Annotated in this window: 52 protein-coding genes and 1 pseudogene (1 of these 53 running past the window's edge); 13 read left to right on the top strand and 40 right to left on the bottom strand. The window is 60.9% G+C overall.

Features of this window, described 5'->3' with window-relative positions; genetic code table 11:
- Window positions 1-90: 90 nt before the first annotated feature.
- The 9 genes from CLV45_RS01090 to CLV45_RS01050 all read right to left on the bottom strand — a co-directional run bounded on the left by CLV45_RS01090 (window position 91) and on the right by CLV45_RS01050 (window position 9,744).
- Complete coding sequence (locus CLV45_RS01090; RefSeq protein ID WP_100334553.1) at window positions 91-1,107, bottom strand: DUF4249 domain-containing protein; 1,017 nt, start codon at window positions 1,105-1,107, stop codon at window positions 91-93.
- A 12-nt stretch (window positions 1,108-1,119) separates the two neighbouring features.
- The gene (locus tag CLV45_RS01085; RefSeq protein ID WP_100334552.1) at window positions 1,120-3,507 is read right to left on the bottom strand and encodes a TonB-dependent receptor; all 2,388 of its coding nucleotides are present in this window, start codon (window positions 3,505-3,507) and stop codon (window positions 1,120-1,122) included.
- Window positions 3,508-3,699: 192 nt separating this feature from the next.
- The gene (locus CLV45_RS01080; RefSeq protein WP_100334551.1) at window positions 3,700-4,365 is read right to left on the bottom strand and encodes an OmpH family outer membrane protein; all 666 of its coding nucleotides are present in this window, start codon (window positions 4,363-4,365) and stop codon (window positions 3,700-3,702) included.
- An 89-nt stretch (window positions 4,366-4,454) separates the two neighbouring features.
- Window positions 4,455-5,018: a GNAT family N-acetyltransferase gene (locus CLV45_RS01075; RefSeq protein ID WP_100334550.1), complete on the bottom strand. Its 564-nt coding sequence runs from the start codon at window positions 5,016-5,018 to the stop codon at window positions 4,455-4,457.
- A 37-nt stretch (window positions 5,019-5,055) separates the two neighbouring features.
- Window positions 5,056-6,114 carry a succinylglutamate desuccinylase/aspartoacylase family protein gene (locus tag CLV45_RS01070; protein WP_317045086.1) on the bottom strand — a complete coding sequence of 353 codons (1,059 nt, stop codon included), beginning with the start codon at window positions 6,112-6,114 and terminating at the stop codon, window positions 5,056-5,058.
- Window positions 6,115-6,311: 197 nt separating this feature from the next.
- A complete protein-coding gene (locus CLV45_RS01065; RefSeq protein ID WP_100334549.1) occupies window positions 6,312-6,737 on the bottom strand; it encodes a GNAT family N-acetyltransferase in 426 nt (141 codons plus the stop codon).
- A 25-nt stretch (window positions 6,738-6,762) separates the two neighbouring features.
- Window positions 6,763-7,722, bottom strand: coding sequence for a 30S ribosomal protein S6--L-glutamate ligase (gene rimK / locus CLV45_RS01060; protein ID WP_100334548.1), 960 nt, complete (start codon window positions 7,720-7,722; stop codon window positions 6,763-6,765).
- 70 nt (window positions 7,723-7,792) lie between these two features.
- Window positions 7,793-8,269 (bottom strand): ATP-dependent zinc protease family protein, encoded by a 477-nt coding sequence (locus tag CLV45_RS01055; protein ID WP_100334547.1) that lies wholly within the window; start codon window positions 8,267-8,269, stop codon window positions 7,793-7,795.
- 353 nt (window positions 8,270-8,622) lie between these two features.
- A complete protein-coding gene (locus CLV45_RS01050; protein ID WP_100334546.1) occupies window positions 8,623-9,744 on the bottom strand; it encodes a PQQ-dependent sugar dehydrogenase in 1,122 nt (373 codons plus the stop codon).
- Window positions 9,745-9,879: 135 nt separating this feature from the next.
- On the opposite strand from CLV45_RS01050, the gene CLV45_RS01045 reads away from it, so the two are divergent.
- A complete protein-coding gene (locus CLV45_RS01045) occupies window positions 9,880-11,016 on the top strand; it encodes an MBL fold metallo-hydrolase (RefSeq protein ID WP_100334545.1) in 1,137 nt (378 codons plus the stop codon).
- A gap of 19 nt (window positions 11,017-11,035) precedes the next feature.
- On the opposite strand, the gene CLV45_RS01040 is transcribed toward CLV45_RS01045, so the two are convergent.
- Entirely contained in the window at window positions 11,036-11,341 is a 306-nt protein-coding gene (locus CLV45_RS01040) for a 2TM domain-containing protein (RefSeq protein WP_157807214.1), read from the bottom strand.
- Between the two features lie 189 nt (window positions 11,342-11,530).
- On the opposite strand from CLV45_RS01040, the gene CLV45_RS01035 reads away from it, so the two are divergent.
- A complete protein-coding gene (locus CLV45_RS01035) occupies window positions 11,531-12,109 on the top strand; it encodes an O-acetyl-ADP-ribose deacetylase (RefSeq protein WP_100334543.1) in 579 nt (192 codons plus the stop codon).
- Window positions 12,110-12,432: 323 nt separating this feature from the next.
- Here CLV45_RS01035 and CLV45_RS01030 read toward each other — a convergent pair whose 3' ends face one another.
- From CLV45_RS01030 to CLV45_RS01005, 6 genes are all read right to left on the bottom strand, one after another.
- Window positions 12,433-13,227, bottom strand: a complete 795-nt coding sequence (locus CLV45_RS01030; protein ID WP_100334542.1) for an alpha/beta fold hydrolase — start codon at window positions 13,225-13,227, stop codon at window positions 12,433-12,435.
- Window positions 13,228-13,373: 146 nt separating this feature from the next.
- Entirely contained in the window at window positions 13,374-13,931 is a 558-nt protein-coding gene (locus CLV45_RS01025; RefSeq protein ID WP_100334541.1) for a DUF502 domain-containing protein, read from the bottom strand.
- A 99-nt stretch (window positions 13,932-14,030) separates the two neighbouring features.
- Window positions 14,031-14,918 carry a 4-hydroxy-3-methylbut-2-enyl diphosphate reductase gene (locus CLV45_RS01020; protein WP_100334540.1) on the bottom strand — a complete coding sequence of 296 codons (888 nt, stop codon included), beginning with the start codon at window positions 14,916-14,918 and terminating at the stop codon, window positions 14,031-14,033.
- Window positions 14,919-14,975: 57 nt separating this feature from the next.
- Window positions 14,976-15,713 (bottom strand): (d)CMP kinase, encoded by a 738-nt coding sequence (gene cmk, locus CLV45_RS01015; RefSeq protein WP_100336915.1) that lies wholly within the window; start codon window positions 15,711-15,713, stop codon window positions 14,976-14,978.
- Between the two features lie 35 nt (window positions 15,714-15,748).
- Window positions 15,749-16,141 (bottom strand): hypothetical protein, encoded by a 393-nt coding sequence (locus tag CLV45_RS01010; protein ID WP_100334539.1) that lies wholly within the window; start codon window positions 16,139-16,141, stop codon window positions 15,749-15,751.
- A gap of 11 nt (window positions 16,142-16,152) precedes the next feature.
- Window positions 16,153-16,827 (bottom strand): hypothetical protein, encoded by a 675-nt coding sequence (locus CLV45_RS01005; protein WP_157807213.1) that lies wholly within the window; start codon window positions 16,825-16,827, stop codon window positions 16,153-16,155.
- A gap of 337 nt (window positions 16,828-17,164) precedes the next feature.
- Between CLV45_RS01005 and ade the strand changes: the two genes are divergently transcribed.
- Window positions 17,165-18,817 carry an adenine deaminase gene (gene ade, locus CLV45_RS01000; RefSeq protein WP_100334537.1) on the top strand — a complete coding sequence of 551 codons (1,653 nt, stop codon included), beginning with the start codon at window positions 17,165-17,167 and terminating at the stop codon, window positions 18,815-18,817.
- 81 nt (window positions 18,818-18,898) lie between these two features.
- Here the strand turns inward: ade and CLV45_RS00995 are convergent, their stop codons facing one another.
- From CLV45_RS00995 to CLV45_RS00985, 3 genes and pseudogenes are all read right to left on the bottom strand, one after another.
- Window positions 18,899-19,324 (bottom strand): response regulator, encoded by a 426-nt coding sequence (locus CLV45_RS00995; RefSeq protein ID WP_100334536.1) that lies wholly within the window; start codon window positions 19,322-19,324, stop codon window positions 18,899-18,901.
- A 57-nt stretch (window positions 19,325-19,381) separates the two neighbouring features.
- Window positions 19,382-20,356, bottom strand: a pseudogene (locus CLV45_RS00990) (PLP-dependent cysteine synthase family protein); the annotation flags it as partial.
- Window positions 20,357-20,465: 109 nt separating this feature from the next.
- Window positions 20,466-21,851, bottom strand: coding sequence for an erythromycin esterase family protein (locus tag CLV45_RS00985; RefSeq protein ID WP_100334534.1), 1,386 nt, complete (start codon window positions 21,849-21,851; stop codon window positions 20,466-20,468).
- A gap of 274 nt (window positions 21,852-22,125) precedes the next feature.
- Between CLV45_RS00985 and sucD the strand changes: the two genes are divergently transcribed.
- From sucD to CLV45_RS00970, 3 genes are all read left to right on the top strand, one after another.
- Window positions 22,126-23,007: a succinate--CoA ligase subunit alpha gene (gene sucD, locus CLV45_RS00980; RefSeq protein ID WP_100334533.1), complete on the top strand. Its 882-nt coding sequence runs from the start codon at window positions 22,126-22,128 to the stop codon at window positions 23,005-23,007.
- Between the two features lie 89 nt (window positions 23,008-23,096).
- Entirely contained in the window at window positions 23,097-24,074 is a 978-nt protein-coding gene (locus tag CLV45_RS00975) for a glycosyltransferase family 2 protein (RefSeq protein ID WP_245882505.1), read from the top strand.
- A gap of 186 nt (window positions 24,075-24,260) precedes the next feature.
- On the top strand, window positions 24,261-25,064 hold the full coding sequence (locus CLV45_RS00970; RefSeq protein WP_100334531.1) for a GNAT family N-acetyltransferase: 804 nt from the start codon (window positions 24,261-24,263) through the stop codon (window positions 25,062-25,064).
- Between the two features lie 83 nt (window positions 25,065-25,147).
- Here CLV45_RS00970 and CLV45_RS00965 read toward each other — a convergent pair whose 3' ends face one another.
- Window positions 25,148-25,900, bottom strand: a complete 753-nt coding sequence (locus CLV45_RS00965; protein ID WP_157807212.1) for a hypothetical protein — start codon at window positions 25,898-25,900, stop codon at window positions 25,148-25,150.
- A 159-nt stretch (window positions 25,901-26,059) separates the two neighbouring features.
- On the opposite strand from CLV45_RS00965, the gene CLV45_RS00960 reads away from it, so the two are divergent.
- Window positions 26,060-27,445, top strand: a complete 1,386-nt coding sequence (locus CLV45_RS00960) for a mercuric reductase (RefSeq protein ID WP_100334529.1) — start codon at window positions 26,060-26,062, stop codon at window positions 27,443-27,445.
- 3 nt (window positions 27,446-27,448) lie between these two features.
- Here the strand turns inward: CLV45_RS00960 and CLV45_RS00955 are convergent, their stop codons facing one another.
- On the bottom strand, window positions 27,449-28,222 hold the full coding sequence (locus CLV45_RS00955) for a hypothetical protein (RefSeq protein ID WP_157807211.1): 774 nt from the start codon (window positions 28,220-28,222) through the stop codon (window positions 27,449-27,451).
- Window positions 28,223-28,303: 81 nt separating this feature from the next.
- Window positions 28,304-29,122 carry a hypothetical protein gene (locus CLV45_RS00950; RefSeq protein WP_100334527.1) on the bottom strand — a complete coding sequence of 273 codons (819 nt, stop codon included), beginning with the start codon at window positions 29,120-29,122 and terminating at the stop codon, window positions 28,304-28,306.
- 446 nt (window positions 29,123-29,568) lie between these two features.
- On the opposite strand from CLV45_RS00950, the gene CLV45_RS00945 reads away from it, so the two are divergent.
- Window positions 29,569-30,549: a hypothetical protein gene (locus CLV45_RS00945; protein WP_100334526.1), complete on the top strand. Its 981-nt coding sequence runs from the start codon at window positions 29,569-29,571 to the stop codon at window positions 30,547-30,549.
- Between the two features lie 282 nt (window positions 30,550-30,831).
- On the opposite strand, the gene rny is transcribed toward CLV45_RS00945, so the two are convergent.
- From rny to radC, 6 genes are all read right to left on the bottom strand, one after another.
- On the bottom strand, window positions 30,832-32,529 hold the full coding sequence (rny, locus tag CLV45_RS00940; RefSeq protein ID WP_100334525.1) for a ribonuclease Y: 1,698 nt from the start codon (window positions 32,527-32,529) through the stop codon (window positions 30,832-30,834).
- A gap of 124 nt (window positions 32,530-32,653) precedes the next feature.
- Complete coding sequence (locus CLV45_RS00935) at window positions 32,654-32,944, bottom strand: cell division protein ZapA (RefSeq protein WP_100334524.1); 291 nt, start codon at window positions 32,942-32,944, stop codon at window positions 32,654-32,656.
- A 31-nt stretch (window positions 32,945-32,975) separates the two neighbouring features.
- Window positions 32,976-33,272, bottom strand: a complete 297-nt coding sequence (locus CLV45_RS00930; protein WP_100334523.1) for a hypothetical protein — start codon at window positions 33,270-33,272, stop codon at window positions 32,976-32,978.
- A 302-nt stretch (window positions 33,273-33,574) separates the two neighbouring features.
- Window positions 33,575-36,010, bottom strand: coding sequence for a phenylalanine--tRNA ligase subunit beta (gene pheT, locus CLV45_RS00925; RefSeq protein ID WP_100334522.1), 2,436 nt, complete (start codon window positions 36,008-36,010; stop codon window positions 33,575-33,577).
- A 124-nt stretch (window positions 36,011-36,134) separates the two neighbouring features.
- Window positions 36,135-36,776 carry a DUF1684 domain-containing protein gene (locus tag CLV45_RS00920; protein ID WP_100334521.1) on the bottom strand — a complete coding sequence of 214 codons (642 nt, stop codon included), beginning with the start codon at window positions 36,774-36,776 and terminating at the stop codon, window positions 36,135-36,137.
- 100 nt (window positions 36,777-36,876) lie between these two features.
- Complete coding sequence (gene radC / locus CLV45_RS00915; protein ID WP_100334520.1) at window positions 36,877-37,641, bottom strand: RadC family protein; 765 nt, start codon at window positions 37,639-37,641, stop codon at window positions 36,877-36,879.
- 112 nt (window positions 37,642-37,753) lie between these two features.
- Here radC and CLV45_RS00910 point away from each other — a divergent pair, with 112 nt between their 5' ends.
- The 5 genes from CLV45_RS00910 to CLV45_RS00890 all read left to right on the top strand — a co-directional run bounded on the left by CLV45_RS00910 (window position 37,754) and on the right by CLV45_RS00890 (window position 42,368).
- A complete protein-coding gene (locus CLV45_RS00910) occupies window positions 37,754-38,998 on the top strand; it encodes a metallophosphoesterase (protein WP_100334519.1) in 1,245 nt (414 codons plus the stop codon).
- 149 nt (window positions 38,999-39,147) lie between these two features.
- Window positions 39,148-39,816 carry a hypothetical protein gene (locus CLV45_RS00905; RefSeq protein WP_157807210.1) on the top strand — a complete coding sequence of 223 codons (669 nt, stop codon included), beginning with the start codon at window positions 39,148-39,150 and terminating at the stop codon, window positions 39,814-39,816.
- A 240-nt stretch (window positions 39,817-40,056) separates the two neighbouring features.
- Entirely contained in the window at window positions 40,057-40,728 is a 672-nt protein-coding gene (locus tag CLV45_RS00900; protein WP_170061794.1) for a carboxypeptidase-like regulatory domain-containing protein, read from the top strand.
- Window positions 40,729-41,061: 333 nt separating this feature from the next.
- Window positions 41,062-41,976: a UV DNA damage repair endonuclease UvsE gene (gene uvsE, locus CLV45_RS00895; RefSeq protein WP_100334516.1), complete on the top strand. Its 915-nt coding sequence runs from the start codon at window positions 41,062-41,064 to the stop codon at window positions 41,974-41,976.
- Between the two features lie 35 nt (window positions 41,977-42,011).
- Window positions 42,012-42,368 (top strand): hypothetical protein, encoded by a 357-nt coding sequence (locus tag CLV45_RS00890; RefSeq protein ID WP_100334515.1) that lies wholly within the window; start codon window positions 42,012-42,014, stop codon window positions 42,366-42,368.
- 90 nt (window positions 42,369-42,458) lie between these two features.
- Here CLV45_RS00890 and CLV45_RS00885 read toward each other — a convergent pair whose 3' ends face one another.
- The 12 genes from CLV45_RS00885 to CLV45_RS00825 all read right to left on the bottom strand — a co-directional run.
- Entirely contained in the window at window positions 42,459-42,698 is a 240-nt protein-coding gene (locus tag CLV45_RS00885) for a hypothetical protein (RefSeq protein ID WP_100334514.1), read from the bottom strand.
- Window positions 42,699-42,839: 141 nt separating this feature from the next.
- A complete protein-coding gene (locus CLV45_RS00880) occupies window positions 42,840-43,907 on the bottom strand; it encodes an acyltransferase family protein (protein ID WP_157807209.1) in 1,068 nt (355 codons plus the stop codon).
- A gap of 87 nt (window positions 43,908-43,994) precedes the next feature.
- Window positions 43,995-45,032 carry a hypothetical protein gene (locus CLV45_RS00875; protein ID WP_100334512.1) on the bottom strand — a complete coding sequence of 346 codons (1,038 nt, stop codon included), beginning with the start codon at window positions 45,030-45,032 and terminating at the stop codon, window positions 43,995-43,997.
- A 133-nt stretch (window positions 45,033-45,165) separates the two neighbouring features.
- Window positions 45,166-45,702 carry a hypothetical protein gene (locus CLV45_RS24760; RefSeq protein WP_157807208.1) on the bottom strand — a complete coding sequence of 179 codons (537 nt, stop codon included), beginning with the start codon at window positions 45,700-45,702 and terminating at the stop codon, window positions 45,166-45,168.
- A 203-nt stretch (window positions 45,703-45,905) separates the two neighbouring features.
- Entirely contained in the window at window positions 45,906-47,138 is a 1,233-nt protein-coding gene (locus CLV45_RS00860) for an aldose epimerase family protein (protein WP_100334509.1), read from the bottom strand.
- 67 nt (window positions 47,139-47,205) lie between these two features.
- Window positions 47,206-49,119: a DUF294 nucleotidyltransferase-like domain-containing protein gene (locus CLV45_RS00855; protein ID WP_100334508.1), complete on the bottom strand. Its 1,914-nt coding sequence runs from the start codon at window positions 49,117-49,119 to the stop codon at window positions 47,206-47,208.
- Between the two features lie 2 nt (window positions 49,120-49,121).
- On the bottom strand, window positions 49,122-49,814 hold the full coding sequence (locus CLV45_RS00850; RefSeq protein WP_157807207.1) for a 3'-5' exonuclease: 693 nt from the start codon (window positions 49,812-49,814) through the stop codon (window positions 49,122-49,124).
- A gap of 101 nt (window positions 49,815-49,915) precedes the next feature.
- Window positions 49,916-52,987 carry a glycoside hydrolase family 2 protein gene (locus tag CLV45_RS00845; protein WP_100334506.1) on the bottom strand — a complete coding sequence of 1,024 codons (3,072 nt, stop codon included), beginning with the start codon at window positions 52,985-52,987 and terminating at the stop codon, window positions 49,916-49,918.
- 82 nt (window positions 52,988-53,069) lie between these two features.
- Complete coding sequence (locus CLV45_RS00840) at window positions 53,070-54,089, bottom strand: pectinesterase family protein (protein WP_245882500.1); 1,020 nt, start codon at window positions 54,087-54,089, stop codon at window positions 53,070-53,072.
- Window positions 54,090-54,381: 292 nt separating this feature from the next.
- Window positions 54,382-55,335 (bottom strand): pectinesterase family protein, encoded by a 954-nt coding sequence (locus CLV45_RS00835; RefSeq protein WP_100334505.1) that lies wholly within the window; start codon window positions 55,333-55,335, stop codon window positions 54,382-54,384.
- Window positions 55,332-56,156 carry a rhamnogalacturonan acetylesterase gene (locus tag CLV45_RS00830; RefSeq protein WP_100334504.1) on the bottom strand — a complete coding sequence of 275 codons (825 nt, stop codon included), beginning with the start codon at window positions 56,154-56,156 and terminating at the stop codon, window positions 55,332-55,334. The genes CLV45_RS00835 and CLV45_RS00830 overlap by 4 nt, the downstream gene beginning before the upstream one ends.
- 228 nt (window positions 56,157-56,384) lie before the next feature.
- On the bottom strand, window positions 56,385-56,436 hold the final stretch of the coding sequence (locus tag CLV45_RS00825) for a rhamnogalacturonan acetylesterase (protein ID WP_100334503.1). The gene runs 734 nt beyond the window's last position; only the last 52 of its 786 coding nucleotides appear in the window; its start codon lies off the right edge, out of view; the stop codon is at window positions 56,385-56,387.

The raw sequence follows: 56,436 nt of genomic DNA, 5'->3' as shown, positions 1-56,436 counted from the left end.
CACCGGTTGATAGAAGCCGGTTCAATAGTAAGACCAGCCTTCGGCCCCAGGGTTTAATCGGGCGCCGGCCTAGATACGCAGCAGCTGTTTCTAGCGCAGCTTGATGCGGTACACGGCGTCGGTCATGCCGCCGAACAAGCCGTAGCCGGGCCGGATGTTGGACGGCAGCGGCGCGGGTTCGGCAAACGGGTTGCCTTCACTGTCGTTGTAGCGCCGCCGGGCCAGAAAAAAGTTGTAAGTGTCCTGGGTCATGCTGGTCACGTACACTTCCATGTAGTCGGGGCGCTGGCAGTTGCTGGCCTGCGGGCAGTAGCCGTCGTAGTAGCGCACGTTGGTCGTCAGCGAAAAGCGCTTGCCGTTCACGGCGGCATCAGCAAAGGGGAACAAATCGTAACCGTAACCCTGAAACGAGTAAATGGTCGAGAGCTGGAACTGGCCCAGGTCCACGTCCACGTCGCTTTCGTCGGTGGCAATATCCACCTGCGACCAGCCCTGGTACTGGTTGTTCTGCGAGTCCACGACGCGGGCAAAGGCCACGTAGTAGTTGGTGGCTCCCGGGTCGTCGGCTACCGTTATTGAAAGCTGGCCATAGACGTTGCTCTGGTCACTTTTGCTCACATTTTTAATAAACGTGGCGCTTTCAATAACTGGTACGGCGGGCAGAGTCAGCTTGCTTTCCACCGTTTCGAAGCCCGGCAGCGAGGCCTGCAGCGTGTAGGTGCGGCCGGGCTCCCCCTTCAGGTTGCGGGTGGGCTGGTAGGTGCCAATGTTGAACGTGTCGTAGGGCGAGGTGGGCGGCACGGGCTGAAACCGCTCGACTTCGGTCCCGTTCTCGTCCAGAATAACGACCGTGGCATCCTTGCGGCCCCGCACGTCCTTGGTGGAAAAAATCCGCTGGCTGGTGCTCACAAACAGGGTGCGGGTGTTGGCCAGCTCGTCGTGCTGACGCTGGGTGGTGTAGTTGCTCAGAATGTACTTCAGCGCAATGCGCGGCGTGTGCGCGGGCTCGGGCAGGTCGATAACGGTTTCGCAGCCGCTCAGCACGAGGCCAGCACTGAGCACCGCTAGGGCCGCACTCCGCCGATTCAGGGTAAATAGCGTCAGCATAAAAAAGGCGGGTTAGAATTTAAAGCTCTTGCTGAAGGACGGAATAATGGGAAACAGCGAAATCTGCTTGTACACCGACTTGTTTTGGCCGGTTTGGTAGTCGTAGTCGCGCGCCAGGTACATGTAGTAGGGGTTGCGGCGGCTGTAGGCGTTATACAAACTGAAGCTGTTCACCACTTCACCCCACTTCTTTTTCTTGGTCTTGCTTAGGTCCAGATCCAGGCGGTGGTAGGCCCGCATCCGGTAGCTGTTGCGCGGGCCGTACTCCTCGTACTGCTCGTTGGGCGCCAGCCGAAACCGGCCTTCCGACAGCGTGGTGGCGTTGCCGGTGCCGTACACCCAGGTGCCCGAGAGCGTGAAGGTGGAACTGAATTTGTGCACGATAACCAGGGACGCATCGTGGCGCCGGTCGTACTTGTAGGGGTAGAGCTGGCCCTGGTTTAGCTCGGCAAATTTGCGGTTGCTCCAGGCCAGGGTGTAGCCAATCCAGCCCGTGGTGCGGCCCGACTTCTTCTGCAGAAACACTTCCGCCCCGTAGGCCCAGCCCTGCCCGCTAGTGACTTTGTCCTGCCACTTGCTGTCGGTGGTACCCAGGAAGCTGGCTCCTTCCCGGTACTCAATCAGGTTCTGCATGGGCTTGTAGTAGGCTTCCAGGCTGAGCTCGTACTCTTCGCCCTTGTGCTGCAGGCTGCGGGCCGCCCCCAGGCTGAGTTGCTGGGCGCGCTGGGGCTTCACCTTGGCCGTAGCCGGCACCCACAGGTCGGTGGGCAGACCGATGCCGCTGTTGGTAAGCAGGTGAATGTACTGGGTGGTGCGGGCGTAGGACGCCTTCAGGGCCCAGTCTTCGGTGAGCAGGAAGCGGGCCGCCAAGCGCGGCTCCACCGACGGATACACCTTGTTGTCGACCAAAAAGCTGTTCAGGCGCAAGCCCGCGTTGACTTTGAGCCGGTCGGTGAGGCGGTAGTCGTCCTCGGCGTAAAGGCTGGCTTCGCTGGCCAGCGTCTGCACCCCCGACTCAATGTCGGCCGCACCCTCACCCTTCACCTGCAGGGCGCCGGGGCGGAAGGAGTGCAGAATGTACTGGCCCCCGAAGCGGATGTAGTGGTCGGGATTGGGTACGTAGTCCAGGTCGGCTTTCAGGCTCAGGTCCCGGATGTTGGACAGGTAGCGCAGGGCAAATTTCTCGACCCGGGGCTGGCCGTTGTCGAGCAGCTTGGTTTCCTGGGCAATGCCGACGTTGAACTGGTACTTGCTGTAGGTGAAGTGCGTGTTCATGAACAGCCGGTCATTGAGCACGTGGTTCCAGCGCAGGGCGGCAGTGAGGTTGCCCCAGCCCAGGCCGTCGTTTTCCTTGTAGTAAGTGCCGTCGTCGTTCTTGTCGTTGTAGCGGCCGTAGAACTTGTCGTAGCCGGTGTAGGCGCTCAGGTAGAGCCGGTCGCGGCGGCTTACTTTCCAGTTGAGCTTGCCGTTCAAATCGTGGAAGAAGTAGCCCACCGTGGGCCGCTCGTCGAACGGAATGCCCTCGTTGGCCAGCGCCAGGTTGATCAGCGGGCGGGCCAGCAGGTCGATGTAGGTGCGGCGGGCCGAGATGATAAACGAGGCCGTGTCCTTCTTGATCGGGCCTTCCAACGTCAGCTTGGAGGCCACGATGCCGATGGCGCCCTCGCCGTGAAACTCCTGCATGTTGCCTTCCTTCATCGAAATATCCAGCACCGATGACAGCCGGCCGCCGTAGCGGGCCGGAAAGCCGCCCTTGATCAGCTCCACGTTGTTTAGCGCGTCGGCATTGAAGACCGAGAAAAAGCCGAATAAGTGGGCCGCATTATACACCGGCGTGCCGTCGAGCAAAATCAGGTTCTGGTCGGGGGAGCCGCCGCGCACGTACAGGCCGCTGGTACCCTCGCCCCCACTCTGCACACCGGGCAGCAGCTGGAGCACCTTGAGCACGTCGGTTTCGCCAAACAGCGCGGGCAGGGTTTTGATCTGGGCAATGGGCACGTTGATAGTGCCCATACGGGTGCTCTGGGCAATTTTTTCCTCTTTGGCGCCCACCACTTCCACGCCAGCTATTTCGGCTGACAAAGGCCGCAGGCGGAAGTCGTGGCTTACGTTGCGCTCAGCCTTCACGGCAAAGCGCCCCTTCTCGTAGCCCAGGTACGACACGAACAGCCGCAGCGAGTCACTGGCGGCGGGCAGGGTCAGGGAGTAGAAGCCGTAGTTGTTGGTGGCCGTGCCCTGGCCGGTGGCGGGGTTCATTACGGCCACGCCGATGAGGTTTTCCCCCGTGGCCTGGTCCCGGACGTAGCCGCTAATGGTAAGCTTGCCGGGCTGCTGGGCCCGGGCCGCCGGGGCCGCGGCCAGCAGGACCCCAAGCAGCAGAAGTGAGCGAAATCGGCTCATAAATAAAGAGTAGAGAAGGACGATAAAGAGGTGGCTAAGGGAAAACAAAGGCCCGCGGGGGCAGCGTCAGCAATAAGCCGGCGCGCTACCGGAGGATGAAAAGTCGGGCCAAAAGGTTGGCTGGGAGAAAGTAAAAATGCCTGCCGTTTTATCGTAAACGGCAGGCATTTCCAGGTTCATATAGAAGAGCTACTATTTTTTGCCGCTGTACTCCTGGTTCAGGTGCTTGAGCACGGCGGCGGTAATGTCGATGTCCTTGCGGCCGTAGGCAATGGTGCCGCTGGGCGCGGCAATCAGGATCAGTTTGTAGCCGTTGGCTTTGCCGTACTGCTCAATCTGCTTGTTGATGCGGCCCAGCACCTGCTGGGTCATCTTGGCTTCTTCTTCCTGGGCCTGGCGCTGCAGCTTTTCCTGGGCTAGGCCGGCCTGCTGCTGCTGGGCCTGGAGCTTCTGCTCAGTGGCGGCGCGCTGCTCGGGCGTGAGGCTCTCGGCCTGCTTCTGGTACTGCTGCACGGCATTCTGGAAGCCGGTTACCAGGGCTTGGTTTTGCCGCTCCCAACCGCGGGCCTTGGCCTCGAAGCTGCGGCGGGCGTCCTGCATGCCCTTGTAGCCTTCCAGTAGCTTACCCGATTCCACGTAGGCTACTTTATCAGTATCGGCCACGGGTACTACCGTGGTAGCGGCGGCCGTAGCGGTGGTGTCGTCATCGTCTTGGTCGGCGGTGGGGGTCGTAACGGCCGCGGCGGCCGGAGCAGCGGCGGGAGCCGCAGCGGGCTTGGAGGAGAAGTGCAGGTAGAATAGCACGATTACGGCCACTACCAGCACGGCGTCGATTATCAGGCGCAGGGGATTGTTCATTCGAGGAAAAAGAGAGAAAAGAGAAAAAGCCCGTCAATGGCTGACCAAAGAAACACAAAAAGCGGCAAGCTACCTGCCTGTTAGGGCCTTTATCCCTGGTTTTGCTGCCACTCCGACCCCAGCAGGGCATACACGTATTCGTCGCCCCAGCCGCCTTTAAACCAGACGTGCTGCCGAAAATGCGCTTCCTGCCGCATGCCTGCCCGGGCCAGCAGCGCCACCGAGCCCTGGTTGAGGCAGTCGGTTACGGCCATCACCCGGTGCAGGTGCAGCTCCCGAAAGCAGTAGCCGAGCAGGGCCCGTAGCGCTTCAGTGGCGTAGCCCTGTCCCTGGTGGACCGGGGCCAGCGTAATTCCGATTTCGGCCTGCCGGGGGTCATCGGCCTGCAGGCAGAGGGCACAGTCGCCCAGCAGCTCGTCGGTGTCGGCGCGGGCAATGGCAATCTGGACCCAGGTGCCGGGCGGGGCCGGAATGACTGCCCCGGCCTGACTGGCCACGAAAGCCTCGGCCTGGGCGGCGGTGTAGGGTTCCCAGCTTTGGAAGCGGGCCACGGTGGGGTCGGCGCGGTAGGCGGCAAAGGCGGGCAGGTCGGCGGCCTGAAACGGGCGCAGCTGCAGGCGGGTCGTACGCGGCAAATTGGAAACTGAACTCATAAGAGCAAAGAAAAGGTGCTGCTGGCGGCAGCGGTGGTTATTCGATTTCTATTTCTTCCAATTCCTCGGGGCTGCCGGGCTTCTCGTTGAAGGGCGGGTTGCGGGCCAGCCGGGCGGCCTCGGCCTCGTCAACCAGCCCCACGTGCAGCAGCGCGTCGCCCTGGTTGACGACCGGCATGTGGTTGAGCCCGATAATATAGCCCGCCACCGGCGACTCCAGCCGCACGGCCTGCTCGCCGTAAGGGTCGGCCACGCTGCCGTAAGTCTGGCCTTTTTCCAGGTACTGCCCGTTTTGCACGTGGCTCCGAAACAGGCCTGCAAACTTGGCCCGCAGCCAGGTGTGGCGCAAGCACACGATAGTGGGTTGGGCCGGCGGGGCGGCCTCGGGCACCATGCCCAGGTGGTGCAGCACCCGAAACGTGCCAGCAATGGCCGTATCGATGCCAGCCTCATCGAGCCGCAGCGACTCCCCGGCCTCGTACACGATAATGGACTTGCCCTGCTTGAAGGCGGCTTCCCGCAACGAGCCCGGCCGTAGCGACGAGTGCAGCGTAAAGGGCGCCCCAAAGGCCTGGGCCAGGGCGTCGCCGTCGGGGGAGCCGAGCTGGCAGCGCACCTGCGGGAAGTTGCTGCGGGCCGCCCCGCCGGTGTGAAAATCAATGCCGCAGTCGACCAGGGGCATGATTTCGCGCATGAAGCGGTGGGCCACGCGGCTGGCCAAGGAACCCCGCGGGTGGCCGGGAAAACTGCGGTTTACGTCTTTGCCATCGGGTACTTCCCGACTGAAGTTCAAAAACCCGTAGATGTTCAGGATGGGAATGGCAATGATGGAGCCCCGCAGCGGGTGCAGCAGGTCGCGCCGGATCAGGCGGCGGATGGTTTCGATGCCATTCACCTCGTCGCCGTGCATACCGGCCATGAGCAGCACCGTGGGGCCGGGCTTTTCGGAGCGGTACACGTGCACCGGCACGTCGATGACGGTGCCCGAGGGCAGGCGCGAAATAACGAGCCGCGTCAGGACCTGTTCGCCCGGCCGGATGGTAAGGCCGTTGATGAGCATATTCTCGGGGGGGTCAACAAACGGGGCTTCCAGCACGGGCAGGCAACGGTAAAGCTGCGTAACGGCCGGACGCAGGCCGGGAGCCGGCCCCTTGCCCGCTCAGAAAGCCCGCAAGTTTCAAAAAATATCAGACAACCGCCCCCGCCGCAACAGGTTTGCTGTATAGCCGGCCGCGTTTCCCCGCCCGATCCGGCCACATTCCCGCTCCTCCCCTGCCGCCGTACTGCTGCCCGCTACCGGAGCGTCAGCAGAAAATAAGGCCCTTCCGAACTGTCGCCCTCGGCGGTAATCGTCCAGCCCAGGGCCCGATAAAAACCCAGGGCCCTGGTGTTTTGCTGCAAGCACTTGAGCGTCGCCGGGCGGCCCATTCGCGCCAGACAAGCCTGCAGCAGTGCTTGGCCAATGCCCTGACCATGCTGCTCAGGCGCGACAAACAACGAATGAATAAAGTTGTCGGGCGGCCACCAGGCAATAAAGCCCACGGGCTCGGCCTGGTTTAGGACCACGAGGATGGTTTCGCCCCGGGTTACGGCGTCGAAGTCTTCCAAGGAAAACTGCGCCGCATCGAGCCAGGTAAAGGCCCGCTGCCGGGCCCGCAGGTACAGCAGCCGCAGCGGCTCGGCGTATTGGGGCACGTATTCGACGATGGTCCAACGCATGACCTTCGATTCCAGCCCCGCCGGCCTACCGCTGCGGCGTGTCCGACTGCGAGTCGGGCATGGGCTCGGGGGCTTTCTTCTTGGTGCCGGCGCCTTCCTTTTTCACCTTGCGCTGGGCCAGTTCCTCGGTGTACTCGATGATTTTGCCGGCAATGTTGAGGCCGGTGGCTTTTTCAATGCCTTCCAGGCCCGGCGAGGAGTTTACTTCCAGCACCAGTGGGCCTCGTTTGCTTTGCAGCATATCCACGCCGGCAATGCCCAGGCCCAGGGCTTTGGTGGCCAGCAGGGCGGCGGCTTTTTCGGCCCGGGTGAGCTTGACGAGCGTGCCGGTGCCGCCGCGGTGCAGGTTGGAGCGGAATTCGCCCTCCTTGCCCTGCCGCTTCATGGCGCCCACTACTTCGCCGTTCACGACGAAGGCGCGCAAATCGGCGCCCTTGCTTTCGGCAATATACTCCTGCACGATGATGCGGGCCTTGAGGTTGTGAAAGGCCTCAATAACGGACTGGGCCGCTTTTTCGGACTCGGCCAGTACCACGCCCAGTCCCTGGGTGCCTTCGAGCAGCTTGATGATAACCGGGGCGCCGCCCACGAGCCCGATCAGCTCGGATACTTCGTTGGAATAGTTGGTAAAAGCCGTTTTGGGCATGCCCACCCCGGCCCGGGACAGGATCTGCATGGAGCGCAGCTTGTCGCGGGAGCGGATGATGGCCTGGCTTTCGACGGCCGTCTTAACCTTCATCATCTCAAACTGCCGCACCACGGCCGTGCCGTAGAAGGTAGCCGAGGCCCCGATGCGGGGAATGATGGCGTCGAATTTTTCGAGTTTATTGTCGAGGTATACAATGCCGGGCGCCCCTTTTTCGAGCACCAGGTTGCACTTCATATGGTCGATAACCGCCACGTCGTGGCCACGCTGCCGGGCAGCTTCTACCAGACGAGTCGTGGAATACAGCTTCGGCTCACGCGACAGAATCGCAAGTTTCATCGGAAAGGGTGTCTTGGAGGATAGAGAGGAAAGAGCAGAAGCGAGCTTGCAAAGTAACTACCCAAAGCGCTTAAGGCCGCGCTTGGTTCGTGGCGTGTTGAAATTTAGCCGAAACATTGCGCCGGGCCACGTCCACCACAAACCGCCCCCGGCGCAGCAGCAGCCGCCCAATGAGGACGGGATATTTCATGTCGCTGCGGTCGGACAGGGAGAATTCGGTGACGTAGTCTTCGTTGAAAAGGCGGATAATGGTTTGGATAACGTAGCGCTCTTGCACGTCGCCGTTGGAGCTTTTGATGTCGCGCAGGCTGAAGTCGGCAAAGTACATGGGTCGGCCATTGAAGTTGGGGTGGGTGTCGTCGAGGAGCTGGACGCGCAGAATCTGGCGGCCGTCGGGCAGCTGCTCCACCCGGATGTTGGAGCAGTGAATGGCGCCCGTGTAGGCGCCCGTGTCCACCTTGGCCTCCACGCCCTGAATATCAAACTGCGGAAAGTCGACCAACTCCCGGCGGCCCACCACGCGCTTCGGCACTCGCTGTTTTTTCATCGGCAGGCAAGATAGGTGTAATGTGCTGATGTGCTAATGGGGGAGAATGGGCTAATGATGAATGTGGGAAATGTGCTTGAATGTGGGGAATGTGGTTGAATGTCCTTGCGAGGACGCAGGACATTCCGCGCATCTGGCGGCGTCAAGCCGTCCGCTGAAATATACTGAGCCCTCTAACGTGAAAAGCCCTTTCCTACCACGTGTAGGAAAGGGCTTTCTGGGAAAAGGACGTTTGTCACTAGTCACTAGCCGAGGACGGATGGCTTCGTCATTCCTCTTCGCAAGGACACGAGTAATGCATTCAACCACATTTTCCCCATTAGCACCTCAGCACATTCAAAACACATTAACCACTAGCCTTTGTAGCTGATGCGGTAGACGGCGTCGTTCTGGTCGTCGGAGAGCAGCAGGGAGCCGTCGGGCAGCTGGAGCAGGCACACGGGGCGGCCCCAGCTGGTTTTGCCCTGTAGCCAGCCTTCGGCGAAGGTTTCGTAGCTGGTGGCCTGCTTGCCGGTGGCGTCGAGCTTGACGAGGCTGATGCGGTAGCCGATTTTGGTGCTGCGGTTCCAGGAGCCGTGCTCGGGGATGAAAATCTGGTTGCGGTACTGGGCCGGGAATTGCTTGCCGGTGTAGAATTTCATGCCCAGGGCGGCCACGTGGGGCCCGAGCTTGCGGGCGGGCTTGGTGTAGGTAGCGGCCGAGCGGCCCTGGCTGAACTCGGGGTCGGGCACGTCGCCGGCGAAGAAGTAGGGGAAGCCGAAGTGCAGACCGGGCGCGGCCGCGCGGTTGAGCTCATCGGCGGGCAGGTTGTCGCCGAGCTGGTCGCGGCCGTTATCGGTAAACCACAGGGCTTTATCCACGGGGCTCCAGTCGAAGCCCACGGTGTTGCGCACGCCCTTGGCTATGGTTTCGAAGCCGGTGCCGTCGGGGTTCATGCGGTTGATGGTGCCGTAAATGGCTTCTTCCTGCTCGCAGGAGTTGCAGGGCGCGCCCACCGGCACGTAGAGCTTGCCGTCGGGCCCAAAGGCAATGTACTTGTAGCCGTGCCAGTCCTTGTTGGGCAGCTGGTTGTAGACTACCACGGGCTTGGGCTTCTGCTTGAGCGTCTTGGCAATGTTGTCGTAGCGCACCACCCGGTTGATTTCGCCCACGTAGAGCGCGCCGTTGCGCACGGCCACGCCGTTGGGCGCGTTCAGGCCGGTGGCCACGGTCACGACTTCATCGGCGCGGCCGTCCTTGTTACGGTCGGGCAGGGCGTAGACTTTGTCGTCCTTGGTGCCCACGTACACGGTGCCGTCGGGGCCCACAGCCAGCTCCCGGGCGCTTTTCACGCCCTGGGCAAAGTAGCTGATGGTAAAGCCCGCGGGCAGTTTGATCTTGCTCAGGTTGGCGTCGGCCGCGGCGGTGGGGCTTTCGGCGGTAAAGCCCAGGGCCAGGGGCGCGAGCAGGGCGAGGGGAAGAAGGCGGCGAATCATATGGGGTAAAACACCGACCAGCTCCCGAAGGTTGCAGCCCCGGCGGCCCCTTCCCTGCCGGATTACAGTATTTGCCGTATCATTTCGTCAGCACCGGCAGTAACCACGCTCTTCCCGGTTTTCAATTCTTCCCTGATGTCCAGATTTTCGCGCGTCCTCGGCCGCCTCGTCGCCAGCTTGCTGGCTATTTTGCTGGTGGCCGGCGTAGCTTTTGCCAATCTGAGCCCCGAAATGGGCGGCAAGCCCACCAAGGCCGAGCGGGCCGCCTACGCCAAAACCGGCCGCTACCAGGACGGCGAGTTCCGCAACCTGATTCCGACCAGCGTCAGCACCGGCGGCAGCATGGCGGGCATGCTCTGGAAGTTTCTTTTCGGCAAGGTGCCCAACAGCCTGCCGCCCGCGCCCCTGCCCACCCGGCCGCTCGACTCGCTCAGCATCACCCGCAAAACGCCCGAGCTGCTGCGCGCCACCTGGTTTGGGCACTCGGCCAGCCTGGTGGAAATTGCGGGCTACAATATCTTGCTGGACCCCATGCTGAGCGTGAAAATGGGGCCCGTGAGCTGGGTCACGCCCAAGCGTTACAACGCCAGTCTGGCTATTACCGCCGAGCAGCTGCCGGCCATCGAGGCCGTGCTCATTTCCCACGACCACTACGACCACCTCGACTACCAGAGCATCCGGCGGCTCAAGGACAAAACCCGGCGCTTCTACGTGCCCCTGGGCGTGGGGGCCCACCTGCGGGCCTGGGGCGTGGCACCCGACAAAATCCGGGAGCTGGACTGGAACGACTCAGTGCAGCTGCCGGGCCTGACCATTGTCAGTACACCGGCGCGGCACTTTTCGGGCCGGGGCCTCACCAACCGCAACTCCACTTCCTGGACTTCCTGGGTGCTGAAGTCGGCCACGAAACGCGTGTTTTACAGTGGCGACGGAGGCTACGGCCCGCACTTCCAGGCCATCGGCCGGCAGCATGGCCCCTTCGACCTGGCCTTGCTCGAGTGCGGGCAGTACGATGCGCAGTGGAGCCAGATTCATATGACGCCCGAGCAGAGCGTGCAGGCCGGCCTCGACGTGCGGGCCCGGGTGATGCTGCCCGTGCACTGGGGCGCGTTCAGCGAAGCCTTCCACGCCTGGAACGACCCTATTCAGCGGGCCACGGCCGAAGCGGCCCGCCTGCAGTTGCCCATCACCACGCCCGAGCTGGGCCAGCCCGTAACGCCCGGGGCCGGCCCGCTACCCCAGCTGCCGTGGTGGCAGCGGGTGGGCCAGTAACGGCGTTAGGGGAAGCCGCTTAGCGACCTTCCCGCTCGCGCACCAGCCGCTCGTACTCCCGCTCCGACTGCTGCCCGCCGAAGCCGCTGTACACCCGAATGCCCTGCATCAGCACGCCGAAGCCCCAGAACACGGTGGACCAGAGTGGCCAGGGAATGTAGTTGAAATGCCGGCCGGTGTGCTGCCAGCCGCTGCTGAAGTCGGTGAGCAGCCAGATGCCCCAGAGCAGGGCGTTTACCACCAGATAGGTAAAGAGGTGGGCTTTGAATTTGGCGCGGGCTTTAGCAATGCGCCACAATTGGGGGTCCCGGTCGGCAGCTTCCATAGCAGTGAGGAGAAAAGTGAATGATGATGGGACGAACCTATTCATTCGCAACTGCATAGGCAACTCCTAATATACCGAGTTGTGGCCGCCGCGGGTCCGAAGCAGCAAAATTCCCGGATGAAGCGTACAGGCTGCTAGGGTGTTTTTAGAACGCCGGACCAGCTTTTCCACCGAACCTGCTTTTCCGCTATGCCTACTGCTGCTTCCGCTTCTGCTGCCGATTGGCGCGCCCAGGCCCGGGCGTTTGGCCGCATTCTGCTCTACCAGGGTGACATTACCAAGCTTGATACTTCGGCCGTCGTCAATGCGGCCAATGCCACCATCCTCGGCGGCGGCGGTGTCGACGGGGCCATTCACAAGGCCGGTGGCCCGGCCATCGTGGAGGAGTGCCGCCAGATTCGGGCCCGGCACTACCCCGACGGGCTGCCCACCGGCGAAGCCGTTATTACCAACGCCGGGCAGCTGCCCGCCCAACACGTCATTCACACGGTGGGCCCCATTTGGCACGGCGGCCGGCAGCAGGAACCCGAGTTGCTGGCCCGCTGCTACCGCCGGAGCCTGCTGCTAGCCGCCGACCACGGCCTCGACAGCGTCGCCTTTTCCGCCATCAGCACCGGCGACTACGGCTACCCCAAGCCCGAGGCCACCGCCATTGCCGTGCGCGAAGTCCGGGAGTTTCTAGCCAGTCACCACCTGCCCAAAGAGGTAGTTTTCGTCACCTTCGACGAGGAAAGCACCCGCCTTTACGAGCAGGAGCTAGGAGATTAATGTGCTCAGGTGCTACTGTGGTTGAATGTGCTAATTTTTAATGTGGATAGAATGTGCAGAATGTGGGTAGAATGTGCGGAATGAATACTCGTGTCCTTGCGAGCTTGCGAAGCCATCCGTCCTCTGAAATGTGCTTAACCCTCTAAAGTGAAAAGCCCTAACGTCCGCTCTGGTGTTAGAGCTTTTGGGTAAAAGGTCACTTCGTACTGCGCAGAGCACGGATGGCTTCGTCCTGCCTCCTCGCACTGGCACATTTCGCACATTCTGCACATTCTACCCACATTAAAAATTAGCACATTCAACCACAGTAGCACCTAAGCACATTACCACTTCACTTCCTCCGGGTGGCGGCGCAGGTAGCTGCCCACGTCGTAGATCAGGCCGGCGTGGCCGGCTTCGAGGAGCACGGTGTGGGCATTTTTAAGGGAGGCAATGAATTCCTGCAGGCCGGCGTGGGGAATTACCCGGTCGTACTTGCCCAGGAAAAACGTGACGGGCGTGGGCCGCTGATTCAGCAGAAAGGCCAGGCGGCGGGTGTCGAACACGAGGTGGCGAAACCCGACCCAGCTGCGGTATACGCGCAGGCGCTTTTCGCGGCTTTCGAGCTGCCACTCGGCAAAGCGCACCAGCCCCGAATCGACGAGGCGGCGCTGGGCCAGGGTGTTGATGAAGCGCAGCAGCCGCTCGGGCCGCAGCACGGCCCGCCCCAGAATGCCCCGCATCCAGGGCGGATAAGTGGCCAGCGCGTACCAGAACTGGGTTTTGATGCCGTCCGGGGCAATCAGCCAGAGCTTTTCAACCCGGTCCGGGAACTGCTCCACGGCCGTCAGGGCAAACTTGGCGCCCATGCTGAAGGCCAGCAGCCCGAACGTGCTGATGTCGTGCTCGGCCAGAAATTGGTCCAGCAGCTCGCCCAGGCGTTTTTTGCGCAGGGGCGCATCGGCTTTGGCCAGCTTGCTCTGCCCGTGGTAAAACAAGTCGAAGGCGTAGAGCGTCACCTCGGGGCCCAGCATGGCAGTCATGCCGCGCCAGTGGCCCTCGTTCTGCCCGTAGCCGTGAAACGCCAGCACCACCCGCGGCCCGGTGCCATATTTCCGAAAATGCAGCGTGGTTTTCATCCAGCAGTCAACAGGTATCAATCAACAAGCAACAATCAGCAGTTAGGTTCTACGGCAAAACCAGCGCTTGGCAGGCTACTGTTGACTATTGAGTGCTACTTGCGGACGGCGGCGCGCTGATTGTTACCTGAACAACGCTGCCCGAATTACAGGCGGGAAACGCCACCCGAAACGATGAACTTCATGACGTCACTGCTGGGCAAATCGAGGTAGGTCACGTTGTCGGCGGGCACCAGCACCAGCTCCCCGGAGAAGTTGTAGGAGTGCGGAAAGTACACGGCCATCAGCGCCTCGCGGTGAATGACGGTCATGCTGGTTTGGGTCACAAAGCCCATTTTGTAGCACTGGGTGGCCTTGTTCATGAGCACCAGCACGGGCTGGTTGAACTTCTGGTTGTCGCCCACGAAGGCGTCGAACAGGTCCTTGAGGCTGGAGTAAATGATGCTCACCAGCGGGGTGCGGTGCAACACCCGTTCGGCAATAACCAGAAACGGCCGCACCATAAACGACTTGGCAATAAAGCCCACGACCGTAATCATGCCGATGATCAGCACCAGGCCCAGGCCCGGAATGTGGCTCCCGTCCCAGCTCAGGTCGAAGGTGTGGTCGAGCCAGCTGAAGATGGAAAACAGGATGTAAATCGTCAGGCCGATGGGCGCCACGATGAGAAACCCGTTCAGGAAGTAATTGAAAAACCTGCTCATAGCACGAAAAAGGCAAAAAAATACCCGGCCATAACCGGCCGGGCAAGTAACGAAGTTTGCGGGTAGAAATTCCGGGTTTTTACCTCGACCGTAGCCGCTCTACACCGGCAGACTTTCGGCAATCTGCGTAACCCGGTCGGCCACGCGCTGCATGAGCCACATCGGGGTGCTGGTGGCCCCGCAGATACCCACGCTGCCCACGCCCTGCAGCCAGGCTTCGTTGAGTTCCTGCTCGTTTTCGATGAAGTAGCTGCGCGAATTGGTTTGGTTCACGACGCTGAACAGGGCCTTGCCGTTGGAGCTTTTGCGGCCACTGACGAACAGTACCACGTCGTAGTCGACGGCAAACTTGCGCAGGGCTGGCTCCCGGTTGCTGACCTGCCGGCAGATGCTGTCATTGGCATCGAACGACTCCAGGCTGCCCCCGGCGGCGGCAATACGCTGCTCGATGAGCTCCTTCATGTGGTAGAAGCCCGCGGTGCTCTTGGTCGTCTGGCTAAACAGGGTCACGGGCCGGGCAAAGTCAATCTGGTCGAGGTCGGCCTCGGTCATCACGATGATGGACTGGTTGCCGGTCTGCCCGTTGAGGCCGGTTACCTCGGCGTGCCCGGGCTGCCCATAAATAACCACCTGCCCGTTTTGGCGGGTGGTGCTGTCGAAGGCGTGCTTCACGCGGTTTTGCAACTTAAGCACCACCGGGCAGGAGGCGTCAATAAGCTCCAGGTTGTTGCGCAAGGCCAGCTCGTAGGTTTCCGGCGGCTCGCCGTGGGCCCGGATCAGCACCTTGCAGTCGTGCAGGTTCTGGAGCTGCTCCCGCTCGATGATGCGCAGGCCCTGCTGGTGCAGGCGCTCCACTTCCATGCGATTGTGCACAATATCGCCCAGGCAGTACAGGGTCGGCTCGTGCGCCAGCTCGTCTTCGGCCATCTGAATGGCGAATTCAACCCCGAAACAATACCCCGAATTTTTATCTATCGTGACGTTCATGACTCTTCCTTCAATACAAACACGCGGCGCTGCCTACAACATTCGCGCCCTTATTTCTTATAGACCAGCTCCGGCGGCATTCCGTTCCTCATTGCCGGCCGGGGCCAGCACGCTGCGCTCAAACAGCCGCGCCGACACCCGCTCCAGCACGAAATCGACCTGTTCGTCGATCATCATGTGGGTCGTGTCGAGCAGCACGGCGTCGGAAGCGCGGCGCAGGGGGCTTTCGGTGCGGGTCGAGTCAATGTAGTCACGCTTGCGCAGGTTTTCGACAATATCTTCGAGCTCCACGTGCTCATTTTTCAGGGCCAGCTCTTCCTGCCGGCGGCGGGCCCGGGTTTCCACGTCGGCGGTCATAAAAATCTTGACCTCGGCGTCGGGGAAAACGGTGGTACCAATGTCGCGCCCGTCCATGACCACGCCGCGCTTGCGGCCCATACGCTGCTGCTGGGCCACCAGGGTGTGGCGCACGGCCGGAATCACCGATACTTCGCTCACGGAGTTGGAAATGCGCATCTGCCGGATTTCATCCTCCCGAATCACCCCGTCGAGGCAGAGCTCGTTGCGGCCGGTCTTGCGGTTGCGCTTGAAGGCAATGTGAATCTCGTGCAGGGCCTGCTCCACGCGGGGCAAGTCGTCGAAGGCAATGTTGCGCTCCAGCAAATAAAGCGTCACGGCCCGGTACATGGCTCCGGTATCGATGTAGGCGTAGCCCAGCTCGGCCGCTACGGCTTTGGCCGTGGTGCTCTTGCCGCAGGAAGAGTAGCCGTCGATGGCAATGACGATTTTTCTCATGGCAAAGTCGGTGGGCTGGGGGCTGGTAGAATTCACTAAATCCAATTTTTACGACGGGGCACTACGGCCAAGCGTTCAGGTACACCCGCGAAGAATACGGCAACGGACTCTTTTTGGCCATGAGCCAGCTGCTGCGAAACGCGGTAGAAGGGGTTAAAAAAATGCTTATCGGCAATACCGACGCCGGTGCTTTTGTCGGGCCCCAGGGCCCACTCGCCCTGGTAGGTGCTTACCAGGCACTGGCCCAGAAAGCAACCCAGGGCCGAAATTACACCTTCGCGCTCAGCATCTTTCACACTGCCACGCTGCTCGTTGATAAAGGCATCGAGCCGCTGCACGCCGGCGGCATCAAAATCAGTGACTTGCAGCTGCTGGCGCACGGCTTCGGCGGCGCGGCGCAGGGCAATCAGGGGGTTTTCGGAAGACATAGGCTACAGGGCTAGGGACGCGGCTGAGCAGCCGTTTGCAAAAATTGCGTGGTTCGAAAATCGGCGTATTCAAGCAGCAGCCGGTGCACCTGCCAGCGGCCCACGCGCTTGGCCTGCAGCCGGGTCACCAGCGCCGGGTCGTCGGCCAGCAGAGTCAGCAACAGCGGCTGCAGCACCGATTTTTGCTTGGGCAGCAAAATCCAGTCGCCGGCGTTTTTGCGCAGCAACAGCTTGTGGGGGCGCATAAATACACTGAGCAGCGACGTTACCGGGTCCGTCACGTCGACGAGCTGCATGCCCGCACCGCGAAATAGCTGCCGGCCAAAGGCGGTGGACAGCTGCCCCAGCTTGCCGGGCGCCATACCGGCTACCGTGATTACCGTATCGGAGTTGCTGAGTACGAAGGCCGTCATTTCCTCCGGCGAGTAGGCCCGGTAATAGTTGCCGCTCTCGTTCAGATACACCCGGTCGGGCAGCCAGTCGGCTATCTGTACCGGGTGCCAGGCCCCGTCGAGGCCCCGGAACGAGCCGGACTGGCCGCCGGGCTCGTAGCGCAGCGTGGGGTCGCGGGTGTGCTCGTCGTAGGAAGTAGGCGGAATAAAGGCCGCGTGGGGCCGCCGCTGCGCCCACCCGACGAAGTGCCCGGCCACCACCAGCAAGGCCGCCAGCAGGTATTTGGAAAGCACAAAAGTCGGGGCGCGGAAGTAATTCACGGGGCGGAAGCGCAGAAGCAGGCAGGAAAACAGGAGCGGCGCCCAAGAAGCGGGGCCGCACCCGGATTAGTGACTATCGCAGGGACAGGGAGTTTTGCCGAATTTGGCTTTGCGCTTAAAGGAAGCCGTTTTTTTCTGCTGCGTAGTGCGGCGGGCGCAGCTCGTCGTAGCAAGGCCGGACCCGGATATCAGGACGGCCAACAGCAAAGTCACAATCTTTCTCACCGGCACGGATTTTCGGCAAATATACGGTTCTTTACCCGTTCGCCTTTGCTCAAGCTCAACTTTCGCCCTTCTTCCCCCCTGCCCTATGCCCGCCGATTTTAGCCTGCGCGCCAACGTTATCAACTTGTTTTCGAACACCATACTGCCTGGTACTATTCACGTGAGTGCGGGCCGGGTGCGGGCCATTGCGCTGGATTCGGCCACCGGGCCCGATGCGGCGCTGCCCTACGCCCTACCTGGCTTTGTGGACGCGCACGTGCACGTGGAAAGTTCCCTGCTGGTGCCCGCCGAGTTTGCCCGCCTGGCCGTCACGCACGGCACGGTAGCCACCGTCTCGGACCCCCACGAAATCGGCAACGTGCTGGGCGTGGCCGGGGTGGAATACATGCTGGAAAGTGGCCGCAGCGTGCCATTTAAGTTCTGCTTCGGGGCTCCCTCGTGCGTGCCCGCCACGCCGTTTGAAACCGCCGGGGCCGAAATAACGGCCCAGGACATCGAGCAGCTGTTTCAGAACCCGGAAATCGGCTACCTGGCCGAAATGATGAACTGGCCCGGCGTGCTGCACCGCGACGCCGACGTGATGGAGAAAATTGCCCTGGCCCAGCGCTACGGCCGCCCCGTGGACGGGCACGCGCCCGGCTTGCGCGGCGAGGATGCCCGCCGCTACGCCGAAGCCGGTATTAGCACCGACCACGAATGCTTTACGGCCGAAGAAGCTCTCGACAAGCTAGGCGTGGGCATGAAGATCCTGATTCGGGAGGGCTCGGCGGCCCGCAACTTCGAGGCCCTGATTGACCTGTTGCCGGAGCACTATGAGAATATGATGTTCTGCTCCGACGACAAGCACCCCGATACGCTGGTGCTGGGCCACATCAACCAGCTGGTGCAGCGCGCCGTGGCTCGGGGCCAGGATGTGCTCAAGGTGCTGCGCGTGGCCTGCCTCAACCCAGTACTGCACTATAAGTTGCCCGTTGGACTGCTGCGGGAAGGCGACCCAGCCGACTTTATCGTCGTCGACAACCTGCAGGATTTCCTGGTGCGCCAAACGTATTTGGATGGTGTGCTGGTAGCCGAAAACGGTGAAACCCGCATTGCCTCCGTACCCGTGGCCGTGGTCAACAATTTCCGGGCCCAGCCCGTCACGGCCCAGGACTTTGAGCTCCGGGCTCCGGCTCCCACCGCCACCGTGCGCGTCATCGAGTGCTTCGACGGCCAGCTTATCACTGCCCGCCACGATGTGGCTGCCAAAGTAGAAAACGGCCTAGTGGCGCCCGATGTAGCCAAAGACATCCTGAAGCTGACCGTGGTGAACCGCTACCAGCCCGCTGCCCCGGCCGTATCCTTTATCACCGGCTTTGGCCTGAAGCGGGGCGCTCTGGCTTCCAGCGTGGGCCACGATTCGCATAACATTACCGCCGTGGGCTGCGACGACGCAAGCCTGGCCCGGGCCGTGACGCTGGTAATGGAAGCCAAGGGCGGCCTAGCCGCCGTAAGCCCCGACGGCGAAGAAATCCTGCTGCCCCTGCCCGTAGCGGGCCTCATGTCGGATCAGCCGGGCTACCACGTGGCCGAAGCCTACGCCGCCGTCGATGCCCTCTCGAAACGCCTGGGCAGCCCGCTCGGGGCCCCTTTCATGACTCTGTCATTTATGGCTTTGTTGGTAATTCCGAGCCTCAAGCTCAGCGACAAAGGCCTGTTCGACGGGGAAGCCTTCCGTTTCGTGGAGGCTGTGGTGTAGGGCTTCTCAGCCTGCTTACAACCAATAAAAAAGGCCGCTGCAAATACTTGCAGCGGCCTTTTTTATTGTAGCTACTCGAGCTTAGATAGTCACGAAGCGCTTATCCAGCAGCTTGCGCATCTTTTCTTCGGTCAGGGGTTTGGCCAGGTATTCCACGCCCTCGTACTTAGCTACCCGGGCCGTATCGGCCGAGTGCATAGAAGTTGTCAGCACGGCCATAACCGTCTTTTCCTTGATTTCGTCGGGCAGTTGGCTGTACTGCTCCAGGAACTCGAAACCATCCATGCCGGGCATTTTCAGGTCCACGAACACCAGCTGCGGGGCATCGGGCTCCATGGAGCTGGCCCGGTCGGTGCCATTGCCCCAGAGGAAGTCGTAGGCCTGCTCGGCGCGGGAAAAGGTATAGACCTTATCGGCCACGTCGAGGCGGCTGAGCAGGCGGTTGTTCAGAAAGCTGGTCGTTTCGTTGTCGTCGACCAGCACCACATTGCGCAGTTTCTTACCCATAGCAGTATCCGTTGAAAGCGTAAGCCCTGCCTATTCGCAAACAGGGGTATTCTGTTACAACCAGCCCTGCTCGCGCATCCAGTCGTCGTTGTAGATTTTACCGAGGTAGCGCGTGCCGTGGTCGGGGAGAATGATGACCATCACGTCTTCCTCTTTCAAGTGCTCTTTGGCGTATTCCAAAGCGCCGTGCACTGCCGAGCCACACGACCAGCCCACGAACAGGCCTTCTTCCTTGGCCAGCCGCCGCGTCATCACGGCTGCGTCCTGGTCGGTGACTTTGATAAACAAGTCAATCAGGTCAAAGTTAACATTTTTGGGAAGAATATCTTCGCCAATGCCTTCGGTCTTATAAGGATAGATTTCGTTTTCGTCGAAGATTCCGGTTTCCTTGTACTTCTTAAATACCGAGCCGTAAGTATCCAGGCCCACGGTTACGAGCTCGGGTTTCTGCTCCTTGATGTACTGGGCCGTGCCGCAGATGGTGCCACCCGTGCCCACGCCGCAGGCCAGGTGAGTGATGGTGCCCTCGGTTTGCTTCCAGATTTCGGGGCCGGTGCTTTCGTAGTGGGCCGCCGTGTTCGACATATTGTCGTACTGGTTGGGGTAGAACGAGTTGGGCGTTTCCTGGCTCAAGCGCTTGGCCACCGAATAATACGAGCGGGGGTCCTCGGGCGCTACGTCCACGGGGCACACTACTACCTCGGCGCCTACGGCCCGCAGAATGTCCTGCTTCTCCTTGCTTTGCTTGTCGCTCATCACGAAGATGCACTTGTAGCCTTTGGCAATGGCGCCCAGGGCCAGACCCATGCCGGTGTTGCCGCTGGTGCCCTCGATAATGGTGCCGCCGGGCTTTAGGATACCGGCTTTTTCGGCGTCCTCAATCATTTTCATGGCCATCCGGTCCTTCACCGAGTTGCCGGGGTTGAAGTACTCCACCTTTGCCAGGACCGTACCTTTGATGCCGTCGGTGACTTTGTTGAGCTTCACCAGTGGCGTGTTGCCGATGGCCTCAACGATGTGATTCAAATACATTGTGAGAGAGGTAAGCAGTTCTATTTTGAGTGAGAGGACCGCAAAGGTACGCATTTGCCGGCGGCGCCCGAAGCCCCGTGCCGCTTTTCCCACTACCGGCCGGCAGCGCTTAGAAATTGGCTGCCGCGTGCTGCTGCGCCACGCGCTCCGCTCCTTCCGGGCTTGGCCGGCCGCCGGTAGCAGGCAGCGGGTGCAGAGCCTGGGTTTGGTCAAGGAACAGAAAGGCGTCGTAGCGGTTGGGCAAGTCGCTGGGCACGTAGTTACCGCTTTCCTGCCCTGGGTCATACACCACCCCGATGGCCCGGTGGCCGCGCCGTTCGGTCAGGGCCGGGTCCTGGCGCCAGCCCTGGAGCATAACTAGCTTGGTGCGGGGCTCCTTGGCGTGCAGCGCGCCTTCCCAGGAACTCTGCGGAGCGGCCGGCACGGGCATGATAGTAGTGGCACCGCCCCAGAACGGGGCGGCCACCACCGTGCCCTGGTAAGTGCCGCTGCCCACCACAAACACTCCCTCGGCGCCGTGCTGCTGCCGCGTGAGCTGGCCCACGTTTACCTCGCCCCGGGCGGCCATATCGGTGTAGCGGGCATCGCCCACGTGGGTGTTGTGCGCCCAGACGATGATTTTGGCGGCCGGGCCGTGAAAGTCCATCAGCCGGTTGATGGTTTCCATCATGTGCTGGTCCCGGATATTCCAGGAGCCGGCGCTTTCCTGCACGGCCGTTCGGTAGTAGCGCTCCGCATTTACGGCCAACAGAGCATTCTGCTCCGCACTGAAGCCCGCTTCATCGGTGGCGGGCAAGGCCTGGCGGCGGGCCCGTACCGCCGTGAGCACCGCGTTGATTTCGGTAGCGCAGCTAACCCCGCGCAACGTAGCCGTGCCATAGGCCTCCTCATTGCTGCGGTAGGGCTCCAGGCAACTCAAGGCATTGATTACAGCCTCGTGGGTAGCCTGGTCGGCCGCCGAAAAATCGGTCCGGACCTGCTCCAGGCTTTGTACCATGCTGTAGAGGTCGAGGCCGTAGAAACCTACTTGCCGCGCGGCCGGCTGCGTTTTGTTATACGTCCGGACCCACTCCAGCAGGTTGGCCACTTCCTGGTTGGCCCATAGCCAGGTGGGCCAGCGGTGCAAGCTTTGTAGGCTCTGCACCGCCGAGCCGGCCGAGCTTTGCCCCCGCACGTAGCGGTTAAGCTCGTAAATAGCGGGCCAGTCGCCCTCGACGGCAATCATGGTGAAGCCTTTTTCCTGAATCAGACGCTTACTCAGAGCTGCCCGCCAAGTGTAAAACTCGGCCGTCCCGTGGGAGGCTTCGCCCAGCAGGGCGTACCGCGCCGGGCCCATCTGCTGCAGAATCGGGTCCAGGTCCTGGGTAGTCTCCAGCCGTGATATCCCGGTGTCGGGCAGGCTCAACAGGTTGCCGGGGCCAACTTCGTCTTTATCGGAGCAGGCAGCCAGGCACCACCATAAACTCAGCAGCCAGGCGTAGCGAATCTTTTTCATAGCGCGGTAGTGGTAAAAGTGGATTGAGCTACAGCAACAGCGCTTGAAATTCAAATAGTTCTAGTTGAGCCACGTAAAATACCAATCAACCCAGCCAGTAGCTGAGCCAATACCAGCCCGGTTCCTGGCCCTTGCCACCCGGCTCCTTTCTGGCTGACAACCGATTGCGCGGCCGGCTTGCCGCGCCCCCAAAAAAGGCTACTTTTGCACACCGGTAGCCCGAGGGCCGCTGGTTACCACCCCAAATTGATAGTAGCCTTTAACACTTCTCCGAATGAGCGTTCTGGTCAACAAGGATTCCAAAGTGATTGTGCAGGGTTTTACGGGCTCCGAAGGCTCGTTTCACGCCCAGCAGATGATTGAGTACGGTACCAACGTGGTTGGCGGCGTAACGCCCGGCAAGGGCGGCAGCACCCACCTCGACCGGCCCGTGTTCAACACCGTGGCGGAGGCCGTTGAAAAAGCCGGTGCCGACACCAGCATCATCTTTGTGCCCCCGGCATTCGCCGCCGACGCCATCATGGAAGCCGCCGACGCTGGCATCAAGGTTATCGTGACCATCACCGAAGGCATCCCGACCAAGGACATGATTGCGGTGAAGGAATACCTCAAAGGCCGCGAAGGCTTGCGCATGATCGGGCCCAACTGCCCCGGCGTAATGACGGCCGGGGAGTGCAAAGTAGGTATCATGCCCGGCTTCATCTTCCAGAAAGGCCGCGTAGGCATCGTTTCCAAGTCGGGTACGCTGACCTACGAAGCCGTGGATCAGCTGACCAAGGCCGGCCTGGGCCAGACCACGGCCATCGGTATCGGCGGCGACCCCATCATCGGTACCACGACCAAGGAAGCCGTGGAGCTGCTCATGAACGACCCCGAAACCGAAGGCATCGTGATGATCGGCGAAATCGGCGGCGGCATGGAAGCTGAAGCGGCCCGCTGGATCAAGGAAACCGGCAACAAGAAACCCGTCGTTGGCTTTATTGCCGGCCAGACGGCTCCTCCCGGCCGCCGCATGGGTCACGCCGGCGCCATCGTAGGCGGTGCCGACGACACGGCTGCTGCCAAGATGGCCATCATGCGCGAGTGCGGCATCCACGTGGTAGATTCGCCCGCCGAGATTGGCGACACGATGCTGCGCGTACTGGGCGGCAAATAATTTTCGAGCTTCGAGCTTATTAATTGAAAAAGCCCCGGCATCCGCCGGGGCTTTTTTTAGCAAATGCCCCTCCTGGCATGCCCCCGCTGATGAATGCTGCCCCCACCACTCCCCCGCCGCTGGCTCTCTCCGTCGTTATTCCTGTCTACGGCTGTGCTGATGCCCTGCCCGAGCTATACCAGCGCCTAACGGTGACCCTGACCGGCTTCGCGGGAGGGTATGAGTTGATCCTGATCAACGACTACAGCCCGGATACCAGCTGGAACGTGGTGCAGGAGCTGGCTGCCCGCGACTCGCGGGTGCTGGGCCTGAGCTTGAGCCGCAACTTCGGGCAGCACGCGGCCATCACCGCCGGCCTCGACCGGGCCACGGGCGAGTGGGTAGTAGTGATGGACTGCGACCTGCAGGACATGCCCGAGGAAATTCCGAACCTGTACGCTTATGCCCGGCAGCAGCACCTGGACGTGGTGTTTGGGCGCCGAATCAACCGGCAGGATACTGCTTCCAAGCAGTGGGGCGGCCGGGCTTTTCACCGGGCCCTTGCCTGGCTTGGGGGGCCGCGGCAAGACCCCACGACGGGCAACTTCGGCATTTTTCACCAGCGGGTTGTGGCGGCGCTGCGCCTGCTGCGGGAACCCACGCGGGCTTTTCCGCTGCAGGTACGCTGGCTGGGCTTTCGGCAGGGCGCCCTCGACGTGCAACACGCTGCCCGCCCCCACGGCCAAAGCAGCTACCGTTTCAGCCAATTGCTGCGGCTGGCTTTCAACATTATTCTGGCCTACAGCGACAAACCCCTGCGCCTGCTCGTGAAGCTGGGAGCGGGTATCGTAGGGGCGACTTTGCTGGGCGGTCTGTTTCTGGTCGGCCACCTTGTGGTTGGGCCGCATGGTTCCACTCCCTGGCTGGCACTGCTACTGCTCAGCGTATGGCTGCTGGGCGGCCTTTTCCTAACCGGCCTGGGTTTGGTAGGACTTTACGTGAGTCGCACCTTCGAAGGCGTCAAGAACCGGCCGCTTTACGTGGTGCGGGAGGAAGCCAATTCCACCCGGGCCAGCCTCACTACCTAAGTCAGATTCTGGGGCCGACGGGTGGCGCCGCTACCCACTGGCAATACGGCTCACTGACGCCCGAAAGCTGAACTATAAATTCTTTTCAGCGTTTGAATATCTTAATAAATTACGCTAATTTCCGACTAAATTTTTTCATTTTTTTTAGTAGGCTCACCTCCTATTAGACGCTTCATTTTTTTGCTCATGCCGTTACAGTACAGTGCTTTAGAGAGTACCCGATTTAACCTGCGTATCCTGCGTGGCTCTTTCACCAAACTCGAACCGTACGATCTTCTGCGCACCATTGTAGAGGAGCGGGCAGATGTAGCCATTCTGCGCATTCCGACCAGCCAGCAGCACCAGCTGTCCAAGCTTAGCCTGTTGCCCTTCCCCATAATTGTAGCCGACACGCTCGTGTCATTTGATGGCGACCTGCGGGAGTATCCGGCGGCCCCGTTACGCAATACCCGCCTCGAAGTAAAGCGCGGTACAATGGAGGATGTAGCAGTACTGGCAGAACTCGTCGACCTCAGCTTTAAAGACTACCGCACGCACTACAACAGCAACCCCCTGTTCGACCCGGAACTAGTGCTGGCCGGCTACAAGGAATGGGCCATGAGTGCCCTGGAACCCGGCGACAAGCGGGTTTGCTTCCTATTCTACCTCGACGGCCAAGCCGTGGCCTACGCCACCAATGAGGTACACGAAACCTACGGCGAAGGAATTATTTTTGGCGCCCGGCCCAATATTCCAGCCAAAAACCTGTACGTCGACCTGCTGAACTATACCAAGCAGTACATGCAGGATCAGGGGCTGCGGCGGGTGCGGGCCACTACGCAGGTCCAGAACCACGGGGTACAGCGGGCCTGGGCCCGCATGGGCTTGTTTCCGGCGCGCTCGTATATCACCGTGCACATCAACGCCCTGCTTCAGCAGCGCCTGATAGCCGATGGGCTATCTGATGTTGTGGTTGAACCGCAGGGCACGAGCTTACAAACGGCCGTGTAGCGGCAGAAGTCTGTCAGCCTTACCGCACAAAAAAGCCCCGACCTGCGTCGGGGCTTTTTTGTGCGCCTATCGCCGGGTGCTGGTTACCGCCGGCCGGACTGCCCGCCCAGGTTGACGATAATGCCCAGCTGAAACACTGAGTTGGCCGCCTTTAGGTACTTGCGGTGGCGCAGGCCGAAGTTGCTGCCGCTAATCATCTGAAACTGAATGGGACCCAGCACGCTGATGCGGGTGAAGCTGATGGGCTCCAAAAAGATGTTATCCTCCATTTCCTGGGGTTTGGCGTCGATGGTAAAGTCGTAGAGCTGTACGTAACTGGCGCGCAGGGCCATACCGTACGACACGGGCCAGTCACGGTCGAAGAAGTGCCAGGTTTTGCTGAGTTTCTTGCTGAAGTTGGCCTGCAGGTAGTATTTCGACAGGCTCCCGTCGAAGGTCTTGGTGACGCCTTCACTGCGCTCGGTGCGCTTACCGTGCCCAAAGCCGTAGCCGCCGTAAAACTCCAGCACCCGCTCGTCGCGCATGCGGGTGAAGTAGCCTAGGCCTAGTTCCCCAAAGTCGTGCTCCTCGTATTTGCGGTTGTTCTTGCTGCCAAAAAACGACTGTTTTTTATCGGAGCGGATAAAGGAGGCACTGCCCTGCACCCCGATATGGTCGCCGAGGGCGTAAGCACCCTGCAGGGCGGTGTTCTGGCTGAAATTGGTGTGGATGCCGCCGCTAAACTCGCCCTTCTGGGTGAGCAGCGGGGCCTGGGGCGGGGGCGGGAAATACAACGACGCACAACCGCTCAGACCCACCAGAATACTCAACAGCCAAAGCCGCAACAAAACCGTCATAGCCACAAGAAAGGCAGAATAAAGGAAGAAATCAGAAAAAGCCCTGCCCCCGGGGCGGCTACTCCGGTAGGCCCCGCGTATAGTGCTTATCCGTTAAGCTCAACAGGATGCGGGCCGCCAGGTGCAGGCGGCCCTTTGCTCCGCCAATTTCCGCTTTTTATGCCTACTTCATACGATGTTTTAATTATCGGCTCGGGCCAGGCCGGCAACCCGCTGGCCACGGCCTTCGCCGAAGCGGGCCGCAGCGTGGTGCTGGTCGAGGAAAACCACCTGGGGGGCTCCTGCATCAACTACGGCTGCTCGCCCACCAAAGCTCTGCTGGCCGCGGCCGAGCGGGCTCACCAGATTCGCACCGCCGAGGAATACGGCATCCGCAGCACCGAGCCCGAAGTGGACTTTCCGGCCGTTATTGCCCGCAAGGATGCCCTTGTGCAACGTTCCCGCCAGGGCGTGCGCGAAAACCTGACCCAGGAGCACGCGGGCATTACGGTACTGCACGGCCACGCGGCCTTCACCGGCCCGCGCACGGTGCAGGTGCAGCTGGCCGACAAAACCAGCCGGGAAATCAAGGCCGCGCGCATTTTTATCAACACCGGCACCCGTGCAGCCGTGCCCGAGCTGGACGGCCTGGCCGATGTGCCCTACCTGACCACCACCGAGCTGCTGGATTTGCAGGAGTTACCCGAGCACCTACTTATTCTGGGTGGGGGCTATATCGGGCTGGAATTCGGGCAGATGTTTCGCCGCTTCGGCAGCCGGGTTACCATTGTAGAAACCGGCCGGCACCTGCTCGAGCACGAGGATGATGACGTGTGCGCCGCCATGCAGGAAATCTTGGAGGCCGACGGCCTAGAGTTTGTGCTGGGCGCCAAGGCCCACCACGTGTCGCGCAATGCGGAGGGCATTATCACACTCTCAGCCCACACTCAGCAGGGCGAAAGGCGGCTGCGCGGCACTCACCTGCTGATTGCCACGGGCCGGGTGCCTAACTCCGACAAGCTGGGCTTGAACACCATTGGCGTCAAAACCGACGAGAAAGGCTACATCCAGGTTAATAACCGACTAGAAACGGCTGCCAAGGGAGTTTACGCCCTGGGGGATATTCACGGTGGCCCGCAGTTCACCCACATCAGCTACGACGACTACCGCGTGGTGCGCGACGGGCTGCTGCACCGCCGGTGGCGCTCGGCCCGGCAGCGGCCCCTGCCCTACACCGTCTTCACCGACCCGCAGCTGGGCCGCATTGGCTTATCCGAGGCCCAGGCCCGGGAGCAGGGCGTGCGGTACCGGGTGGCCACGATGCCGGTGCGCACCATCGGGCGGGCCCGCGAAACCGGCCGTACCCGGGGCTTTTGGAAAGTCTTGGTCGACGACCAGGACCGGGTTATCGGGGCCGCTATTCTGGGGGCGGAAGGCGGCGAAATCATGACCATGTTTCAGCTGGTGATGATGGGCAAGCTCAAGTACCCGCAGCTGCAGAATATGGTCATTGCCCACCCGACCTGGGCCGAGGGGCTTAATAACGTGTTCAGCAAGCTGCAGTAGCGGCTACTCCGGCTTGAATGATTTGCGGAGCCGGTGCGGATACACTATCAGGCTCGCCCCCATTAGAATCCGGCTTTCGCGCAGGTGGTCGTATTCGCGGGCGTAGGGATTGGTATTCTGGTCTTCGGGGCGGGAGCGTGGCACGGCGGTGGTGCCCAGCGAAACCTGGAAGCCCAACCAACTTAAGGAGCCTTCCTCACTGCCAAAACGGGCAAACAGCATTGCTTCCTCCCGGAGCATGCCGCTCATGCCCAGGGGGGCGCCGTTGTAGGTAAGGGAGGTGAAGTCGACTTTGGAGAGGCGGTAGGCCAGCCCCAGCGTCACCCAGGAGTTGTAGTAGGAAGTGGATAATTCGCCGAAGACCCGGCGGTAGTTGGCTTTGAAGTCGACCAGGTAGCCGTTGCCAAAGAGAAAGGTCTGGTAGTAGCCACGGTTGCTGCGGGCCTGGCCGTAGCCGCCCAGGCCCGTGACGAGCCAATGCTTGCCCAGCGGATAATAGCCGCCCAGGCCCACCTCATACTGGTGGACGCGGAAATAAGCCGTGTCGCGCGAATCGGTTTTGATGCCGCCCGCGGCTCGTACCAACACGTGGCGCAGGGGTGAGTAGGTAGCGCCGGCCTCCCAGCGGCCGTTCAGAAAACTGGTGGCCTGTACTTCAGCTTGCCCTTTGTCGCGGATTTGCGGCGCGGCAGGTAGCATGGGCGCATAGACGGAGCAGCTACTCAGGGCGCAACAAGCTACGAGCAGATAGTAAAATGAGGGTACACGTTGCGACATAAGCCGGTGGTAATAGCTTAACACTTGATACTACAGATAAGCAGCAAGATGCGACTATTCACCTAGATCAGCAACGTGAGCTTAGGGTTGCACGGGGCGTGTTTTGTGGGGAAGGTGGGGGCGGAACACCACGCCCAGGCTGGTCATGAGCACCGCGCGGGAGGCATTGCGGGCTTCGCGCTGCTCGGTATAGTTATCGTTCCGGTTAGGGCCGTCCGGGGCTTCTACCGTGGGCTGGGGCGTGGCGCCCGACAGGCCCAGGGTGGCCTGCAGCTGCCACCGGTCTTGCTGGCCGAGTTTGGTGCGGTAAAAGGCCAGGGCTTCGTGCCGCAGGGCTTTTTGCATGGGAATGGCCGCATAGTCCGAGTTGAGGCCAAAGCTGTAGTCGAGCTGCTCGTACTGCACCCGGGCCAGCCGGTATACCACGCCGAAAGACTGTTGTTCGAGCTGATGGGCCAGACTTAGCTGCCCGAATACCTTGCTGTAGGTGGCTTTGTACCGGTCATACCCACCCCCGTACATACCGATGCCGACACCCGGAATAGACTTACTGGTAGTAGCATTGCCATAACCCGCAATGCCGGTCAGCAGCCAGCGGGGGCCCAGGTGCACGTAGCTCCCGAGGCCCGCTTCCCACTGCCGGGTGGCCGAGTAAGTGGTATCCCCGATTTTGGGCCGAAACGAGCCGGCGGCCATGACCAGCGTATTGGGCAGGGGCGAATAGATTACGGTGCTTTCCAGGCGGGTATTGGGCTGGATGCTGCCCGTCAGTTCCAACTCTCCCTTGGCGCCGACCGTGGATACGGTGGGCTGCATGGGGGTATATACCGTGCAGCTGGTAGCGAGCAGCGACACGGCCAGGGGAGCACAGATAGCGAGATAGGTAGTAATGGATTTCATACGCGGCAAGCGTCAGTAAGGCTAATAGTGAAGAATGAGCCAAACGTACGGCGGCTACCAAGTATCGTGGCAACCAGATTTCTCGTTCCGCAGACTTTTTAAAAAGCTCTTTTACAAGGCAGACAATGGGCATAAATCGGCTTTTATGAGTCCTGAACAAGGCCTACAACGAGTGCAGAAGCATTCGTTGTCAGACTTTGCAGCAAGGATCGGCCGGCGCTATATTTAGGAGTAGTGCAACGAACACCGCGGGTTTGCGCGGACTTCGGCGACCTGACGTTGAACTGTAAAGCAATGATACAGGCCTTCGCAGGAGTAACACGGCAGGGAGGCCGGTATCGTGGTGCGGTGGGTAGCGTAGGGTTCCGGGAGCAGCTTGAGGAGCAGGCGGGGCGGGGTCTTGGCCTGCTTTTTTTGTGCATGGATAACACTTTGTACCTTCCTGAATGATACGTACTACTCTTCCCGTACAATCGCAAACAATCACCTGGCTGCACGAAGGGGTGGTGGACTGGGCCAGCGCCGGACGCTACTACACGCCTGATGGCGCAGACCGTGAGTTAGGGTTCGGCCATTTCAATGGGATGGATTTTGACGCCGCTGTTTCCTCCGTCGATGGTCGCTATACTCTTATTTATACCCGTTTGGGCACGAAGGGTTTGCTCCTAAAACAAGGCGAATTACTACGGGAAGTAAACCGCTCATACTACCAGGCCCAAGTGTACGAATACCCGGCGGGGTTTTTCGAATTTGAGGGTCGCACCTACCTTGCACATTGTCCACAGGAGTACAACCGCCTAGACTTTGAGGATGTGGAGACGGGCGAAATTCCCACGGACGTGTCCGGGCGGCAACCAGCCGATGTATTTCATTCGCGCTTCGCGGTAAGTCCTGAGGGCACTTATTTGCTGAGCACTGGTTGGCTCTGGCACCCCTGGGATATTGCCCAGGCATTTGATATCCGGGCGTGTTTCCAGAATCCGTTGTTGCTTGATGAAGGAGCCTATGACAACGAATTGCGCCCGGCGGTCAGTAGCGAAATCAGCTCTGGCAGCTTTCTGAATGACTATACGGTTCTGCTCTCATCTTCTAACGAGCCGCCCTTCGATGATGACGAGGTGAACTTGCCACCTTCACATGTAGTGTTCTGGAATCTGCGTACCGGGGAGCTGACTCAGCCGGTCAAAATGCAAGGTAAATTTGGCAACGTGGTAGCTATCGATGAGGACCGGGCCTGGGACCTGCACCAACACCCTAAGCTTATCGACCTGCGCACCGGAGTCGTGGTGGAGCAATGGCCGGATATTGACCTTGGGCGGCAGAATTCATCCATTCATCCCAATACCGAAGTGCAAATTGTGGTTAGCCCGGATCGACGCACAGTAGTCATACGGTTGGACAATCAGCTCGAGTTCATTGGCTTATAATGTCAACCCGCTCGGCTCCTTGCAGTCGCTCGGCTATGCCAAGTGACGATTACGCTCCAGCAGCTTTGCTGCGCGCGTATTCTACCGGCGCAGATGGATTCGCAGTGAAACTGCTCAGGCATATGGGTCACTCGGCATAGCCGAGCGACTGCGGCGGTTTTGCCGAGTGGTATCATGCTACTGGCGCGGGGACGCGAACTACAAAGTTCGCGCTACATCCAAACGCAAAAGCCCCCGCAACTTCCGTCGCGGGGGCTTTTGCTTGTTCCGAATAAGAGTGGCTTACTTGGCGTATGCTACGGCGCGCATTTCGCGGATTACGGTGATTTTGATCTGGCCGGGATACTGCATTTCCTTCTCGATTTTCTGCGAGATTTCGTAGCTCAGCTCCTGGGCGCGCTCGTCGGTAACGTTGTCGGCGTTGACCATCACGCGCAGCTCACGGCCGGCCTGGATGGCGTAGCACTGGAGTACGCCGTCGAAGGATACGGCGGTTTCTTCGAGCTGCTTGAGGCGCTTGATGTAGCTTTCCATCATCTCGCGGCGGGCGCCGGGGCGGGAGCCCGAAATGGCGTCGCAGGCCTGCACGAGGGGCGAAATCATGGCCGTCATCTCGATTTCGTCGTGGTGGGCGCCAATGGCGTTGACCACGTCGGGATGCTCCTTGTACTTCTTGGCCATTTCCATGCCCAGGATGGCGTGGGGCAGCTCGGGCTCCTCGGTACTTACTTTGCCGATGTCATGCAAGAGGCCGGCGCGCTTGGCGTGCTTCACGTTCAGGCCCAGCTCGGCAGCCATCGTGGCGCAGAGGTTGGCTACCTCGCGGCTGTGCTGGAGCAGGTTTTGGCCGTAGGACGAGCGGAAGCGCATGCGGCCCACCATCTTGATGAGCTCGGGGTGCAGGCCGTGGATGCCAAGGTCGATGATGGTCCGCTCGCCGATTTCAACGATTTCCTCGTCGATGTTTTTGCGGGTTTTGGCCACGATTTCCTCGATGCGGGCCGGGTGAATCCGGCCGTCTTTCACCAGCAGGTGCAGGCTCAGGCGGGCTACTTCGCGGCGCACCGGGTCGAAGCCGGAGATGATGATGGCCTCGGGGGTGTCGTCGACGATGATTTCGACGCCGGTAGCAGCTTCCAGGGCGCGGATGTTGCGGCCTTCGCGGCCGATGATTTTGCCTTTAACGTCGTCCGACTCGATGTTGAAGATGGATACGCAGTTCTCAATGGCGTGCTCGGCAGCGGTGCGCTGAATAGTTTCGAGCACCACTTTCTTGGCATCCTTGGTGGCCGTCAGCTTGGCCTGGGCCACCACGTCCTTGATGTAAGAGCTGGCCTGAATCTGGGCTTCGTTCTTGAGCGACTCAACCAGCTGTTCGCGGGCTTCGGCGGCGGTGAGGCCCGAAATCGTTTCCAGCTGGTGCTGCACCTGAATCAGCTGGGCGTTGAGCGACTCGCGGGTGCTTTCCAGCTCTTCCTCAACTTCTTGTTCGCGCTGCTGGAGTTTGGTCAGTTGGGTTTCCAGCGTAGCCCGGCGCTTTTCTTCCTGGGCTTCAAGCCGCTCGCGCTGCTGCTGGGAGTCATGCTGGAGCTTTTCGCGCAGCAGGTCCATATCCTGCTCTTTCTTCTGGATCTGCTCGAGCTGGCGCTGGGTGGTAAGGGTGAGCTGCTTGATGCTCTGCTCCTGCTCGACCACGCCCTGGCGGCGCTGGGTCAGCTCGGCTTCAAGCTCCTGCTTCTGACGCTTGCTTTCCTGCTCGAATTCGTTCTTAAGCTGGCGGAATTTGTCTTTCGACTGCTGAATCCGCTCGTCGCGGGTGCGGGTGGCCTGGGCTTCGGCCTCCTGAATGATTTGTTGGGCGCGGGCTTTGGCGTCGGCCTCGTGGTCCAGGCGGGCCTTACCGGCCAGCTGCCTGCCGACCACGATGCCGACCCCAAGGGCAAGCACGGCGGCCAGGATGATATACAAAATGTCGGGCATTGAGCTATGGTTTTAGGGGGTGGGGAAGAAACCATAACACGGAAAATACTGCCGACGACGAACGAATGGCGGAGCCGTTTGCCCCACCCGATTCGAGTCTGAAACTATGCCGGCGCCAGTGCGTTTAGCCCAGCACCACTCCCGACAGTAGCTCGTCCAAGCGCGCGAGGCGTTCGGTGAGGGCCGCGTCGGTGCCGTCCTTTTCCTTGCTGACCTTCAGGCTGTCAGCCATGGTGGACAAGGCAATCATGGCCAGCAGATCCTGCTTGTCCTGAATGCCGTACTGCTCGCGAAACTCCTTGATCCGCTCGCCCAGAAGCCGCCCTGCCATGCGCAGACGTTCCTCTTCCTGGGGAGCTACCCGCATAGGGTAATCCCGGTCGGCAATGCGGATTTTGATGGAAAGTTCGCTCATAGGGAGCAGCAGTCGTGGGGATGTAAGGTGGTTACTCTCTCAAGTAGGCAAGGCACTTATCTATTTCGCGGATATATTCGTTGAGGCGAAGTTTCAGCTCGTTTGCGTTGGCAGGCTCCCCTGCTATGGTATTGACAAGTTTAGCGATATTCTCTTGATTCTGGAAATCCTTCAACTGCCGCTCCCGGTCGCGCACGTCGGCCCGAAGCTGTTGAATGGTGGTCTGGGCGTCGGCCAGGTCCTCGCGCAAGCCCTGATAGGCAGCCACTAAAGACGTCACCTGACGCTCTAGGCGGTCTAGTTGGGCAAGTTGCTTGGAAGAGGCCATCGAACAGAAATTTTTACTGGCTAATGTAAGACGAAGTTCCGGGCTGTGGTGCTTCCCGAGTTAAAGTTGTGCTTTAAGTTCGGCAACCAACGGTCCTTAACACCAAAAAGGGCCGGGGAGTTTACCAATCAGAACGTCATGTCGAGCCTTAGCGAGACATCTCGCGTGCAATAGTTATCTGATTACCACGGCACGCGAGATGTCTCCCGCTAGTCGGCATGACGTTTTTTGAGTGAGCAACGAAGCGGCAGAGATGCTTCGGTAAGCTCAGCATGACGTTCTTTTGGCTTTTGGCCCTGCCTCTACTTGCGAATCAAGGCCCCGGCCTGCTTTTCAAACTGGCCAATGAGGCGCTGCATGACACCGTCAATGGCCTGGTCGGTGAGGGTTTGGGTGGGGTCCTGCAGGGTGAAGCTCACCGAGTACGACTTTTTGCCGGCGCCCAGGTTTTCGCCTTCGTACACATCGAACACATTCACGCTTTGCAGCAACTTTTTCTCGGTACGCTGGGCAATCTGGCGGAGCTGGTCGAAGGTTACGGTCCGGTCGACGACCAGGGAAAGGTCACGGCGCACCTCCGGGAACTTGGCCAGCTCCTTGGCCGTGAGCGTGTTTTTGTACTTTCTCATCAGGAAGTCCCAATCCAGCTCGGCGTACCACACGGCCTGGCTCACGTCGAGACGCTTGAGGATACTGGGCGACACGGCGCCGAGGTGGGCTACGGGCTGGTTCTGGGCCAGCAGCGTCAATCCGCCGGCCAGATACGGGTGCTGTACCGGTTGGGAAGCGGGCTGAGCGAAGCCGAAGGAGGCCAGGACCTGTTGCACGGCGGCGGCCAGCTGGTGGAAAGTCGTTTTGTCGGACTTCTGCTGCCAGGTTTCGGCCGCGGTGTTGCCGCTTAGGTAGATGACGAGCTTATTCTTCTCCAGATACTTACCCTCGGCTTCGCGGTGGTAGGTTTTGCCGAACTCGTAGAGCTTCAGGTCGCGCTGGCGGCGGTTGACGTTGTAGCGGATGATTTCCAGGCCCGAGTGCAGCATGGTGGGGCGCATCACGTTCAAATCGGCGCTGTTGAAGTTGAGCACCGGCACCAGGGTTTCGTCCTTCTCCCCTTCCTTCTCGAAGTAAAGCGAGTTGGTCAGCGAGTTGGTAATGATTTCCGAAAAGCCCTGGCCGCTGAGCAGGCGGGCCGTGTTCTGGCGCAGCACTTCGGGGTCGGGGTTGGGGAACTTGGCCAGATACGAGGCCGAGTTGTGGGGCCGCAGCGCCACGTGGTTGTAGCCGTAGATGCGCAGAATTTCCTCGATGACGTCGGCTTCCCGGGTCACGTCCACCTTGTGCGGGGGCACGCTCAGAATCCACTCGGCGTGGCCGGCGGCGTCCTGGCTTTCCTCGGCAATGAGAATATCGAGGTCCGTGAGGATCTGGCGGATCCGCTCGGGGGCAATGAACTGGCCCACGAGCCGCTCGACGCGGGGCAGGCGCAGGCGCACAGCCGTGTGGCTGATGGGCTGGGGGTACTCGTCCACAATGGGAGCAGCAATGGTAGCCCCGGCCACTTCCTGGAGCAGCAGCGCGGCCCGTTTCAGGGCCACGGGCACCATGTGCGGGTCGGTGCCCCGCTCGAAGCGGAAGGAGGCGTCGGTTTTGAGCTGGTGCACCTGGGAAGATTTGCGTACGGCGGCGGGCTGGAAATAGGCGCTTTCCAGGAACACGCGGGTCGTGGCGTCCGACACTCCGGAAGTTTTGCCGCCGAACACGCCGGCCAAAGCCATGGGCGCGCCCTGGGCGTCGGCAATAACCAGGTCGGCCGCTTTCAGGGTCCGCTCGGCCGCGTCCAGGGTCGTGAACTTCTCCCCTTCCTGGGCCCGCTTCACAATGATTTTGTTACCCGTAATCTGGTCGGCATCGAAGGCGTGCAGGGGCTGACCCAGCTCGTGGAGCACGAAGTTGGTCACGTCCACCACGTTGTTGATGGGCGAAAGACCGATGCTGCGCAGGCGGCGCTGCAGCCACTCCGGCGAGGGCCCAACCTTGACGTTTTCCAGCAGCAGGCCGGCGTAGCGCGGGCTGGCTTCCGGGTCCTGAATTTCCACCGTAATGTTGCGCGCGGCCGAGGCAGGGGCGTGAAACTGGCTGGTATCGGGCAGGTGACAGGGCTGGCGCAGCAGGGCGCGCAGTTCCCGGGCCACGCCGTAGTGGGAGGCGGCGTCGGCGCGGTTGGGCGTCAGGCCAATTTCGTACACCGAGTCGGAGCTCAAGCCAAAGTACTCGGCCGCGGGTGTGCCGTTGGGCAAGTCCGTGTCCAGCTCCATGACCCCGGCGTGGGAGGTGCCCAGGCCAATTTCATCCTCGGCGCAAATCATGCCCTCGGAGGCCGCCCCGCGAATTTTAGACTTCTTGATTTTGAACGGCTCCCCGCTCACGGGGTACAGCTGGGCCCCTTCCAGAGCTACCACCACTTTCAGGCCGGCCCGCACGTTGGCCGCGCCGCACACAATATTGCGGGGCGTCGCGTCGCCCACGTCCACGGTGGTCAGGCTCAGCTTGTCGGCGTCGGGGTGCTTTTCGCAGGTGAGCACCGTGCCCAGCACCAGGCCGCGCAGGCCGCCGGGGATGCTTTCGAGCTCCTCAATTCCTTCCACCTCCAGGCCGGAGCCCGTCAGCAGCTGGCCGATTTCCACGGCGGGTTTGTCGGTCGGAATCAGGGTGCGGAGCCAGTCGAGGGATATTTTCATCTTGGTTGTTGATTGCGGGGAGTTGATTGCTGATTGTTCGGATGGGTTGAATGAGCAACCAGTCAACCTATAGCAATCAACAATTCAAGCGGCAAAGGTACGGATTCGGGCCGGCGGCGAAAAGCTAGTGCGAATGGCCGGTGTGGTCGGCTTCGGGGAAGCTCTGCTCGCCGGCCGGCACGGGCACCGGCAGGCGGTTGTCGGCCGGGGGCACGGGGCAGGAATACTCGTTGTTGTAGGCGCAAAACGGGTTGTAGGCCGCGTTGAAGTCGAGCACGACCTGCTTATCCTGCTCGGCCGGCAACGGCACGTCGAGGTAACGGCCGCCGCCGTAGGTATCGAAGCCGTTGGTTTTGTCGGTGAAGGGCACGAACAGCTCGGGCTTGTCGTCATTCACTTTCAGAAACAAAACCAGCTGCTGGGACTGTTGCTCGAGCTCGAACGAAGCTTTGCCCCAGCGCAGGTACTTGTCGGCCTTGCCATCGGTGAGCTGCATGGCCACCGTATCGGGCACGGCAAACCGCTCCAGTTGGGCCGTGACGCGGAAAGCTTTGTCGGGCGCGTAGTAGCGCAGGGAGTCGAAATGGTCCCGCTGCTCGGCGTTGAGCGGGGAGTCTTTGGCGCGGCGGAAGGAGTTATTTTTCTCGGTCCGGGCTTTCTGAATGCCCACGGCATACTGGTCGTGGCCCAGCACGAGGTCTTGCAGGAAATAAGCCAGGACCACCAGCAGGCCCAGGCCGATGAGAAGTTTGGGGTTGATGCGCACTTTCGGGAATGGTGAATGTTAAGGGTTAAATGGTGAATGAAGCCCGTTTGACTACTTACCGAACAGCCATTCCGCATTCAACCCTCAAAATTCAGCATTTCTACAGGATTCCCTCGTCGGCGAAGCTGTAGTAGCCGTGGTCGGTGTAGATGAGGTGGTCGAGGACGGGCAAATCCAGGAACTGTCCGCCTTCCTTGAGCTTGCGGGTTAGGCCAATGTCGGCGGCGGAGGGCTGGCGGTTGCCGCTGGGGTGGTTGTGCACCAGAATAATGCTGCTGGCCAGCTGCTCCAGGGCTTCCTTGAAAATCATCTTGGGGTCGGCCACGGTGCCGGCCACTCCCCCGCTGCTCACGCTGGTTTTGCGCATTACCACGTTGGCCCGGTTCAGCAGAATCACCCAGAACTCCTCGTGGGGCAAGTCCTGCAGGTTGGGCCGCACCAGGTTGTAGATATCCAGGGAGCAGGTGATGGTGGTGCGGGCCGCGGCGGCCGTTTCCTTGCGCCGCCGCCCCAGCTCCAGGGCCGCTACGATGGTAATGGCCTTGGCCTCGCCGATACCCTTGTGGCGCATCAGCTCCTTGACTGAGAGGCGGGCCAGCTCGTTCAAATCATTTTTTACGGCCGCCAGAATCAGCTTGGCCACGTCCACGGCCGAGAGCTTGGCCGTGCCCGAGCCCAGCAAAATGGCCATCAGCTCGGCGTCGGAAAGGGCCGTGCGCCCCTTCTGCATGAGTTTTTCCCGGGGCCGGTCTTCCTCGGCCCAGCTCTTGATGCTGAAGCTGGCGGGGGTTTGGTAGTAGACCGGATTGGCAGCCTCCGGGGCCAAGTCGGGTAGATTTCTAGTCAGATTGTCAAACTCTTGCATAAGGTATACTTGTTGTAGTGACCGGAAAATAAAGTAAAAACCCGACTCCACCGTCTTCGTTGATATGCCGGCCCCCGCAATGGCCGGCCCGCCTGGAGTTTTTAGCCCAATTATGTCCCGTTCCGTTTCTGGTATTTTCTTTCTGCTGCTGATTCTGGTGGCCGAATGGTATGGCTTTCAGGCCGTGCGCACCGCGCTGCAAAGCGCCACTCCCCTCACCCGTAAAGTGGCCGGCACGGCCTACTGGCTGCTCACGCTGGGCATCTGGGGCCTGGGTTTCTGGGCCCTGCTGAACCGCACCCAGCACGCCTCGTTCCGCTCCTATTTCGGCGGGCTGCTGCTGGCCATGATTGCCGCCAAAATCGTGATTCTGCTGCCGTTGCTGCTCGAAGACGTGGTGCGGCTGGCGCGCTGGGCCTACCAAACGGTGGCTCGGCCCAACGGCGCGCCCAGTGGCCCGGCCATTTCCCGCAGCGAATTTATCAGCAAGCTGGCCCTGGTGCTGGGCGCCATTCCCTTCGCCTCGCTGATCTGGGGCATGGTCAAGGGCGGCACCGACTACACCGTGAAGCGCGTGGTGCTGCGCTTCCCCAACCTGCCCGCCTCGTTCGACGGCTTCACGCTGCTCCAGATTTCGGACCTGCACACCGGCTCTTTCCAGTCGAAGGAGCCCTTGCAGCGGGCCGTGGCCCTGATCAATAAGCAGAACGTCGACCAAGTCTTCATGACCGGCGACCTGGTCAATAACTACGCCCACGAGGTGGAAGAGCACATCGACACCCTGGCCGGCATCCAATCCAAGCTCCCGATTCTGTCGGTGCTGGGCAACCACGACTACGCCGACTACATCAACTGGGCCGACCAGGGCGGCCTGGCGGCCAAGCAGGCTAACCTGGCCCGCCTGAAGCAGAACCACGCCAAAATCGGCTGGAAGCTGATGCTCGACGAAAGCCACCACATTGAGCGCAACGGCGAGAAAATTGCTGTTATCGGGGTGCAAAACTGGGGCGCGCGCATGGGCTTCCCCAAGTATGGCAATCTGCCGAAGGCCCACGCCGAGGCGGATGCGCCCTTCAAAATCCTGCTTTCCCACGACCCTTCGCACTGGGACGGCGAAGTGCACCAGTACGAGGACATCGACCTCACGCTTTCGGGCCACACCCACGGCATGCAGTTTGGCGTCAACCTGCCCTTCTTCAAATGGAGCCCGGTACAGTACGCCTACAAGCAATGGGCCGGCCTCTACCAGCGGGGCAAGCAGTACCTCTACGTGAATGCCGGGCTGGGCTTTATCGGCTACCCGGGCCGGGTGGGTTTCTTGCCCGAAATCACCGTGTTTGAGCTGCGCCGGGCGTAAGCGCGACAATAATTTTTCGGCAAAAAAGCGGCTAGGATTATTCCTAGTCGCTTTTTTTATATTCTAACTCAGCCAGTGGTAACCGCGCTATTTATCAGCCCGTATAGCCTGCATCAATTTCTGATTCTTCTCTCACAACCACCATGCATATGAAAAAGACGTTCTGGCTGTTGTCGTGTGCGGCTGCACTCACAATGGCGTCCTGCTCGCAGGAAAAGACTACCGATACCACGACTACGACCACCACGGAGGATGCTTCGGCCGGCACGGCCATGAACACCAACGACATGGACACGCAGTACCGCACCCGGGCCAATACCGTTGCCACCCGCATGGCAACGGACATGAAAATCCAGGATACGGCTACCGTGTCGCGGGTGCGCACGGCGTACTACAATCGGGCCCGCCGTATGGCGGAGCTGCGCAACCAGTACACCACCGACACGACGGGTATGGCCGCCGCCATGCGCTCCGCTTCGATGGAGTCGGACACGGAATTCAAGTCAATTTTTACCGACCCGGCCCAGTATCAGGCCTACGAAACCAACCGCTCGACCTACGATGAGTCGATGTACGCGGACGACAACTCGGCCATGTCGTCGAACACCGACGACTCGAACATGAGCACCACGGAAATGAGCACGACCACGACGACGACCGACAACTCGGCTACGTCGGGCTCGGCCAGCGGCTCGATGACGGGCGGCACCCAGGTTGATAAGCTCAAGGCCAAAGACGCCGAAGGCAACAAGCTGAAGGTAAAAGACAACGGCAAGGTGAAAACCAAAGACGCTGAGGGCAACAAGTCCAAGATGTAAGCGTCCGGCGGAAGCCTGCCCCTAGTAGATAAAAAGCCCGGTCTGGTCGATCGGGCTTTTTTGTTTCCTCTTTTCCGGTTGCTTTACCGGCTGGGGAGCCGCGTCATGGATTCATCATGCGCGGGACGCACCTTTACGCGAGTTTTTTCGTTGTTTCGGGACTTCGGCCTGCAACGCTGGCAGTCGTTCTTGGCTCCATTGGTGGCTACCTTGCCAGTAGCTTGCATTCTTATCCATTTCGTGAAGGGTTCCGTTCAACTACTCCACCGTCTATTTTCAGGGCGGGTATTCTGCCTACTGACCAGCCTGCTACTGCTGGCCGGCGGGGCCACGGCCCAGGTGCGCGTGACGGGTACCGTCTCCGGGGCCAAAGACCGGAAGCCGATTCCCGGCGCGGCCGTGTTTGTACAAGGTACCAATAAGGGTACCGTGGCCGATAACGCGGGCGACTTCAGCATTACCGTGGCCAACACCGACACGCTGCTGTTCCGGGCCGTGGGCTATAAGCCCCAGCGCCTGCCGCTGGACCGCACCGGCCTGTCGCAGATTATCGTGCAGATTTACCTGGTGCGCGACAGTATCCAGCTCGGCGAAGTGCGCATTCAGGAAGGTCGCCCCGACCGGGCCGTCATCAACCGGGCCCTGCGCAACGTGCGCCGCCCCACGCCCCCGGCCAACGCCGTGCGCCGCCCGCCGCCCCCCAAGCCCCTGTTCCCGGTGGATACCATTGCCCCCCGCGACCCTATCCCGACCCTGGCCAGCCCCATCAGCCTGATCTACGACCAGTTTTCGCGGGCAGGTCAGGAACGGCGCAAGATGGAGGCCATTCAGGCCCAGGAAAAAGCCGCCGCCGCCGAAAAAGCCCGCCAGAACTACAACCGCAACTTCAAGGATAACCGCGGCTATGAATGATTAATGTGCTCAGGTGCTAATGCGGGGAATGTGCTAATCTTACTGTGAGAAATATTGAGAATGTGTCATTGCCGCGGCGGCGTCTCGCAATGACACATTCTCTGCGCAGTACAACCCGTCCTTTAGCCAGAAAGCCATTTCTCGTTGGTTCGAGGAAGGGCTTACCTCTTTAGGGCACTCAGCACATTTGAGAGGCCGGGTTGCCTCGTAAGCTCGCAAGGACACATTCTTCGCATTAACCCACATTTCTCACAGTAAGATTAGCACATTCCCCGCATTAGCAGCTGAGCACATTAAAACAACCTCCCCTTTTTGCCCGCGTACACCCAGTCTATGAGAATTGGGTATCCTTGCGTTAATGAATCGTTGGACTGCACCTCGTCGGCTACGTTTCGGCTGGCGTCGTATTCGGCCGAGCGGGTGGAGCTGGCCGTGGCCAGCAACCTGATCTGCCTGCAGCGGATTCTAGAGTACAACGTGGCCAATGAGCTGCGCTTTTTTCGGATCAGCTCGGGCATTGTGCCTTTTGGCTCCCACCCCATCAACACCTTTCCGTGGCAGACGCGCTTTGCCGCCGAGTTCCGGGCCATTGGCGACTACGTGAAGGCCCAGCGCATGCGCATCTCGTTCCACCCCGACCAGTTTGTGGTGCTCAACTCGCCCAGCGCCGACATTGTGCAGCGCAGCATTGCCGAGCTGGTCTACCAGGGCTCCATGCTGGATCTGATGGGTCTCGACAGCACTGCTAAGCTCCAGATTCACGTGGGCGGCCTCTACGGCGACCGGGACCTGGCCATCAGTCGGTTTATTGCTACCTACCGGGAGCTGCCGGCAGCCGTGCAGCGCCGTCTGGTTATTGAGAACGACGACCGGCTGTTCAGCCTGCGCGACTGCCTGCGGGTACACGAGGCGGTGGGCATCCCGATTCTGTTCGACAACTTTCACCACGAGTGCCTCAACCACGGCGAGCCCATGGCCGAGGCCCTGCAGCTGGCCGCCGCCACCTGGCACCCCGAGCGCGACGGAGTGCTGATGATGGACTATAGCTCCCAGCAGCTTGGGGAGCGCAAAGGCAAGCACACCAGCACCCTGGAAGAAGAGCTTTTCCGCGAGTTCCTGACCCACCTGCACGGCCTCGACGTAGATATCATGCTCGAAATAAAGGACAAGGAAGCCAGCGCCTGCCGGGCCGTGAGCGTGCTGCGCGAACTGCAGCTAGTGGCGGCTGAGGCCGGCACCCTATCCTAGCTACCATTTTCTTTTCTTCTATTCCTCCCCCCTTCATGGCCAACGACACCCTGCCCCAGAACCACCTCACCAATACTATTACTGCCCTCAAACAAGGCCTGACCAGTATTCCCATCAGCGCGGCGATGGACAATACGGAGGCTTGGCAGCAGGAATTTCTCCAAAGCGGCATTCCGGCGCTGCAAGATATTGCCCGGGAGTTGGGCAATTTGCAGTCGTTATTGACGGCGCCCAAGCTAAACGGCCCCGACATCGGCCGGTCCTTGAGTTTGCTGGGCTCCCAAACCACGCAGTACGCCTTCCAGGCCAGCGCCGAGCAGCAAGCCGACATCCGCTCCATCGGCGACCTGCTGCTGCGCCTCGGTACCGACTTGCAAAACCAACCGTCGTAAGAAATCAGCCTTTGTAATCAGTACCAAAAGTCCCGCTAGCAGTATGCTAGCGGGACTTTTGGTGCGCTTATACATCAGTTACGAACGGGGCTATATTCCTTTCCGCTCGGTTGTTTTCTTGTGCGTAGTTGTCGTGTGGCGGGTAGTGGCGGCGGCTGGCTTACGGCGCGTCGTGACGGTGCGCTTGGCCTGGGTTGTTTGGGCCGGTTTGGGCGCCGCTACCGTGGTGGTCGTTTGAGTGGCAGCGGCAGCAGTTTGGGTTGGAGCCGTCTGGGCCGAAGCAGCAGAGGCCAAAGCCAGCAGGGCCAGCAGGGACAGAGTGGTTTTCATGGTTGGAACGGGAGCTGAGAGTGGACAAGGAGTTCTGGTCCGTGTACGGTTCAGCTTGCCGTTTGGCTAAAATTGCGTGCCCGTTTTTCTCTGGCTGAGCGGCTGTTTTCCCACAGCCCCCCAACCGGCGGCCAGCACTACTTACTCGCGACTTAGCCCGGGAGCGTGCTCATAGGGAAAAAGGCGTTGCAGACTCAAAAATGGCCGCTCAACAAACCGCCACGACAACCAGGCCACGGCCAGCAATAACAGCCCCATAACGGCGCCGGCCGCCACCGTTGTTTCCCAAGCCAGCACAGCCTGGTAGTAATGGCCGTGCGCAATAAGGCGCCCTACGTGATGCAACAGCCGGTGCAGAATAACGGGCACGTACAGATGATACAGGTAGAGCCCGTAGCTCAGCCGGCCGAGGCCGACCAGCGCGGGCTGGCGCAGCAGCCACTGGGCCGGGGCCGCTTTGGTAGTGAGGGCTAAGGCAATGCTAGCGGCGGCCGCCAATGCCAGACAGGAAGGCCCTAGCAGCGCAAACCCCGTGGCCCAAGCACTGGCACTGAGCCACATATACAGGCCGCCGCTCGCCAAGAGCATGCCAACCCAGAAGCGGGTTGGTAAGCGCCGCCGCTCCAGCACCAAACTTAACCCGGCCCCGATGGCAAAAAGGTCCAGACAGGCCGGGGTCAGGATCAGGGAAAACGAAGTTGCGGTGCGCTCCAGCAGCCACCAGCGGATAAGGGGCCCCGCTAGTCCCAGCAGCGCCAGCCCCGGCCCCAGCCAGCGGCGGGGTAGCAGCAGGACAACCGCCGGCCAGAAAAGGTAAAACTGCTCTTCCACCGCCAACGACCAGAAATGCCCCATTCCTTCTCCCCACTGTTGCTGGCGAAACAAGAAAATATTGGCCCCGTGCAGCACAAACCACTGCCAGGCCTCCCGCATGTACGGTAGCTTCAGCGCCCAGGCCAATAGCAAGGCGCAATAGTAGGCCGGCAGTAGCCGCAGGATGCGCCGGGCAAAAAAAGAGTAAACAATGCTGCCTCTTTTATTACCCGCAACCGGCGCCGCGGCCCGCCGCAGAATGGCCGTAATCAAAAAGCCGCTGAGCACGAAGAAGGCCGTTACGCCCACTCCGCCCCAGTCAGCCACCGCATTCGTAGCCGGAAACCAGTGCGAAATCAAAACCAGCACAATGGCAACCGCCCGCAAAACATCCAATTCAGGCCGGTAAAAAGGTCGGGATGGTGGGGCGGCAGCAGAAGTAGGCGGGTACATAGGTTGGCAAAAGCAATGGTGGGCCCGGGGCTACTTCGCTAGTTCTACCGGCCACAAGCGCCGGAGCGCCGTGAACAGAGGATGACGGTCAACAATTAGGGCTACTGCGGTACTTACCACGGGAGCCGCCAGCAGCAGCATCCGGCTCATTTCGCCCGAGAGCAGCATATGCACCACCACAATGGCCAGTACGCACAGCACCAGCGACCCTCGCAGCCGGGGCAACCATTGCTCAATAGCGGATTTTCCGCCCCAGAACCCGGCCAGCACGACCAGATTGAATAAGCCGTAAACTCCGCTGCAAATAAAAAGTCCCCTGGCCGAAAGTAGCCAGCGCAGGTTGCTGAGCATATTGTATCCGTGCCTTAGGGCGTTGACTACGGAACCCAGGGCGGCAGGCGGCGCCAGGGCATCGACTACCGCGTGCAGGCCGGCTACCAGGGCGGCCGCGCATAGCATGGTTACCAGGCGCTGCCAAAGCGGAACGAAGCCGCCGTAGAGCACCACCACGGGCAAAAACAAAACCAGGGACTCCTTTAGGGCGGGCGCCAGCAGGATGACGGCCAACAGCAGCGGGGCAGAGCGCACCGTTAGGGCGTAGTACAGCAGCACCACCATCAGCACCACTGCGCTGTCGACCAGCACAAAGCCCGTGACGTAGGCAGCCGCGCCGCACGTGAGTACGGCCGCCATGCCAATTAGGGATGACCCAGCCGCTGCTCCGTGGGCGCGGGCCAGCCGGTAGAGGTACAGCCCGGCGCCGGCCAGCAGCAGGGTATTGACCAGAAAAAAGCTCCCGCTCAACACGGACTCGTCGGTACCCAGCACTGCCCGGGCGGGGCCCGCTCCTATTCGCGCTATGGCACCCGCCACCAGTGGCACGATTATCCGGTACCGGTGCGTGACGTTGACGTCGAAATTGCCTTGGGCCATCTGCAAATAGCTTTGCTCGTCGATGGTGTAGCGGCCGGAGTGGTTGGCCAGCACCACGCAGGAGTTGCCCCACAGCAGGGCAACGGCGAAGAGGTAGACTGGCCAAAAAGACTTCCAGAACGCGGTAAGCGGCATAGCACAAGCAAATAGACAGCAATATACTCGCCCCGGGCCGTCTTACTGCATGTGCGCCGGCGACAAAGCCCCTTACGCAAACAGCCCCCGCTGCCGGAGGCAACGGGGGCTGTTGGTAGAATTCCTTGGGGAATTACATGCCGGGCTTGGTTTTAGCCTTAGCCTTCATGGAATCATCCTTGGTTTTCATTTTGCCTTTTTTATCGGCTTTCGTCTTCATTTTGCCACCTTCCATGGTGCCCGAATTCATCGTCGAACCCGACGTGGTGCCGGTGTCCATCGTGCCGGTGCCCGAGGTGGTGCTCATCGTGCCGGACGTGGTGCCCGTGCCGGTTGAGCCCGAAGTAGTGCCGGTATTATACGTACCGCTGGTGGTGCCGGTGCCCATGGTGCCCGAGGTCGTACCCATCGTGCCGCTGGTGGTGCCCATGCTGCCCGAGGTGGTACCGGTCGAGCCATTGTAGGTGCCGCTGGTGGTACCCGTGCCCATCGAGCCCGAAGTGGTACCGCTGGTCATCGTACCCGAGGTCGACGCGCCGCTGGTCATCGTGCCGGATGTGGATGAACCCGATGTCGAAGCCCCGGCAGTGGTAGAACCCGAAGTCGTTTGGGCCGAAGCCGAAGTGATACCAGCTGCGAAAAGGGCGGCGAGAGCGAATGCAGTTTTCATAGTGTGAGAGTTTGTGAAGTAGAGAGAAGGTACCGCGTTGGTTGTCCACGGTAGAGTCTCATACGGGAAAACTCCTCGGGTGTTGAGAAAATTACCAAGCAAACCTCCACAAAGCGGCCGGCCCTACGCGCAACGGGGCACAAAAAACCGCCTGAGGGGGACTCAGGCGGCTCTTTCGTAGGCTCACAATATGGCGCGCTGGGCTAGGCTTCGCTGTTGGCCGCCTGGATTCCGAATTTGTAAATCGTAGTCGACTGCAGGGTCTGGCCGGGCTGCAGCGTGGTGCTGGGAAACTTAGGCTGGTTGGGCGAGTCGGGGAAGTGCTGGGTTTCGAGGCAGAAGCCCGCGTGCTTGCCGTAGACCGTGCCGCCCTTGCCCGTGAGCGTGCCGGCCAGGAAGTTGCCGGTGTAGAACTGGATGCCGGGCTCGGTGGTGAGCACCTGCAGCGTACGGCCCGAGGTGGGCTCACTCACCAGGGCCACGGGCCGCAGCTTGCCCGCGTCGTTGAGCACCCAGTTGTGGTCGTAGCCGCCGGGCACCTGCGCAATTCGCTCCCCAATGGCGTGGGGCGTGGTAAAGTCGAAAGGCGTCCCTTTCACGGCGCGCAGCTCCCCGGTCGGAATCAGAGCGGCATCCACAACGGTGTACCGGTCAGCGGGCAGCGTGACTTGGTGGCTTAGTACGTCTTTGCTCTGCCCGGCGCTGAGGTTGAAGTAGCTGTGGTTGGTCAAATTGACGGGCGTGGCTTTGTCGGTGGTGGCGGTGTAGTCGATGCGCAGCTCGTCGGTCGTGGTCAGCGTGTAGGTCACCGTCACACGCAGGTTGCCGGGGTAGCCTTCTTCCCCGTCCTTGCTCAGGTAGGTCAGCTTCAGGCTCTGGCCCCGGGCCAAGGTGCCCGGCTCGGCCTGCCAGATAACCTTGTCGAAGCCCTTGAGCCCGCCGTGCAGGTGGTTGGGCCCGTTGTTCTTGGCCAGTGTGTATTGCTTCCCGTCCAGGGTAAACTGCCCCTTGGCAATGCGGTTGCCGTAGCGCCCGATTAATGCGCCGAAGTAGGGCCCGGCTTTCTGGTACTCGGGGCTCTGGTAGCCACTCACGTTGTCGAAGCCCAGCACAACATCGCCGAGCGTACCGGCCTTGTCGGGCACGAGCAGGCTGGTCACGATGCCGCCGTAGGTGCTGATGGTGGCTTTCAGACCGTGGGCGTTGGTCAGCGTGTAGAGCTGCACCTCGGTCCCGTCCGAGGTTTTGCCGAAAGATGCGGAAGTGGGCATATTCTTAACTGAATCAGTAGTGGTGGATGAGGCAGCACCGGGGCTGCCCGCAGTTTGCTCGGGCTTTTTGGCTTGCTCACAGCCCGTGAGCAGGGCGGCCAGCAGGCTGCCGGAGAGCAGGGCCGAGCGGAAAGAAAACAGCGGAGTAGGGTTTGGCAGTAGCATAGAACGTAGATGGGGTTGGAAAGGCAACGTAAGGAAGCCAAAAACGCGGATTTTCACCTCGGCCGCGCTATAAAGTCTTGGCAAAGCCGACCTTAATCTTGAGTTGGAAGTCGCCGATTACCTTGAATATTTCCTTCAGGCTGACTTCCTCCACCCGGGTCAGGGTCTTGGGGTCGAGGTAATTGTCGGGGCGGCGTTTGTCGCTGATAATCTGCACGGCCTGCTTCTTGAGGCGCATGCCCATCAGGTAGTAGTACGACTGCAGCAGTTCGTGGTACTCTTTCTCGCTGAACACGCCCTGCTCCTGGAGAGCCGCCAGCCGTTCGCCGGTGTTGGTCAGAAAGATGCGGTGCTTCAGGGCGTAGATGCGGGCCAGGTCCACGATGGGCGTCATGGTTTTCTTCAGGTTAAAAACCTGCTGAGAGCCCACGGTGAAGGTGCGGATGTTGCGAAAAAACGTGAGCGGGGCCTCAAACTGCAGAGCATTGATGGCCAGGTAGTAAAAAAACCGGTCGTGGGGCGTTTGCAGCTGCTCGCTCAGGAAAGCCTGCAATTCTTCCATAATGGTGGCGTCGCCGTAGAGGTAGCGGCAGTCGAAAAAGGCGGCAAACTGCATCACGGCCTCGGGGTTCGACTCGCTCATCCACTCGGTGTAGTTGCGTTTCCAGTGCGAGAGAGAATGGGTCCACTTGGAATTTTTAGCCATGAAGCCGCCCTCGCAGAAGCTGAAGCCGATATCGTTGAGCTGGTCGGACACGAGCGTGGCAAACTGCTTGAAGTAGGCCCGCACGGCCTCGCGCTGCTCGTTGGCCTTGTCCTCGTAGATAATGGCGTTATCCTGGTCGGTGAGTAGGGTTTGCTCTTTGCGGCCTTCGCTGCCCAGCACCATAAACACAAACTTGGCCGGCGGCGGCCCCAGCTCCTGAATCACGCCCTCGATAACCTTGAGGGCAATGGTGTCGGAAATGCTGGTGATGAGCTGGTTCACGATTTCGGGCTTCACCCCGCGGTCCAGGAGCTGGTACACCATGTCGGGCACTTGCTCCCAGCGCCGCCGCAGCTCCGGGCCCGACACGGCCTGCTTCACCGACTGAATGAAGATAAACGGCGACTGGGCCTGGTCGCTGAGCAGCTTGTTGCGACTCACAAAACCCACGTAACCGCCAGCCTCCCCCTGCACGAGCAGGTAGCGGGTTTTGGTCTGAAACATCAGCAGAATAGCCTCATACACGAAAGCCTGGGCGCTGATGCTGACCACCGGCGCGTCCATAACCGAACTCACCGGCCCGCGCGCATCGGCCAGGCCGGCCACCACTTTGTCGCGCAGGGTAATGTCGGTGACGTAGCCGGTGATGGTGCCCGGCGCGTCGTCGGCGGTAATGAAGTAGCAGCTGGTGCGGGCTTCGGCCATGCGGCGGGCCACCTCGCAGATGGGCGTGGCGCCGGGGCAGGCCAGCAGCTCGCGCAGCTCCACGGCTTCGAGGCGGCGCGAGTAAAGCTGGTCGGAAGCCAGGTAGTTCTGGGCGATGCTGCCCTGGTTGAGCTTGACGAAGTGGGCGTACTCGTCGTCGAGCATGCGCTGCCCGTACTTGGTGGTAAAGTGCTCGAAGAAACTGGGGTAGGCCTGGCACAGGGCCCGAAAGTCGCGGCGGTGCAGAAAGTACACCCGGGTGCCGCGCTTGGCCAGCACCGTACGCAAAGACCGTTTCTTGTTGAGCAGCACCGAAATACCACCGTAGCAGCAGCCCGGCCCGCAGTGCTCCACCAGCCGCTTCGTTTGCTGGCTGTCGTAGAAAAACGTTTCGTACTCGCCTTCCACCACGATGTCGAGGCCGCGCAGCTTGGACACGTCCTGCAGGTAAATCACGGCTTCGCGCGGGTGGGTTACTTCCTCCAGCAGCTCGGCAATTTCGCGCCGCACGTCCTCGGGCAGCAGGTCGAAGGGCTTCACGGTGCGCAGAAAATCTATCCGGTCAGTCATGGTTAGAGCAGTATGAGGTAGGCGGTCAGCAAAGCCAGCAGCAACAAACCCAGTCCGGCAAGTATAGCCCAGTACCGGGGTGCGGGAGCCGCGCCGGGCCGCTGAAACGGCGCTTGAGCGGCAATGACTTCATCGGTAATGTCGCCCAGGCGCCGGAGCTCGAAAAAGCAGCGGGCCGTGGCGTAGGCATCCACCAGCGCGTCGTGCTGCCGCGCCAGGGGCTCCCGAAACAGCCGCTCGTGCAGCTCGCCCAGGCGCAGGTAGCGCTGGGGGCCATTGCGCACGAAGCTGCCGGTGGGCAGCATGGTGCAGAAGGTGGGCAGCACTTCCAGCGGGTTTTCGAGGCCGGCCCGGTAAAAGCCCACGCCCAGCATGTGAAAATCGAGCTTCATGAAATGGGCCACCACCAGGGGCTCGTAGCGCAGCAAATCCTGAAACAGCCGGTGCAGCACCTCGTGGCGGGGCCGGCCGTGCGCCAGCAAAAACTCCCGGGTCAGGCCGTGCACGCGCACCGAGGCGGCACTCACGTCGTAATCACTGGACAGGATGTAGTGGTTTTCGGCTTTGACTTCCTGCCCCTCGCGCGAGTAGACCACCCAGGCCAGCTGGGCAATATGGGGCCAGTTGCCCAGCACCGAGTACGGCTGCGACCAGTCCTGCGGAATGCCGGAGGTTTCGGTATCGACAAAGAGCACATACTCTCTCACGGCGGGGACAAGGCTGGTAGTGGGGCGTACGTAGGGTGCGGATGCGGCCCAAGATACAGAACCACCGCCGCTGCCGCCCGGTTCGGGGTTTATTCCGGCCGACCTGCGAAGCGCAGCATGTTGAGCAGCAGCTGCTGGCCCACCAGGTTGGCTTTGTTTTGCTGGGAGGTGTTGAAGGTTTTCAGGGCCTCGTTTTCCCCGTCGCCCTCGGCCCGCTGCCCCACCTTTACGTCCTTGAGGCAGGCGGCCATGTCCAGGGCCGAGAGGATGATGCGGCCCCGGCCGTGGGGAATAACGCTCAGGGCCGAGTACACCTCCTTTTTGTGGTCCGACACGCAGCCCACCACGGTTTCGCCGTTAAACAGGCGCAAGCCCAGGCGGCTGCGGTTGTAGGTGGCAAAGCACTGGTACTCCCAGTTGAAGACGCAGCTCTGGGGCAAACCCTCGAACAGCGGGTGGCTCTTGACGAAGTAGTTGCCGCCGTACCAGCTGGTGCCCAGCTCCTTGAGGCCGCGGTAGTCTACCACTTCCTTGCGGCCCAGGTGCGTGGCCCACTTGTCGATGTTGCCCACCACAATCAGCGTATTGCCCTCGTTGACCCACTCCAGGATGTCGGTTACCAGCGGGTTGCCGGTTTGCTGCGGATTGAAGGCACCCACGAGCAGGTACTGCCCCTCCGGCCGGCCCGACTTATACTCCCGAAACCCGGCCACGCCCACCGACTTCAAATACCGGCCCAGCACCCCGCTGGTGTCGGCTACCATGCCCCGGGCGGGAATGCCGGCCGTAGTGAGCTGCACGGCCAGCATTGAGTCGTCACCGGAAGCCATAGTCTTGCCGCCGCCGAGTAGCTCGGCCGTGACGTTGGTGTAGCCCGCCGTGCGCGGAGTGATTTTCAACCCGGCTTTGAGCAGCTCCCCGTAGGTGGTGCCCCCGCTCACGCGCACCGGCACGCGGCGGCTAAATACCACGGCACCTTTCTCGTCGGTGGCCTTGACCTGCAGCGTGTACTTGCCGCGCAGGTTGGCTTCGTTCACGATAAATAAGTCCACCGTCGTCGTGTCGCCGACGCCCAGGACTTTGCGGTTCATTTTCACGGCCACGTAGAGCGGGCGGTTGTAGCGGGCAATGAGCTCGACGTCGCCCTTGGGGTTGCGGTAGTTGTCCACGATGCCGGAGTGGTTTTCCAGCATCATGCTTTCCCAGCCGTTCACCGCGTAGCCGTCGGTAGTGTTGTTAATTCGGATGTTTTCAATGGCCCGGCCCTGGTAGTAGTAAGCCACGTTGCCCATGGCCTTGGTTAGGGCGTCCACGGTGGGAAAGGCCTGCCGGAAGCCGGCGTGCGTGGTCAGAAACTGGTCGTAGGCGTCGTACCACTGCAGGTAGCTGGCCGTTTCCCAGCCCTGGTCCGGACCGGTTTTCAGGATTTCGTCCCGAATCAGCTGCAGGCGGGGCGGCGTGCCGATGGCGCCTTCCTCGCCGTAGTAGATGATTTCGTCCCGGTGGTCGGTGTAGCGCAGGTAGTTCTTGGGGTTGGAGTAGAGGTTGTCGTGGTAAGTACCCGGGCCGCCGGCGTGGTGCTGGTCAAACCAGCCGTAGTCGTGAAATTCGGTGCTGTAGGGCAGCAAATGCAGCTTAAAGCGCGGGTTGGGCTTGAACGTCGGGTCGCCGTTGGAGGAGTTGTAGGTCAGCAGCCGGGAGTTGTCCAGCTGGTGGGCGGCCAGCATCTGCTGGCGGTCCTGTTCCTGGGGCGGGGCGCCCCGCTCGTTGTGGAAGTTATAGATGACCAGGGCCGGGTGGTTTCGGTCGCGCCGGATCATGCGCAGCACTTTCTCGGTGCGGGTGGCAAAGTAGAAATCGGTCTGCCGCCGGCCCAGCGAGTCGGTGGGGTTGAACTTGTCGGCCGGGTAGGAATTGCCGCCGGGCTCCTCGAAGTAGAGCAAGCCCAGCTCGTCGGCGTAATCGAGCACGTTGGTTTGACCGATGGTGCGGTGGAAGTTGAGCATGTTCAGCCCCAGGGCCTTGGCCGTTTCCACCTGCTTGCGGGCCAGCGCGTCGCTCGGGGCTATGCCATTCACCGGCCAGAAACCCCAGGAAATAGAAGTGCGCAGCACGATGCGCTTGCCGTTGAGAAAGAACTGCCGGTCGCCGCCGGCCACGTCCTTGATTTCAAACCACCGGAAGCCGAAGCGCTGGGCGTAGGTGTCGGCCGTCTGGTCGGCCCCCTGCCAGGTAGCGGTTAGCACGTACAGATTGGGGCTCTCCACGCTCCAGAGCCGGGCATCGGGCACGCGCACCGGCACCGACTTGGTGCTCAGCCCCGTCGGCAGCTCGCCCATGGGAATACGCTGGGTAAACACCGTTTTGTGCCCGTCTTTGGCTTCCTGAATCTGCACGAGCAGCGTGCCGGCGGCCGGTTTACTGCTGCGGTTATCGGCCGTTACTTCCACCACGACCTTGCGCGGGTCGGGCTGGTTTTTGACGAACACGTCACTGATAAACACCGGGTCAGTAGCGCGCAGCCGCACGCGGCCGGTGATGCCGCCGAAACCGTGGGTGGGAATCGTGCGGTAATTGCCCCACATGAAGTTCTGGGAGTCGCGCCAGTCGAAGTTGCCGTTGGGGTCGGTGATGCGGATGGCTAGGTCGTTGTCCTGCCCGTAACGCACGAAGTCGGTAATATCAACTTCGAACGGCGTGCTGTTGACCAGGTCGTAGCCCACCAGCTTCTGATTCACGAAGATTTCGGCCCGAAACCGCACGCTCTCAAACTGCAGCGTCACCCGTTTGCCGCGCAGCCCGGCCAGCACCGGCAGCTTGGTGCTGAACCACGACACGCCCAGGTAATTGCCGCTCAGCCCAAAGGCGTTGCCGTTGCGGCCCCAGTAGTACCGCTCCACGGTGGCCGGCAGGTGCACCGTTTTGGTATCCCCGGTATTCAGTGCCGCCCAGCCGCCGGTAGGTTGAGGCTGGGGCAGCTGCGCTACGTTGACCGGCGGCACAAACAGCCGGTCCTCAATCCAGTGGGCCTGAGGGTCGAGCCACAGTTTCCAGTCCTGGCCGGAAAGGTCCTGCTCCACCCGGCCCGTCGGCGCTTGCGCAAAAAGTGGAAGCTGGCAGAGCAGGCCGATGAGGAGGAGTAGCGGGGTTCGGAGGTGCATGGATGATAGTTGAATTCGATTCCGCACAGTCATGTCTTCCGCTGGTCGACAGGACGTTCTGTTCATTTCACTTGGCCCTCCCCTACTTCCGGGCCGGGTCCCAGCCTTCGCCGCCGGCGAAGACGGCTTTGAGCGTGTACTTTTTGGCTTCCTTAGCCGTGAGTTGGCGGCTCCATTTTACCCGCTCCTGAGGCTTGGCACCGGGTCCAGTGGAGTGGTATTCGGCATAGTACACCGTCTTTTCGTTGTCGGGATTGCGCCAGTTGTCCCAGCCGGCGGGCGTGATGTGGGCGCCCAGCTCGCAGTTGATGAGTACCGTTTTGGCATTGGGCCGCCAAGGCCGGCCGAGGTAGACCTTATTGACATCGGCGCCGGCGGCGGTGAGCTTGCAGTTCAGCAGCACGTAGCCGTAGCGCTGGTGCGCGGTGGTGGAGGCGGCCGTAACGTAGGAGTTGCGCTTACTGCGCAGTTCGCAGCCCTCAAACACCACCGTAGCCGTGCCGAAGACGAAGTCGGTGGTGCCTTCGATGTAGCAGTCTTTGTAATACTGCCGGCTGTTTTCCACGGCCATATACAGCGTGTCCTGGTTGCCCAGCATGCGGCAGTTACGGAACGTGGCCCGGTCGCCTTCCACGTGCAGGGCCACGGCCTGACCCACGGGGCCGGCGGAATTTTCGAAGGTGAGGTTCTCGGCCGTGAAGTCGTTAGCCTGCACCAGCACGGTGTGGGAAGTGTAGGTATTGTGCTTCGCGGCGTCGCCGGAATAGTCGCCGAAGGTGATGACGACGCCCTCCTTGCTCTCGCCCAGCAGCGTCACGTGGGTTTTGTGCGAGGGCACCACCAGCTTCTCCCGGTAGGTGCCGTTTTTAATGAATATCGTCACCGTGACCTGCGACAAATCCCGGGAGGCATTCACGGCCTCCTGAATCGTGCGGTAGTCGCCCGAGCCGTCCAAAGCCACGGTCATGCGCGTGACCTGGGGCGGCGCGGGGGCCGGCTTGGCGGCTGGCGTGGTGGCAGGCGGCGCAGGCGTGGTTTGGGCGTGAAGAGTGGTGGCGCCCAGCAGCAGCACGGCAGCAAGGATAAGGCGGGGAAATTGCATGCAGCAGATCGGTACTATCTATGGAAAGAAAAACAGAACGGTCCTGCAGATCATTCTGCACAGCAAGCAGAGAAGAACCTTCTCGCGGACTGCTGTTGCTGGAAAAAGAACGTCATCCCGAGCAAAGCGGGGAATCTGGCGTGCAGTGGTCATCAACTTCATTGCAACGAAGCGGTAGCAGTGCTGCGCGGGGCTCAGCATGAGAGGTAGTTACCCCTACAGGCCAGATGTCTCTACTCGAAGCGCAGAATGGTCGACCTGACGTACTTGTGGCAGGCCGATTCATTACGCCTTAGTCCTTGGTGGGGTCCCAGTTGCGGAACACCTTCTCGCGACTGTAGGCCTGGGCCTCAACCTCGGTGAGTTGGTGGCTCCAGGCTACGCGCTGCTTGGGCTGGGCGCCTTTGCCCTTGCTCTGGTACTCGGCGTAGTAGGCGGTTTGCTTGTTGGTGTCCTTGCCCCAGTGGTCCCAGCCGGCGGCCCCGATTTGCTCGCCCAGCTCGCACTTGATGTAGACCGTCTTGGCGTAGGGTCGCCAGGGGCGGCCCAGCATAAAGCTGCCGGCCGGAGCGTCGCCGGTGATTTTACAGTTCTGGAACACGTAGCCGTAGCGGGTGCTGTCGGGGGTGGAAGCGGCCGTGACGTAGCCCCCACCCTGCTTGCAGAAGATGGTGCAGTCCTCGAAAAAGGCGGTGCTGGAGCCGAAGATAAAGTCCACGGTGCCCTCGATGTAGCAGTCTTTGTAGTACTGCCGGGAGCCGTAGCCGTAGGTGTAGAGCGTATCCTGAAAGCCCAGGAAGCGGCAGTTCTTGAACCGGGCTTTGTCGCCGGCCACCCACACGGCCACGGCCTGGCCTACCGGGCCCGAGGAGTTTTGGAAGGTGATATTCTCGGCCGAAAAGTCGGAGCCGTAGACGTAGATGCTCGACGAGCCCGAAGTGCCCTTGTCTTCCCCGAAAATGTTCTTCTTCTGGTTGTAGTCGTCGTAGGTCAGCACCGTCTTCTCCCGGTCCTCACCAATGATTTTAACCAGATTCTTGGAGCCGGCCAGGATGAGCTTTTCCTTGTAGACGCCCTTCTTGATAAAGATGGTCGTGACTTTCTTGCGGAAGTCGGGCACGGCATTGAAGGCTTCCTGCACGGTGCGGTACTGGCCCGAGCCGTCCTGGGCCACCACGAAGTCGTAGCCGAAAGCCCGGCCTGCCAGCAGCCAAAGCAGGGCCAGCAAACTCAGTAGCTTCCTCATGGCGCGGTGGGTTGGTCGTCTTTACCCGGCGTCTTGGCGGGCGGCACGGCGTTCTTGGCCGTGGGCTTGGCAATACGCTCCGACAGCAAGGGCAGCTTCTGGGCTATTACCTGGCTCACCACGAGCTGGGCCATCTTGCGGGCCCCCAGCTCACTGAAGTGAGTGTTGTCCTGGCGGCCGTAGGGGTAGTTGGGATGGTCGCCGGGCTCAAGCTGCAGGAAGAGCTGTTTGGACTGGTCGGCCCCGTACTTCTGCAACAGCTCCCGGCTCAGCTTGTCGAGGTCGATGAGCGGCACTTTCAGCTCCCGGGCCACGTCCATGGTGGCGGCGGAGTAGGCCACGTGGGTTTCCATAATCTTGCCCTCCTTGTCGAATTTGCGGCGGGTAACGGGCGTAATCAGCACGGGGTAGCCTTTTTTGGCCCGCGTCTCGGTCACGAACTTGCGCAGGTTCTTGCTGAAGTCGGCCGGGGCTACGTACCGGTCGGGCTTATCCTGGGCTTCGTCGTTGTGGCCGAACTGAATGAAGACGTAGTCGCCTTCCTGCAGAGCATCCACAATGGGCTGCCAGCGGTTTTCGGCCATAAAGGTGCGGGTGCTGCGCCCGTTCTGGGCCCGGTTATCGACGACCACCGTGGAGTCGAAGAACGTGGGCAGCGGCATGCCCCAGCCGGTTTCGGGGAAGGTTTGCTTGATCTTCTGGGCAATGGTGGAGTCGCCGATGAGGTAGAGCTTGATCTTCTTCGGCGGCGCCCCGGTAAAGGCCAGCAGCAGCAGCAGCACGGCCAGGGGCCCGAGGCGTTTCAGCCAAGATGTTTGCATAGCGGGTGGGTGGGAGTATTAGAGTGAGTAATGTATTCGCCTCTCATGCTGAGGCGCAGTCGAAAAACCTTCCTCACCTTAGTGACCAACTCAATTCAACGCGCTTCACTTTTCGCTTTAAGCATAAGCATAGGTAAAGCACGTTGGTAGTTGTCTTCTGGGGTTAGGCGAGGCAGGTCCTTCGCTCTGCTCAGGATGACAGGTGACGAATGCCAGGTGACGAGACTCTTACCGGGCCTGGGCGTCCACGGTCTTCTTGACTTCGCGCTTCACAATCCGG

Origin of the sequence: Hymenobacter chitinivorans DSM 11115 (genome assembly GCF_002797555.1) — a bacterium.
GTDB classification, from domain to species: domain Bacteria; phylum Bacteroidota; class Bacteroidia; order Cytophagales; family Hymenobacteraceae; genus Hymenobacter; species Hymenobacter chitinivorans.
Note: the sequence above shows the minus strand (reverse complement) of the source record. Positions and strands in the feature narration are given on the sequence as shown.

Bases quoted from the DNA above. Each gene is read 5' to 3' on its own strand.
- CLV45_RS01090 (WP_100334553.1), bottom strand. From the start codon at position 1,107: ATGCTGACGCTATTTACCCTGAATCGGCGGAGTGCGGCCCTAGCGGTG.
- CLV45_RS01085 (WP_100334552.1), bottom strand. From the start codon at position 3,507: ATGAGCCGATTTCGCTCACTTCTGCTGCTTGGGGTCCTGCTGGCCGCG.
- CLV45_RS01080 (WP_100334551.1), bottom strand. From the start codon at position 4,365: ATGAACAATCCCCTGCGCCTGATAATCGACGCCGTGCTGGTAGTGGCC.
- CLV45_RS01075 (WP_100334550.1), bottom strand. From the start codon at position 5,018: ATGAGTTCAGTTTCCAATTTGCCGCGTACGACCCGCCTGCAGCTGCGC.
- CLV45_RS01065 (WP_100334549.1), bottom strand. From the start codon at position 6,737: ATGCGTTGGACCATCGTCGAATACGTGCCCCAATACGCCGAGCCGCTG.
- rimK (WP_100334548.1), bottom strand. From the start codon at position 7,722: ATGAAACTTGCGATTCTGTCGCGTGAGCCGAAGCTGTATTCCACGACT.
- CLV45_RS01055 (WP_100334547.1), bottom strand. From the start codon at position 8,269: ATGAAAAAACAGCGAGTGCCGAAGCGCGTGGTGGGCCGCCGGGAGTTG.
- CLV45_RS01050 (WP_100334546.1), bottom strand. From the start codon at position 9,744: ATGATTCGCCGCCTTCTTCCCCTCGCCCTGCTCGCGCCCCTGGCCCTG.
- CLV45_RS01045 (WP_100334545.1), top strand. From the start codon at position 9,880: ATGTCCAGATTTTCGCGCGTCCTCGGCCGCCTCGTCGCCAGCTTGCTG.
- CLV45_RS01040 (WP_157807214.1), bottom strand. From the start codon at position 11,341: ATGGAAGCTGCCGACCGGGACCCCCAATTGTGGCGCATTGCTAAAGCC.
- CLV45_RS01035 (WP_100334543.1), top strand. From the start codon at position 11,531: ATGCCTACTGCTGCTTCCGCTTCTGCTGCCGATTGGCGCGCCCAGGCC.
- CLV45_RS01030 (WP_100334542.1), bottom strand. From the start codon at position 13,227: ATGAAAACCACGCTGCATTTTCGGAAATATGGCACCGGGCCGCGGGTG.
- CLV45_RS01025 (WP_100334541.1), bottom strand. From the start codon at position 13,931: ATGAGCAGGTTTTTCAATTACTTCCTGAACGGGTTTCTCATCGTGGCG.
- CLV45_RS01020 (WP_100334540.1), bottom strand. From the start codon at position 14,918: ATGAACGTCACGATAGATAAAAATTCGGGGTATTGTTTCGGGGTTGAA.
- cmk (WP_100336915.1), bottom strand. From the start codon at position 15,713: ATGAGAAAAATCGTCATTGCCATCGACGGCTACTCTTCCTGCGGCAAG.
- CLV45_RS01010 (WP_100334539.1), bottom strand. From the start codon at position 16,141: ATGTCTTCCGAAAACCCCCTGATTGCCCTGCGCCGCGCCGCCGAAGCC.
- ade (WP_100334537.1), top strand. From the start codon at position 17,165: ATGCCCGCCGATTTTAGCCTGCGCGCCAACGTTATCAACTTGTTTTCG.
- CLV45_RS00995 (WP_100334536.1), bottom strand. From the start codon at position 19,324: ATGGGTAAGAAACTGCGCAATGTGGTGCTGGTCGACGACAACGAAACG.
- CLV45_RS00985 (WP_100334534.1), bottom strand. From the start codon at position 21,851: ATGAAAAAGATTCGCTACGCCTGGCTGCTGAGTTTATGGTGGTGCCTG.
- sucD (WP_100334533.1), top strand. From the start codon at position 22,126: ATGAGCGTTCTGGTCAACAAGGATTCCAAAGTGATTGTGCAGGGTTTT.
- CLV45_RS00975 (WP_245882505.1), top strand. From the start codon at position 23,097: ATGAATGCTGCCCCCACCACTCCCCCGCCGCTGGCTCTCTCCGTCGTT.
- CLV45_RS00970 (WP_100334531.1), top strand. From the start codon at position 24,261: ATGCCGTTACAGTACAGTGCTTTAGAGAGTACCCGATTTAACCTGCGT.
- CLV45_RS00965 (WP_157807212.1), bottom strand. From the start codon at position 25,900: ATGACGGTTTTGTTGCGGCTTTGGCTGTTGAGTATTCTGGTGGGTCTG.
- CLV45_RS00960 (WP_100334529.1), top strand. From the start codon at position 26,060: ATGCCTACTTCATACGATGTTTTAATTATCGGCTCGGGCCAGGCCGGC.
- CLV45_RS00955 (WP_157807211.1), bottom strand. From the start codon at position 28,222: ATGTCGCAACGTGTACCCTCATTTTACTATCTGCTCGTAGCTTGTTGC.
- CLV45_RS00950 (WP_100334527.1), bottom strand. From the start codon at position 29,122: ATGAAATCCATTACTACCTATCTCGCTATCTGTGCTCCCCTGGCCGTG.
- CLV45_RS00945 (WP_100334526.1), top strand. From the start codon at position 29,569: ATGATACGTACTACTCTTCCCGTACAATCGCAAACAATCACCTGGCTG.
- rny (WP_100334525.1), bottom strand. From the start codon at position 32,529: ATGCCCGACATTTTGTATATCATCCTGGCCGCCGTGCTTGCCCTTGGG.
- CLV45_RS00935 (WP_100334524.1), bottom strand. From the start codon at position 32,944: ATGAGCGAACTTTCCATCAAAATCCGCATTGCCGACCGGGATTACCCT.
- CLV45_RS00930 (WP_100334523.1), bottom strand. From the start codon at position 33,272: ATGGCCTCTTCCAAGCAACTTGCCCAACTAGACCGCCTAGAGCGTCAG.
- pheT (WP_100334522.1), bottom strand. From the start codon at position 36,010: ATGAAAATATCCCTCGACTGGCTCCGCACCCTGATTCCGACCGACAAA.
- radC (WP_100334520.1), bottom strand. From the start codon at position 37,641: ATGCAAGAGTTTGACAATCTGACTAGAAATCTACCCGACTTGGCCCCG.
- CLV45_RS00910 (WP_100334519.1), top strand. From the start codon at position 37,754: ATGTCCCGTTCCGTTTCTGGTATTTTCTTTCTGCTGCTGATTCTGGTG.
- CLV45_RS00905 (WP_157807210.1), top strand. From the start codon at position 39,148: ATGAAAAAGACGTTCTGGCTGTTGTCGTGTGCGGCTGCACTCACAATG.
- uvsE (WP_100334516.1), top strand. From the start codon at position 41,062: ATGAGAATTGGGTATCCTTGCGTTAATGAATCGTTGGACTGCACCTCG.
- CLV45_RS00890 (WP_100334515.1), top strand. From the start codon at position 42,012: ATGGCCAACGACACCCTGCCCCAGAACCACCTCACCAATACTATTACT.
- CLV45_RS00885 (WP_100334514.1), bottom strand. From the start codon at position 42,698: ATGAAAACCACTCTGTCCCTGCTGGCCCTGCTGGCTTTGGCCTCTGCT.
- CLV45_RS00875 (WP_100334512.1), bottom strand. From the start codon at position 45,032: ATGCCGCTTACCGCGTTCTGGAAGTCTTTTTGGCCAGTCTACCTCTTC.
- CLV45_RS24760 (WP_157807208.1), bottom strand. From the start codon at position 45,702: ATGAAAACTGCATTCGCTCTCGCCGCCCTTTTCGCAGCTGGTATCACT.
- CLV45_RS00860 (WP_100334509.1), bottom strand. From the start codon at position 47,138: ATGCTACTGCCAAACCCTACTCCGCTGTTTTCTTTCCGCTCGGCCCTG.
- CLV45_RS00855 (WP_100334508.1), bottom strand. From the start codon at position 49,119: ATGACTGACCGGATAGATTTTCTGCGCACCGTGAAGCCCTTCGACCTG.
- CLV45_RS00845 (WP_100334506.1), bottom strand. From the start codon at position 52,987: ATGCACCTCCGAACCCCGCTACTCCTCCTCATCGGCCTGCTCTGCCAG.
- CLV45_RS00840 (WP_245882500.1), bottom strand. From the start codon at position 54,089: ATGCAATTTCCCCGCCTTATCCTTGCTGCCGTGCTGCTGCTGGGCGCC.
- CLV45_RS00835 (WP_100334505.1), bottom strand. From the start codon at position 55,335: ATGAGGAAGCTACTGAGTTTGCTGGCCCTGCTTTGGCTGCTGGCAGGC.
- CLV45_RS00830 (WP_100334504.1), bottom strand. From the start codon at position 56,156: ATGCAAACATCTTGGCTGAAACGCCTCGGGCCCCTGGCCGTGCTGCTG.